The sequence below is a fragment of the Flavobacterium sp. C4GT6 genome (assembly GCF_036347315.1).
Taxonomy (GTDB): Bacteria; Bacteroidota; Bacteroidia; order Flavobacteriales; family Flavobacteriaceae; genus Flavobacterium.
In genome coordinates, this window is record NZ_JAZGZU010000002.1 from 1 (window position 1) to 57,671 (window position 57,671).

47 protein-coding genes and 2 tRNA genes (1 of these 49 running past the window's edge) are annotated in these 57,671 nt (G+C 37.3%); 24 read left to right on the top strand and 25 right to left on the bottom strand.

What is annotated here, in order from left to right; genetic code table 11:
- The first annotated feature begins 325 nt into the window (after positions 1 to 325).
- The gene (locus V3Z67_RS02240) at positions 326 to 634 is read left to right on the top strand and encodes a hypothetical protein (protein WP_330441790.1); all 309 of its coding nucleotides are present in this window, start codon (positions 326 to 328) and stop codon (positions 632 to 634) included.
- Between the two features lie 136 nt (positions 635 to 770).
- On the top strand, positions 771 to 2,099 hold the full coding sequence (locus V3Z67_RS02245; protein WP_330441791.1) for a sigma-54-dependent transcriptional regulator: 1,329 nt from the start codon (positions 771 to 773) through the stop codon (positions 2,097 to 2,099).
- Here V3Z67_RS02245 and V3Z67_RS02250 read toward each other — a convergent pair.
- From V3Z67_RS02250 to V3Z67_RS02260, 3 genes are all read right to left on the bottom strand, one after another.
- Positions 2,096 to 4,489, bottom strand: coding sequence for an ATP-binding response regulator (locus V3Z67_RS02250; RefSeq protein WP_330441792.1), 2,394 nt, complete (start codon positions 4,487 to 4,489; stop codon positions 2,096 to 2,098). The two genes, V3Z67_RS02245 and V3Z67_RS02250, sit on opposite strands and share 4 nt — an antisense overlap.
- 82 nt (positions 4,490 to 4,571) lie before the next feature.
- Entirely contained in the window at positions 4,572 to 4,910 is a 339-nt protein-coding gene (locus tag V3Z67_RS02255; protein ID WP_330441793.1) for a helix-turn-helix domain-containing protein, read from the bottom strand.
- Positions 4,911 to 5,262: 352 nt separating this feature from the next.
- Positions 5,263 to 6,405, bottom strand: coding sequence for an acyl-CoA dehydrogenase (locus tag V3Z67_RS02260; RefSeq protein WP_330441794.1), 1,143 nt, complete (start codon positions 6,403 to 6,405; stop codon positions 5,263 to 5,265).
- Positions 6,406 to 6,494: 89 nt separating this feature from the next.
- Here V3Z67_RS02260 and V3Z67_RS02265 point away from each other — a divergent pair, with 89 nt between their 5' ends.
- Positions 6,495 to 7,565, top strand: a complete 1,071-nt coding sequence (locus V3Z67_RS02265) for an anhydro-N-acetylmuramic acid kinase (protein WP_330441795.1) — start codon at positions 6,495 to 6,497, stop codon at positions 7,563 to 7,565.
- Here V3Z67_RS02265 and V3Z67_RS02270 read toward each other — a convergent pair.
- The gene (locus tag V3Z67_RS02270) at positions 7,562 to 8,224 is read right to left on the bottom strand and encodes a response regulator (protein ID WP_330441796.1); all 663 of its coding nucleotides are present in this window, start codon (positions 8,222 to 8,224) and stop codon (positions 7,562 to 7,564) included. The two genes, V3Z67_RS02265 and V3Z67_RS02270, sit on opposite strands and share 4 nt — an antisense overlap.
- Before the next feature lie 107 nt (positions 8,225 to 8,331).
- On the opposite strand from V3Z67_RS02270, the gene V3Z67_RS02275 reads away from it, so the two are divergent.
- From V3Z67_RS02275 to V3Z67_RS02300, 6 genes are all read left to right on the top strand, one after another.
- The gene (locus V3Z67_RS02275) at positions 8,332 to 9,054 is read left to right on the top strand and encodes a LytR/AlgR family response regulator transcription factor (RefSeq protein ID WP_330441797.1); all 723 of its coding nucleotides are present in this window, start codon (positions 8,332 to 8,334) and stop codon (positions 9,052 to 9,054) included.
- Between the two features lie 187 nt (positions 9,055 to 9,241).
- Entirely contained in the window at positions 9,242 to 9,418 is a 177-nt protein-coding gene (locus V3Z67_RS02280) for a hypothetical protein (RefSeq protein WP_330441798.1), read from the top strand.
- Between the two features lie 73 nt (positions 9,419 to 9,491).
- Entirely contained in the window at positions 9,492 to 11,519 is a 2,028-nt protein-coding gene (locus V3Z67_RS02285) for a tetratricopeptide repeat-containing sensor histidine kinase (protein WP_330441799.1), read from the top strand.
- 67 nt (positions 11,520 to 11,586) lie between these two features.
- Positions 11,587 to 12,813 carry a Glu/Leu/Phe/Val dehydrogenase dimerization domain-containing protein gene (locus V3Z67_RS02290; protein ID WP_035136290.1) on the top strand — a complete coding sequence of 409 codons (1,227 nt, stop codon included), beginning with the start codon at positions 11,587 to 11,589 and terminating at the stop codon, positions 12,811 to 12,813.
- Between the two features lie 57 nt (positions 12,814 to 12,870).
- On the top strand, positions 12,871 to 14,085 hold the full coding sequence (locus V3Z67_RS02295) for a bifunctional folylpolyglutamate synthase/dihydrofolate synthase (RefSeq protein ID WP_330441800.1): 1,215 nt from the start codon (positions 12,871 to 12,873) through the stop codon (positions 14,083 to 14,085).
- Between the two features lie 92 nt (positions 14,086 to 14,177).
- Positions 14,178 to 14,252: transfer RNA gene (locus tag V3Z67_RS02300), tRNA-Val, on the top strand.
- Positions 14,253 to 14,324: 72 nt separating this feature from the next.
- Here the strand turns inward: V3Z67_RS02300 and V3Z67_RS02305 are convergent.
- Entirely contained in the window at positions 14,325 to 15,632 is a 1,308-nt protein-coding gene (locus V3Z67_RS02305; protein ID WP_330441801.1) for a hypothetical protein, read from the bottom strand.
- A gap of 242 nt (positions 15,633 to 15,874) precedes the next feature.
- Here V3Z67_RS02305 and V3Z67_RS02310 point away from each other — a divergent pair.
- Positions 15,875 to 15,949 (top strand) — tRNA-Val (locus V3Z67_RS02310).
- A 191-nt stretch (positions 15,950 to 16,140) separates the two neighbouring features.
- Positions 16,141 to 16,767: a hypothetical protein gene (locus V3Z67_RS02315; protein WP_330441802.1), complete on the top strand. Its 627-nt coding sequence runs from the start codon at positions 16,141 to 16,143 to the stop codon at positions 16,765 to 16,767.
- A 79-nt stretch (positions 16,768 to 16,846) separates the two neighbouring features.
- On the opposite strand, the gene V3Z67_RS02320 is transcribed toward V3Z67_RS02315, so the two are convergent.
- The 7 genes from V3Z67_RS02320 to gldJ form a co-directional block, all read right to left on the bottom strand.
- Positions 16,847 to 17,728, bottom strand: coding sequence for an SDR family oxidoreductase (locus V3Z67_RS02320; protein WP_330441803.1), 882 nt, complete (start codon positions 17,726 to 17,728; stop codon positions 16,847 to 16,849).
- Between the two features lie 75 nt (positions 17,729 to 17,803).
- Entirely contained in the window at positions 17,804 to 18,382 is a 579-nt protein-coding gene (locus tag V3Z67_RS02325) for a Crp/Fnr family transcriptional regulator (protein ID WP_330441804.1), read from the bottom strand.
- Positions 18,383 to 18,473: 91 nt separating this feature from the next.
- Positions 18,474 to 19,733: an MFS transporter gene (locus tag V3Z67_RS02330; RefSeq protein ID WP_330441805.1), complete on the bottom strand. Its 1,260-nt coding sequence runs from the start codon at positions 19,731 to 19,733 to the stop codon at positions 18,474 to 18,476.
- Between the two features lie 33 nt (positions 19,734 to 19,766).
- Complete coding sequence (locus tag V3Z67_RS02335) at positions 19,767 to 19,991, bottom strand: hypothetical protein (RefSeq protein WP_330441806.1); 225 nt, start codon at positions 19,989 to 19,991, stop codon at positions 19,767 to 19,769.
- Positions 19,992 to 19,995: 4 nt separating this feature from the next.
- Complete coding sequence (locus tag V3Z67_RS02340) at positions 19,996 to 20,589, bottom strand: TetR/AcrR family transcriptional regulator (RefSeq protein WP_330441807.1); 594 nt, start codon at positions 20,587 to 20,589, stop codon at positions 19,996 to 19,998.
- Between the two features lie 109 nt (positions 20,590 to 20,698).
- Entirely contained in the window at positions 20,699 to 21,985 is a 1,287-nt protein-coding gene (locus tag V3Z67_RS02345; RefSeq protein WP_330441808.1) for a UDP-N-acetylmuramoyl-tripeptide--D-alanyl-D-alanine ligase, read from the bottom strand.
- A gap of 69 nt (positions 21,986 to 22,054) precedes the next feature.
- On the bottom strand, positions 22,055 to 23,725 hold the full coding sequence (gldJ, locus tag V3Z67_RS02350; protein ID WP_330441809.1) for a gliding motility lipoprotein GldJ: 1,671 nt from the start codon (positions 23,723 to 23,725) through the stop codon (positions 22,055 to 22,057).
- A gap of 208 nt (positions 23,726 to 23,933) precedes the next feature.
- Here gldJ and porU point away from each other — a divergent pair, with 208 nt between their 5' ends.
- The 10 genes from porU to V3Z67_RS02400 all read left to right on the top strand — a co-directional run bounded on the left by porU (position 23,934) and on the right by V3Z67_RS02400 (position 43,394).
- Positions 23,934 to 27,788, top strand: coding sequence for a type IX secretion system sortase PorU (gene porU, locus V3Z67_RS02355; protein ID WP_330441810.1), 3,855 nt, complete (start codon positions 23,934 to 23,936; stop codon positions 27,786 to 27,788).
- A gap of 42 nt (positions 27,789 to 27,830) precedes the next feature.
- Positions 27,831 to 29,048: a type IX secretion system outer membrane channel protein PorV gene (gene porV / locus V3Z67_RS02360; RefSeq protein WP_330441811.1), complete on the top strand. Its 1,218-nt coding sequence runs from the start codon at positions 27,831 to 27,833 to the stop codon at positions 29,046 to 29,048.
- Positions 29,049 to 29,256: 208 nt separating this feature from the next.
- The gene (pdhA, locus tag V3Z67_RS02365) at positions 29,257 to 30,258 is read left to right on the top strand and encodes a pyruvate dehydrogenase (acetyl-transferring) E1 component subunit alpha (RefSeq protein ID WP_330441812.1); all 1,002 of its coding nucleotides are present in this window, start codon (positions 29,257 to 29,259) and stop codon (positions 30,256 to 30,258) included.
- Between the two features lie 2 nt (positions 30,259 to 30,260).
- Complete coding sequence (locus V3Z67_RS02370) at positions 30,261 to 31,898, top strand: pyruvate dehydrogenase complex dihydrolipoamide acetyltransferase (RefSeq protein WP_330441813.1); 1,638 nt, start codon at positions 30,261 to 30,263, stop codon at positions 31,896 to 31,898.
- Positions 31,899 to 32,031: 133 nt separating this feature from the next.
- A complete protein-coding gene (locus V3Z67_RS02375) occupies positions 32,032 to 32,985 on the top strand; it encodes a M28 family metallopeptidase (protein ID WP_330441814.1) in 954 nt (317 codons plus the stop codon).
- Positions 32,986 to 33,663, top strand: coding sequence for an SDR family NAD(P)-dependent oxidoreductase (locus tag V3Z67_RS02380; protein WP_330441815.1), 678 nt, complete (start codon positions 32,986 to 32,988; stop codon positions 33,661 to 33,663).
- Between the two features lie 16 nt (positions 33,664 to 33,679).
- Positions 33,680 to 34,279, top strand: a complete 600-nt coding sequence (locus tag V3Z67_RS02385; protein WP_330441816.1) for a SprT-like domain-containing protein — start codon at positions 33,680 to 33,682, stop codon at positions 34,277 to 34,279.
- A gap of 82 nt (positions 34,280 to 34,361) precedes the next feature.
- Positions 34,362 to 35,426, top strand: coding sequence for a mannose-1-phosphate guanylyltransferase (locus V3Z67_RS02390; protein ID WP_330441817.1), 1,065 nt, complete (start codon positions 34,362 to 34,364; stop codon positions 35,424 to 35,426).
- 446 nt (positions 35,427 to 35,872) lie between these two features.
- Positions 35,873 to 39,625, top strand: a complete 3,753-nt coding sequence (locus V3Z67_RS02395; RefSeq protein ID WP_330441818.1) for a gliding motility-associated C-terminal domain-containing protein — start codon at positions 35,873 to 35,875, stop codon at positions 39,623 to 39,625.
- Between the two features lie 13 nt (positions 39,626 to 39,638).
- A complete protein-coding gene (locus V3Z67_RS02400) occupies positions 39,639 to 43,394 on the top strand; it encodes a gliding motility-associated C-terminal domain-containing protein (RefSeq protein ID WP_330441819.1) in 3,756 nt (1,251 codons plus the stop codon).
- 49 nt (positions 43,395 to 43,443) lie between these two features.
- Here V3Z67_RS02400 and V3Z67_RS02405 read toward each other — a convergent pair whose 3' ends face one another.
- The 4 genes from V3Z67_RS02405 to V3Z67_RS02420 form a co-directional block, all read right to left on the bottom strand.
- Positions 43,444 to 44,247: an ABC transporter ATP-binding protein gene (locus V3Z67_RS02405; RefSeq protein WP_330441820.1), complete on the bottom strand. Its 804-nt coding sequence runs from the start codon at positions 44,245 to 44,247 to the stop codon at positions 43,444 to 43,446.
- Positions 44,247 to 44,987: an MlaE family ABC transporter permease gene (locus V3Z67_RS02410; RefSeq protein ID WP_330441821.1), complete on the bottom strand. Its 741-nt coding sequence runs from the start codon at positions 44,985 to 44,987 to the stop codon at positions 44,247 to 44,249. Before V3Z67_RS02410 ends, V3Z67_RS02405 begins: the two co-directional genes overlap by 1 nt.
- Positions 44,988 to 45,069: 82 nt before the next feature.
- On the bottom strand, positions 45,070 to 45,918 hold the full coding sequence (locus tag V3Z67_RS02415) for a glycosyltransferase family 2 protein (RefSeq protein ID WP_330441822.1): 849 nt from the start codon (positions 45,916 to 45,918) through the stop codon (positions 45,070 to 45,072).
- Positions 45,919 to 46,014: 96 nt separating this feature from the next.
- Positions 46,015 to 46,539 (bottom strand): methyltransferase, encoded by a 525-nt coding sequence (locus V3Z67_RS02420; RefSeq protein WP_330441823.1) that lies wholly within the window; start codon positions 46,537 to 46,539, stop codon positions 46,015 to 46,017.
- A 101-nt stretch (positions 46,540 to 46,640) separates the two neighbouring features.
- Between V3Z67_RS02420 and V3Z67_RS02425 the strand changes: the two genes are divergently transcribed.
- On the top strand, positions 46,641 to 48,110 hold the full coding sequence (locus V3Z67_RS02425; RefSeq protein WP_330441824.1) for a lipopolysaccharide biosynthesis protein: 1,470 nt from the start codon (positions 46,641 to 46,643) through the stop codon (positions 48,108 to 48,110).
- Positions 48,111 to 48,176: 66 nt separating this feature from the next.
- Here the strand turns inward: V3Z67_RS02425 and V3Z67_RS02430 are convergent, their stop codons facing one another.
- The 3 genes from V3Z67_RS02430 to gcvP form a co-directional block, all read right to left on the bottom strand.
- Entirely contained in the window at positions 48,177 to 49,235 is a 1,059-nt protein-coding gene (locus V3Z67_RS02430; RefSeq protein WP_330441825.1) for a 3-oxoacyl-ACP synthase III family protein, read from the bottom strand.
- Between the two features lie 120 nt (positions 49,236 to 49,355).
- Complete coding sequence (locus V3Z67_RS02435; RefSeq protein WP_330441826.1) at positions 49,356 to 49,727, bottom strand: group III truncated hemoglobin; 372 nt, start codon at positions 49,725 to 49,727, stop codon at positions 49,356 to 49,358.
- A gap of 112 nt (positions 49,728 to 49,839) precedes the next feature.
- A complete protein-coding gene (gene gcvP, locus V3Z67_RS02440; RefSeq protein WP_330441827.1) occupies positions 49,840 to 52,689 on the bottom strand; it encodes an aminomethyl-transferring glycine dehydrogenase in 2,850 nt (949 codons plus the stop codon).
- A 137-nt stretch (positions 52,690 to 52,826) separates the two neighbouring features.
- Between gcvP and V3Z67_RS02445 the strand changes: the two genes are divergently transcribed.
- The gene (locus tag V3Z67_RS02445; RefSeq protein ID WP_330441828.1) at positions 52,827 to 53,645 is read left to right on the top strand and encodes a hypothetical protein; all 819 of its coding nucleotides are present in this window, start codon (positions 52,827 to 52,829) and stop codon (positions 53,643 to 53,645) included.
- On the opposite strand, the gene V3Z67_RS02450 is transcribed toward V3Z67_RS02445, so the two are convergent.
- The 5 genes from V3Z67_RS02450 to V3Z67_RS02470 form a co-directional block, all read right to left on the bottom strand.
- Positions 53,640 to 54,542: a TIGR01777 family oxidoreductase gene (locus V3Z67_RS02450; protein ID WP_330441829.1), complete on the bottom strand. Its 903-nt coding sequence runs from the start codon at positions 54,540 to 54,542 to the stop codon at positions 53,640 to 53,642. The genes V3Z67_RS02445 and V3Z67_RS02450 overlap by 6 nt on opposite strands.
- A gap of 38 nt (positions 54,543 to 54,580) precedes the next feature.
- On the bottom strand, positions 54,581 to 54,967 hold the full coding sequence (locus V3Z67_RS02455; protein WP_035129677.1) for a hypothetical protein: 387 nt from the start codon (positions 54,965 to 54,967) through the stop codon (positions 54,581 to 54,583).
- An 11-nt stretch (positions 54,968 to 54,978) separates the two neighbouring features.
- Positions 54,979 to 55,329 carry a hypothetical protein gene (locus V3Z67_RS02460; protein ID WP_330441830.1) on the bottom strand — a complete coding sequence of 117 codons (351 nt, stop codon included), beginning with the start codon at positions 55,327 to 55,329 and terminating at the stop codon, positions 54,979 to 54,981.
- Positions 55,319 to 55,651 (bottom strand): hypothetical protein, encoded by a 333-nt coding sequence (locus V3Z67_RS02465; RefSeq protein WP_330121235.1) that lies wholly within the window; start codon positions 55,649 to 55,651, stop codon positions 55,319 to 55,321. The genes V3Z67_RS02460 and V3Z67_RS02465 overlap by 11 nt, the downstream gene beginning before the upstream one ends.
- Before the next feature lie 61 nt (positions 55,652 to 55,712).
- Positions 55,713 to 56,216 (bottom strand): GbsR/MarR family transcriptional regulator, encoded by a 504-nt coding sequence (locus V3Z67_RS02470; RefSeq protein ID WP_330441831.1) that lies wholly within the window; start codon positions 56,214 to 56,216, stop codon positions 55,713 to 55,715.
- An 89-nt stretch (positions 56,217 to 56,305) separates the two neighbouring features.
- On the opposite strand from V3Z67_RS02470, the gene V3Z67_RS02475 reads away from it, so the two are divergent.
- Positions 56,306 to 56,932: a hypothetical protein gene (locus V3Z67_RS02475; protein ID WP_330441832.1), complete on the top strand. Its 627-nt coding sequence runs from the start codon at positions 56,306 to 56,308 to the stop codon at positions 56,930 to 56,932.
- 45 nt (positions 56,933 to 56,977) lie between these two features.
- Here V3Z67_RS02475 and V3Z67_RS02480 read toward each other — a convergent pair whose 3' ends face one another.
- Positions 56,978 to 57,671 carry the final stretch of a M3 family metallopeptidase gene (locus V3Z67_RS02480; protein ID WP_330441833.1) on the bottom strand. It continues 1,337 nt past the right edge of the window, so only the last 694 of its 2,031 coding nucleotides appear in the window; its start codon lies beyond the right edge, outside the window; its stop codon occupies positions 56,978 to 56,980.

The following is a 57,671-nucleotide window of genomic DNA, read 5'->3' on the forward strand; positions in this document are numbered from 1 at the left end:
AGTTAAGCCCGCTTGCGCAGATGGTACTGCAATTTGTGGGAGAGTATGACACTGCCTTTCTTTTCAAAACCCTATCCAATATCGGATAGGGTTTTTTGTTTTTATACATTTTCCATTTCTACATATTTCCTTCTTTAATAATTACTGTTTGTAGAAATTCTACACTTTTGTTGTGTATTTCTACATAAGTCTACGATGTTATTTCTTTTTTTATGTTTATTTAAGTTGTTGGTTTATAGTTGTTTATTGTGTTCAGCGTGATGCTAGACTCTATTGGTACGATTATTTCATATTACATATACAAACAGCCAAATAATTAAATGCTATGAAAAAGAAAAATTTATTATTGGGACTATTATTATTGTTTGGTGTTAATACGACAAACGTTATAGCAAATACAACATTAGATATTAATGAGGTTGTGTTACGCGGACAGGAAAAAGAGTATGCTAAGATAGATACATCAGATGTTCCGGTAGATGTTTTAAAATCTATTAGTGCTAAGTATAGCGGTTACTCACTTGATGAGGCTTACTTGTCAGATGATGTTGAGTACAAGGTTGTGCTTACTAAAGAGAAAACTAAAATAACAGCTATTTACAAAGCAACAGGAGAGTTTGTAAAAGAAGCTTAAAGATATATAGTAAGGTGATTTGAAGAATCTGGTAAATTCTTCGACAGAAGGAGATGGTAATACATCTCCTTTTGTTTTTATTAACAGTTTAAAATTCCAAAAACATTAAATTTGTGATTATTTACTTTAGATTATAATGAGTGTAAAAATTCTGGTTGTTGACGACGATACTTCTTTCTGCTTACTACTAAAAACTTTCTTGCAAAAAAGGGGGTATGATGTTGTTACTGCATTTAACGGTAATGATGCCCTTCAGGAATTAAACAATGACTTTTTCGATATAGTTTTAACTGATATTAGGCTGCCTGATAGTGACGGACTTGAAATACTTAAGTCAATCACACAAAAGGGGCTTAAAACGCAGGTTATCCTTATGACAGGGTATACTGATATTAAGACTGCTGTAAACGCCATGAAGATTGGTGCTTTTGATTATGTAGGGAAACCAATAAACCCAGATGAGATTTTACATACTATTCAGCAGGCATTATTAAAAAAGGAGACAAAAAAATCTAATACTGTTAGCGAACCTAAAAAAACGGTATCGGGTTTTGTAAAGGGGATTAGTAGCGATTCTGCAAAACTATACGACCATATTAATCTAGTTGCTCCAACAAACATGTCGGTGTTAATTATTGGTGATAGTGGTACAGGTAAAGAATATATAGCCCAGTCTATACATATGCAAAGTAAGAGGGCTAGTAAACCTTTTGTGGCAGTTGATTGTGGTGCTATACCGAAAGAATTAGCCTCGAGTGAGTTTTTCGGGCACATAAAAGGATCTTTTACAGGGGCTGTGACAGATAAAACAGGACACTTTGAAGCGGCTAATGGAGGTACCTTATTTTTGGATGAAGTAGGGAATCTTTCTTATGATGTTCAGGTGCAACTACTGCGAGCACTTCAGGAACGTAAAATAAAGCCTGTAGGAAGCAATACAGAGCAACAGGTAGATATTAGGGTAGTAGCTGCTACAAACGAAGATTTAGCCGATGCAGTAAAGCGAGGTGACTTTAGGGAAGATTTATACCACAGGCTTAATGAGTTTTGCATACATGTGCCTAAATTAAGTGAACGTAAAGAAGATATAATGATGTTTGCCAATCATTTTCTGGCACAGGCAAATGAAGAGCTGGAAAAGGATGTTGAGCGATTTGATCAAAATGTAATTGATCTTTTCCTTAATTATTCCTGGCCGGGTAACCTCAGGGAGATGAAAAATATTATTAAACGTTCGGTATTGCTAACCAGAGGCAATGCTATTTCGCTGGAAGTACTACCTCCAGAGATGGAGCAGTCTGCAAACGAGGAAATACAGTTAAGCTATACTAAAGAGAGTGAAGAAGAGGCTATAAGAAAGGCTTTAGAGCGCACAAATTATAACAAGTCTAAAGCTGCCAAATTGCTTGATATAGATCGTAAAACTCTTTATAATAAACTTAAACTATATAATATAGATCTTTAATTTACTTCCTCATTTAGTTTTTCTAAAAGGGTTTCTATGCTTTTACAGGCAGTATTGATTTGCTGTTCTATTTTATCCCAGTTGCCTGAGTAATGTTTTTCTTCGAGAGCGTCAAGAACTTCAGATATATGGAATGCTTCAATCTGTTTTAGCATAGGTATCATTTTATGCGATACTTCTACAATACGTTGTTCGTTTTTATCTGCTAAAGCACTTTGTAAGTCAGCGCAGTTTTCTTTTGAGCTGCCTATAAAAGTATCAATAATCATTTTTAAAGATTCGGGGTCATTTTGCGTAAACTGAGATAAACTTCTTAAGTCAAAAAGCGGACGATTTTTACGTTCTGTTGCAGTTATAACCTGTTCATCTATTTCTATATTGTCACCAAAAAGATTTGATACTATAACCAATAGTTTATTTACCTGTACCGGTTTTGGATGAAAATCGGTAAACCCTTTTTCTAAGAAATAATCCTTTTCAAGATCCTTTCTTCCTGAAAGTGCTATAACAGGAATATTTTGTTTAATTGAGCGGACTTCTTCAAGAAGCTCAAAGCCATCCAGTCCCGGCATTTGGATATCAGTTAGAATAATGTCAAAATATTTATCGGTTAAAAGCTGAGCGACTCTTGATGAATTTGCTTCTGTAGTTACTACAGCGCCTTTATCGCTAAATACTTCGTTTAATAAGGATAGCTGGGTTTCATCATCATCTACTAAAAGAATTTTTTTGTTTTTAAGGTATGGATAAGTTGTAATTTGGACCTGTTGTTGCGTAGGTTTCGTTTTTTTGCCTTTTTGGTATGGTAAAATTATAGTGAATTCAGATCCTTTTCCTTCTTCGCTTTGCAGTTCTATTGTTCCTCCTAAAAGTTCAATTATCTTTTTAGAGATGGTAAGTCCCAGTCCGGTTCCTCCAAATTTTTTCTCTATACCATCATTAGCCTGGGTGAATTCTTTAAATACATTGGCGTGACTCTCTTTTGCTATACCAATACCGGTATCTGTTACAGAAATGAAAACACTTTGATTCTTTATGTATGCCAGTACTTCTACAGTTCCTTCCTGAGTAAACTTAATGGCGTTACTGATAAGGTTAGTTAAAACCTGTTTAATGCGATAAGGGTCTGATATTATATTGTCTTCCAGCTTATCGTCGCTAACCCAATTAAGTTCAATGTTTTTATTTTCTGCAGAATGCTCAAGGGTTCTACAGGTATTTTCAATAAGCGTTTTTAAGTTAAAAGATGATTCTTCAATTGTGATTCTGCTGTTTTCCAGTTTAGAGAAATCTACGAGGTCACTTACCAGTTTAAGAATATAGTCGGCAGATTCTTTTATGTTGTCCAGATACTGTTTCTGTTTACTGTTTATTTCGGAATTACTTATTAGATCTGAAAAACCTATAATACTGCCGAGAGGGGTTTGTAAATCGTGTGTTACTGTGGCCATAAGCATTGTTTTGCTTCGTAACAGTTTTTCGTTTTCGGCATTAAGTTCCTCTAATTGATTTCTGTAGTTTTGGCTTTTTGTCAGATCGCTTAAAATTATCCAGGCAAAAATTATAAGTATGAGTAGGGCGGAAGCACCAATCCATGCCATTTTTTTTACGGTAGAAGAAATTGCCAATTGTGAAGCAGTCATTTTTTGTGATGATCTTTCGATAATTTCTTTTTCTACTGAAGCCAGTATTACCCGAAGCTGATCGGAAATAATACGGTTTTCATCCTGTAGTAACTGCTCGGCACGATTTAATTTATTTTGCTCCTGCTTGTTTTTGTTTATCAGTTCTTCAATCACCTGATTATAGGCAATAGTAAGTGAGTCGTTTGAAGCAAACTTCCTAATGGAATCTAGTGTTTTAGGAGGTAGTGCGGAATTTACCACTTGGCTCCAGGTGTATCGTTCTTCAGGTTTTAACGGAGTTGCCTGGTTTACAAGGGAGTCTTTTACGCTGTTTATTTTAATGCGAAAGTTTTTTTGTACATATTCCGGCCTGTTAAGTTTACGATATTTAATAATTCCCGAAATACTTTTTCTTTTCTTGTTTATTAATAATTGTATCGAGTCAAACTTTACAACCTGGCTTGAGTCGGCCTCTTTTTTAATAAGGTCGATATCATTATTAATGCTATCAATAAGTTTATTGTAGCTGTTGTAGTCACTATCAAGTCCACTAAGCATAGCGGTTTTGCCTATGGCTTCAGAAGTGTATAGGTTAGCTATGGTGTTGCTTATTTGTATAATTTTGGAGTTGTCATTTCCGGAAGCACTTTTAGAAGCAATTTTGGAAATCTCACTATATACAAACCATACCGATACTACTGCAAAAAAAAAGAGCAGCAGATATCCGGCAATTACTTTTGATTTTACTGATTTGGGTTGGGCCATAACGGTATTAGTGCGTTAATGCATCTAAGTTATAACGCAGGCACAAAGTATTCAGTATTGAATAGTGTTTTTTAAGAATATATTAGCTTTTTACAATTACCCTCAAAAAGTTTATCTCTTCTTTCAGGTGTTGTATTTCGGCTTTAAGGCTTTCAACAAGTATATCGTAAACTTCTTTGTTTGCCTGATTGAACATATCATCTCCCGGTTCAGATTCGCTTACAATCTCGTTGAAAAGGTAGTTGATGTTCACATCAAGAATTTGTACAATTTTGAGAAGTTTAACAACATTCAGTCTTCTGTCGTCTTTTTCAAGCCTTCCGTAATTACTCTGGGTAACATCAAGGTGGAGCGCCATGGTTTCCTGAGTAATTCCTTTTTCTTCTCTAAGCTTCTTAATTTTTTGGCCTATTACGTTCATGGTTTAGTTGGCAATAATTAAATTATAACTAATTTTCGGTTTTTTGTCTGTTTGTATTTAGTAAATACACTTTATTGGCTGTTATAAATATTGCAAGTAAGGTGTGCAAAACCGTAACTCTCTATAGTATTATAACTTGAGACATACTGTATTTATTTTATAAAAATAAAAAAGAAGTGTTCCAAGTTGAAGTTAAAACTTAAATAATCGATGTACGACGTATTTTATCCGTTAAAAAGTAAATATATAGTTAAAAAATGATAGTTACTTTTTGAATTATTTTTTTAACAATAATGTTAAAAGCCAGCTAATTAGCTGGCTTTTATTTACTTTATATATAAGCGCAAGATTTTTATTTGTTTATAAGTGATCTTGAAATTACAATTTTTTGGATTTCTGAAGTTCCTTCATAAATCTGAGTGATTTTAGCATCACGCATAAGTCTTTCTACATGGTATTCTTTCACATAACCGTTACCGCCATGTATTTGTACGGCTTCAATAGTGGTATCCATTGCAACCTGAGAAGCGTAAAGTTTTGCCATAGCGCCGCTTACATCATAGTTGTTGTGGTTGTCTTTATCCCAAGCAGCTTTCATACAAAGGTGGCGTGCTGCCTCAATTTGTACAGCCATATCGGCAAGTTTAAAAGCAATAGCCTGGTGATTGAAGATTTCTGTACCAAAAGCTTTTCTTTCCTGAGAGTATTTAAGAGCAAGCTCGTAAGCTCCTGAAGCAATACCTAATGCCTGAGAAGCGATACCGATTCTACCTCCTGAAAGGGTTTTCATGGCAAATTTGAAACCAAAACCATCTTCGCCTATTCTGTTTTCTTTTGGAACCTTAACGTCAGTAAACATTAATGAGTGTGTATCAGATCCGCGAATACCTAATTTTTGCTCTTTAGCTCCAATTTCAAAACCAGGCATCCCTTTTTCAACAATAAGAGCATTGATACCTCTGTGTTTTTTCTCAATATCGGTTTGAGCTATTACAAGATAAACATCGGCAGTACTACCGTTTGTTATCCAGTTTTTAGTACCGTTTAATAGGTAGTGGTCACCTTTGTCAATTGCTGTTGTTTTTTGAGAAGTAGCGTCACTTCCTGCTTCCGGCTCAGAAAGACAGAAAGCTCCTATTATCTCACCCGTAGCTAAACGGGTAAGGTATTTTTGTTTTTGCTCTTCTGTACCAAAAGTTTCAAGTCCCCAGCATACAAGAGAGTTGTTTACAGACATAACTACTGAAGCAGAAGCATCAATTTTAGAAATCTCTTCCATAGCGATAACATAAGAAACTGCGTCTAATCCGCTACCACCATATTTTGGGTCTACCATCATACCTAGGAAACCAAGCTCTCCCATTTTCTTGATTTGCTCTGTAGGGAAAATTTGTTTTTCATCCCTCTCTATTACACCCGGAAGTAATTCATTTTGAGCAAAGTCTCTCGCTGCCTTCTGAATCATTAGGTGCTCTTCAGTAAGTTTAAAATCCATAACTATCTAAATATTGTAATTTTGTTTTATTGCGCCCAAAAGTAATTATTTAATGTGAATTTTTCAATATCATTATTTAATTTTAGCACATGATTAGAGAAAACTATAACGTTTTAGGAGTTATGTCGGGAACTTCGCTTGACGGAGTCGATTTAGCCCATATTATTTTTAATTACCAAAATGGTATTTGGAGTTATAATGTTGTTGAATGTCAAACAGTTGCTTACAGTAATGTGTGGGTAGAGAGACTTAAGGAAGCGGTAGGTTATACTAAAGAAAACCTTGGAAAACTCAACGATGAATATACCTTGTTGCTGTCGGGTATTGTAAAAACCTTTATTGAGGATAATGCAATAAAAGGTCTTGATGCAATTTGTTCACACGGGCATACAATTTTACATCAACCGCAAAATGGCTTTACGCTCCAAATAGGTAATAAACGGGAATTAGCAAAAAACACAGGTATAACTACTGTTTGTGATTTTAGAGTACAGGATGTGCAAATGGGAGGGCAGGGAGCTCCGTTGGTTCCTATAGGTGACAGGCTACTGTTTAGTGGTTATAGTTATTGCCTTAACCTAGGTGGTTTCTCTAATATTTCGTTTGAAGATAATGGTAAACGTGTTGCTTTTGATATTTGTGCTGTGAATACAGTACTTAACTATTATGCAGATAAACTGGGTTTGCCGTATGATGATGGGGGGAAGATAGCTGCAAAAGGTATGTTAGTTGCCGAAATATATGCCGAATTAAATGAATTGGAGTTTTATAAGAAAGCATATCCTAAGTCATTAGGTTTTGAATATGTAAAAGAAGTTTTACTGCCATTAATGGAAAAATATGATGCCGAGGTAGAAGATAAGCTCCATACCTTTACTATGCATGTTGCTAAACAGTTGGCAGATGTAATAAATGCATTGCCTCCGGGTAAATTGCTTGTTACCGGTGGTGGTGCTTATAATGTTTTCTTGCTGAATTGTATGCAGGAGTTTATGCCTGATACAGCTATTGTTGTTCCGGACGATAAGACGATTCAATATAAAGAAGCGCTTATTTTTGGTTTATTGGGAGTTTTAAAATTAAGGGGAGAAGTAAATGTACTTTCCAGTGTTACGGGAGCTGTTGGGGATCATAGTTCGGGGGTTGTTTTTGGGGTTTAAATAATGCCAATTTTTTTTATGGCTTCAATAAGGTCATGGTCATCTCCGGTTTTACCTTCAAGAAACATGCTTTTTAAATTAGCCTTTCTTTTTTCAATGGCACTTAGTGAAAGCGGTACATAGTTAGGGATGTTTTTTGTGAGTATCCCTTCGCTTAGCCTCATGAGTATCTGTCTGTCATAATTGTCAAGGTTGTACTTGTCAAAGTCTTTGTCGCGAAGTGACTTTACAATTTTGCTGCTCATGTACCTCTCGCCTTCAAAAATAATCTTAAAGGCATTTACAAACTCATCAATATCGATGTCGCTTTTGCATAAAATGCCGTCAGGGTTAATTTCTTTTATCAGGCGGTCTACTAACGTGGCTTCACTGTGCATGGTTAGTATTATGACTACACAATCCGGTATCGTTTTACGTATCAATACACCTAAGTCAAGCCCTGAAGTGATGTTTTTTTCTTCATATGGGGGAAGGCTCAAGTCAAGATACGCAATGTCAAAATGCTGGGTGGTTATAAGTTCATAAGCCTGTTGGCAATCCAGCGCTTTGGTGAATATAAGATTGTGTCCCTCAATGTTTTCGTTACGTAAAACATTGATATAACCGTTAACCGTCATGGGGTGGTCGTCAACGATAAGAATTCTTAAATCTCTCTGCATATACAAGTCTATTAGGACAAATTTAACAAATTTTACGGTTAAACCGTAAAACGACTATTTCAAATTTAATATATTGCCATCGGTTTTTTAACATTTTTTTCAGGAAAGTGCAATATTCATATCTCATAATTGATGAAGATATCGGCGCGAAAGACACACTAGCGCGATTTGAGGAGTTTCCGGAATATTTTTGTGCAGGGGTGGCGAGTAGTAAAGATGAGGCTGTAAACAAGATACTTGATTTGCAGCCAATGCTTGTATTCATTGAAGTTTCCCCTAAAAGTAAAAAAACCGGACTATCTCTTTCTATTATTACAGAACTGCATCAATATATTGATAATCTGCCTTATTTTATAATAACTACTTCTACTACTAAGCATGCTTTTGATGCAATTAAGGCGGGTGTATCTGATTATTTGTTAAAACCACTTAACCGTTTTGAGCTAAGAAAAACATTACTTCGTTTTGAGAAAACAAGTCCTGTTGCTTCCAGAGATACTATATGTATTAAATCGTACGGTGATTATCAGTTTATTTCGCTTAACGATATTGTTTATCTTAAGGCAGATAATAATACTACTGACTTCCATTTGCAAAATGGCAAAAAGCTTACAGCTTACAAAACGCTTAAGCATTATGAGGCAAGCCTGCCGTTTTTCTTTTTCAGAATACATAATAGCTATATAGTAAACAGTAACTATATAACAAGAATTAATACCGGTAAATCATTATGCTATTTAAATAACAGTGATTTATCTGTTTCTTTCTCTAAAACATTTAAGGATAATATTGATGCTATTATCCGCAAAATTGCTCCCGAAAATATATAATTAGTCATTTTACCCTGCAAATCGGTCCAGTTACTCGTGTACGGGTGTGATTCACTAAAGTCACTGTAAATCATGGTTTTGGATGGTGTATTTAGCCTTAGTTTTGCTTCAGGAAATAACACAAAAAGCAAAACAAATTAAAAATATTAAAAAATAACACCTATCCAATTTTAAAAAATTTAACACCATGAAAAAATCACTTTTTACTTTAGGACTTATCGCATTTGTTGGTTTAACAGCAGTTTCTTGTTCAACAGATGATAGCGCTTTAGAGGATACATCAGCAGGAGATACTACGATTGTAGCGCCGATAGATAATGGAGATGTTGAACTTCCAAAACCTGTAACAAGCAACGGAAAGTAATCTTAGGTATTGCTATTAAATAAAATATATTATTTTTGAGGCTGTAGTATTAACAACTACAGCCTCAAAAATTTTGAACAAATTCCAACAAATACTCCTTTTTATACTGTTGTTTTTTGTCGTTATTTCCTGTAACGATAAAAACAATAACTATTCTGATAAAGATAAGCAGATAACAGAAATGTTAGATCAGGTATCTGCTACAGATAGTGACAGCTTGAAAAAGCAATTGCTTGAATCTGTTTATCAGAAAATAAATGACTACCCTTATAAGGATAGTATTCCCCGGTATTATTTAATGCTTACAGAGGCTTATTATAATTCAAGTAATTATCAGGGAGCTTTAAGAATAGGTAAACAAAGTGTTGAACTAAATAAAGAGATTAAAGATACAGTTAATGTTGCTCAATCACTTTATACAATAGGTAATACCTATTATTTTGGTTTAGCAGATACCGATAGTGCTTATATTTTTTATACTCAGGCCGAAAAATTGTTTCAGGAGTCACATCAGTACAGGAGTCTTGGTAAAACAAAACTTTATAAGGCTTATGTATTATATTATTTAAAGGAGTATCAGCTTTGTGAAACCGAAGCATTTAGGGCATTGGGGCTTTTGCAGGGCAGAGATGCTACCGATATTTATAATTGCCACAACCTGATAGCTGCTGCTCTTGATGGGCAGGGTTTGCATGTAGAAGCTATTAAGTACTATGAGTTAGCCTTAAGGCAATTACTTTCTTTTAATAAAGAAGATTCAAATAATATAGATGTAAATTATTACAAGTCCACCTGTTATAATAATCTGGGTAATGTTTACCTAAATATGGAGGATTATGCAAAGGCAGAAGAGTTCTATCTTAATGCACTTAAATTAACATCAAAAGAGTCTAATCCGTCGCTCTATGCAAAACTTCTAAACAGTTTGGCTTATGCCCGTTTTAAGTCGGGTAATGAGAAAGATTTGCCTAAAATGTTTTATGAGGCACTTGCTATAAGAGATAGTTTAGGGATTAGTTATGGTATCGTAGCTACAAAAAAATACCTTGGTGAATATTATGCGGCGAAAAAAGATACGGCAAAGGCAGTTGAATATTTAAGGGAAGCTTATAGTAAAGCCGAAAATATAAAGGGATACTATGATGTTGTAAACACCTTAAAGCTTTTAGGTGAAATAGACAAGCCTCAAAGTGCAATCTATTACAAAAGACTTAATGTGGTTAATGATAGTTTGCAAAAAGTTGAACAGGCCAATAAAGATAAGTTTGCCCGTATTGAGTATGAGACAGAAAGGCTTGAAGATGAGAAAGAAGCTTTAGTAAAGAGAAATGGGTTTATAATAGGTGTCTCGGCAATGGTATTGCTTTTTATAGGGGCAGTATTTATTATTTATTACCTGAACTCAAGAAATAAAAAACTGGTAATGGAACAGGAGCAGCAAAAGGCTAATGAAGAAATTTACCAGTTAATGTTTGAACAGCAAACTAAAATAGATAAAGCAAGGGCTGAGGAGAAAAGCCGTATTGCGATGGAACTGCACGACGGAATCCTTAATAATATATATGCGGTTAGGCTTAATCTTGAGTTTATAAACAGGAATACCGATGAAGAGTCGGTAGCGCAAAGAAAAGAATATATCAAACAGCTGCAAACAGTGGAGTCGGAAATTAGAGGGGTTTCACATGATCTTAGCCGTAATGCGGTATTCTTTGAAAAGAGCTTTAAAGATGTTATTGAGTCGCTTGTGCTTACCCAGAAAAATGAATTCAATACTGTTTTTGATGTCGATATAGATGTTAATATCAACTGGGAAAACCTACCTAATATTCAAAAAGTGAACGTATACAGGGTGATACAGGAAGGTTTACAGAATATCAATAAATATAGTGTGGCTCGCAATGCTATTGTAGTGATTAAAAAAGATCATGAAGCAATTGAGCTTACTATTACGGATGATGGTGTAGGTTACGATCCTGATAAAGCTAAGGGTGGTATAGGTTTAAAAAACCTTAGAAAGCGTACTTCGGTACTTAACGGTAAGCTGGATATTATTTCTGCTCCCGGTAAAGGGGCAAAAATTCATATTGTATTCCCTAATTAATGAGATAAATACAGAATTCTCATTTATATGTTTTATATATTTGTGCCGATTTATAAAAATTCAACGAATGAAAGATTTATTAAAGAAATTCGAAAATAAACAGCCTGAAATAGTTTTTAACTGGAAAGATTCTGAGACAGAAGCAGAAGGATGGACAGTGATTAATTCCTTAAGAGGAGGTGCTGCCGGTGGTGGTACCCGTATGAGAAAAGGACTTGATATGAACGAGGTGCTTTCTCTTGCAAAAACTATGGAAGTTAAATTTACGGTTTCGGGACCTGCTATCGGAGGTGCTAAATCAGGAATTAATTTTGATCCGGCTGACCCAAGAAAAAAAGGAGTATTACAGCGTTGGTATAAAGCTGTTTCTCCGCTTTTAAAAAGCTACTACGGTACAGGTGGTGACCTTAACGTTGATGAAATTCATGAAGTAATCCCTATGACTGAAGAGTGTGGGGTATGGCATCCGCAGGAAGGTGTTTTTAACGGACACTTTAAACCAAGCGAGGCCGATAAAATTAACCGCATCGGTCAGCTAAGACAGGGTGTTGTTAAAGTAATAGAGAATGCAACATTCTCGCCTGATGTTAACAGAAAATATACTGTTGCCGATATGATTACCGGTTATGGTGTTGCAGAGGCTGTACGTCATTTCTACGCTATTTACGGTGGTGATGTAAAAGGTAAAAAAGCAATCGTTCAGGGCTTTGGTAACGTAGGTTCGGCAGCTGCTTTCTACCTTGCAGAAATGGGTGCTAAAGTTATTGGTATTATTGACCGTGACGGAGGACTTTTAAACGAAAACGGATTTTCTTTTGAAGAAATAAGAGAACTTTTCCTTAACAAAGACGGTAACAAGCTTGTTGCAGATAATATGATTCCGTTTGAGGAAATCAACGATAAAATATGGAAAACAGGTGCAGAGATATTTGCTCCTTGTGCAGCGTCAAGACTGGTTACTAAAGACCAAATTGATAACATGATTGCTTCTGGTCTTGAAGTTATTTCATGTGGTGCTAACGTACCGTTTGCTGACAAAGAGATTTTCTTTGGTCCTATTATGGAGGAGACAGACAGTAAAGTGAGTCTTATTCCAGACTTTATCTCTAACTGTGGTATGGCAAGAGTATTTGCTTACTTTATGGAGAAAAAAGTAGGTATGACAGATGAGGCTGTATTTAACGATACATCTGAAACTATCAGAAAAGCAATTGAAAGAGTACACGAGCAAAACAGTTCTAAGCTAAACATAAGTAATACTGCTTTTGAAATTGCTTTAAAACAACTGGTGTAACACATCTTTAAAATTTATACATTTAATGACAGATATTTTTATCTGTCATTTTTTATTATGACATATCAGGAAACCATAGAGTGGATGTTTAACCAGTTGCCCATGTATCAAACACAGGGGGCTTCTGCATTTAAAAAAGATCTTACCAATACGCTGTTATTGGCAAAGCATTTAAATAACCCTGAGAACGGATTTAAATCGGTTCATGTTGCCGGTACAAACGGTAAAGGATCGGTATCAAATATGCTGGCTTCTATACTGCAGGAGGCAGGGTATAAGGTAGGTTTGTATACTTCACCCCACCTAAAGGATTTTAGGGAACGTATAAAAATAAACGGTCAGGATATATCTAAGGAATTCGTAATGGATTTCATGGCTCAAAACAAGTCGTTTTTTGAAGCAAGTCAGCTTAGTTTTTTTGAAATGACCGTTGGTTTGGCGTTCGACTATTTTACCAAGGAGAAAGTAAATGTGGCTATTGTTGAAACCGGAATGGGAGGTAGGCTCGATTCTACCAATATTATAACTCCGTTGGTATCGGTTATAACCAATATTGGTTTTGATCATACTCAGTTTCTTGGTGATACCCTGGAGAAAATAGCCTTTGAGAAAGCGGGTATTATTAAAAACAATGTTCCGGTAGTGGTAGGGGAATATACACCTGAAACCAAGTCGGTTTTTGAAACCAAAGCTCAGGAAATGCAATCGGATATAACTTTTGCTTCTGATGTTGATTTTCCGTTTTATGAATCTGATTTAACCGGGGACTACCAAAAGCAGAACAGGAAAACGGTTTTGGCAACCATAAATGTTTTAAAGCATCATTTTAATATTACCGAAGAAGTCTTGGTAAAGGGACTGCTAAATGTGGTAAAAAATACCGGTTTTATGGGTAGGTGGCAGATAATACACCAAAATCCTATAGCGGTTTGTGATACGGCACACAACAGTCACGGACTAAAAATTGTACTAAACCAGATAGCGCAGCAAAAATTTAAGGATTTAAGGATTGTTTTTGGAGTGGTAAACGATAAGGATCTAACCGAAATTTTACCGTTAATGCCTAAAAATGCCATTTATTACTTTTGTAAACCAAATGTTATGCGTGGCCTTGATGCAAAAAATCTTCAGGATAAATTTTTGGGTTACGATTTGAAGGGAAAAGTATACTCTTCTGTAGCAGATGCTTATAAAAATGCTTTGGCAGATGCCGATCAAACTGACTTTATTTATGTAGGCGGAAGTACATTTGTGGTTGCGGAAATTTTATAATTTTTTAAAATAATGTTTGCAAATACAAAAAAACGGTCTATATTTGCACTCGCAATAAGGAACTAGTATAGTAACGAAGTTGCAAACATATCGGGCGATTAGCTCAGTTGGTTCAGAGCACCTCGTTTACACCGAGGGGGTCGGGGGTTCGAATCCCTCATCGCCCACAGAAAAAGCCGAAACGAAAGTTTCGGCTTTTTGCATTTTATAGTGTGAGGATATTTAGGCTATATTTACTTTTATCTTGCTGTTACAGGAGAGAAAAAGCCGGCAAGCTTATCCAGTTTAAAGGCTTTTGAGAGGGTTACTACATAAAATGGCCTTGGGTTTTTAAGCTGATTGTTTATTTCTGCCTGTAATGTAAGTCCTGTTTTAGGTTCGGTTATCCATGCGCGCCCGGTATAAAATATGTCTTTTTTCTGTTCAACTTTTACTTCGGTTGAATTAATGGAGCTGGGGGTTAAAAAATAGTTTGAGGCATAACCTATAGTATGATGTATTCTTATGCTAATATCATCATTCTCTAATGCTAAAAATATTCCGGGTCCTAAATGAAACGCATACTCATTGACTGATTGAGTGCTGGGCTGTAAGCTGTTTAGTACTAAGTGGTTTCTTATTGAACTGTTAGATAGTATTGAATCTACGTGTTTAACCTCGCCATACTCAGTTGATATGTTTGTACGTTTCCATATAAACTCAATAGATGCTGTTAAGTATGTTTTAAATTCGCTCTTACTTTTCAGGGTGCCAAATATGGGGTGTAGTGTGCTAAAGTGTGCGCCAATATTATCTGTAGTTGTAGTTCGTGTTGATGAGACCATTTCTCTTACTCTTATTGCCTGAATACTGTCAAAGGGAATAACTTCTGTGGTTATATAGTTCTCATCTATATTTTCGGTATTGCTCATGGCGCGGTTACCGTATAGGCTAAGATAAAAACCCGTTTTCGAATTTTTTGACGGATGAGATAATATGTTTGTTGCAAAAAAGAGGTTTTGGGCTTTTACTCCCTCTACTAAATCAAAATTTGTTCCTATGTACGAAAGGTTTTTGTACTTACTATAGGGCGCGTTAGAACCACTTTCGAGATTCAATACTATTGTCTTGTTAAAAGCAGTGTTTTCGTCTGTAATAATTCGGCCTAAAGAATCTTTTACAATTAATTTTAAGGTAAGATTTGATTTTTCGGGGATAACAGAGTCGGGTTTAATACTTATATAAACGGTCTCTCTAACAATTTTTGACTTGTCTTTTTTAAATTCTGAAAATGTCTTTTCATAAGATTTTTTATTGTTGAAGAGTATCTTTGTGTAAGGTAAAACGGTTTTGGCACTATCGGTCTCTACAGAGAATTTAAATTTACTGTCTATAAAATTTTTAGATATATTTTTTCCTATAATTTCTACAGGTATAATAGTTTCTTTACCTGTTGTAACATCATAAACGCTTTTTTTGTTAGAATCAAATCCTAAATCAAAGCTTTCCTGCCCCTGCATGGTGTTTAGTAAGAGTAAAACAATAAGGGTTAAAAGTTTTTTAATCATGATATTTTATTTAATGTTAGGTGATCATGTAAAATTCTTTACTTTTTTGATACTCTGAAATACCTATTACTGGGTATTTTTTCGACTAAACTGTTTGTATATGAATAAGTTGTTTTTTTAGGTGTTGAATGGATGAATTGCTATGATATTTTTTTGAAAAAATTGAGACTCAAATACAAAAAACCGTTTATATTTGCACTCGCAATAAGGAACTGATTAAGGGACGAGATTGCAGGCATATCGGGCGATTAGCTCAGTTGGTTCAGAGCACCTCGTTTACACCGAGGGGGTCGGGGGTTCGAATCCCTCATCGCCCACAACAACAAAAAAGCCATTGGATTCCAATGGCTTTTTTGTTTATCAAAGTTCCCGGTGTTGTAAGTGTCTAAATTACATGAGAATACTTATATTAGTCGTTAATTTAATGAAATGCAGCTATATTTATTTTTCACACAACAAGTAATGAGTAGTTTGGTGAAAAATAATTTTAGCATCAATATACTACAAAATGAAAAAGACCATTTTAATATTGACTTTTATTTTTATAACATTTTTAAGTTTTGGACAAAAGCAACATTTGGAACCTGTAAGAGACTTTAAAAAATATGACGGAGTTTTAAAAGAATATTACGATAATGTTTTTCCGTTATTGTATAAAGGATATTCGGAAAAACCTATAGCGATATATACATCAATGCCATCTTTTTCTAATGAATACTCTTTTTCTGTAGAGAGAATAGAGGGGAGAAATTATGTAGTAAGTAATAGACTGTCTGAGAATTATTGGTATGCGAAAAATAAAAAGAAAGTTAGACTAATTTCAAACAAGACGGAATTAACCAACGATTTGTATCTTAAAATTGTTGATTTATTCGAACTATTAGAGGAGCAGATCAAGGAGCCGGAAGATAATTTAATGGGGCTTGACGGAGTGACATATTATTTTACAACAACCGACAAAAATGGAGAGGTAAAAATTGGCGAGACATGGTCTCCTGGTGAAGGTTCTTTGTTCGGAAGGCTTGTTGAGATTTGTGATAATATCTACTCATTGGGAGTTGGGAATAATTTGTCTCAGTTAGATATTTCAAAAAGTATTGACAAATTATTAAACGACTTAAAGAGTAAAGAGTAACAGGTAAATACGCACCGCTAACATCGATTGCTGCCTGTGAGACTATATAAACAAAAGCCCTCAAGTGAGGGCTTTTGATTTAAAAATAATTTTTACTCAGGTCTTCCAGTATTCCTATTTGTTGAGGTGTCCAGCCAAGTACTTTTTGGCTTTTCTCACTCGAGGCATAACCATTCATGGCAGCAAAGTGTTTGAACCAGGTAAAGTGGGTTTCCGCTTCTGCTTCATTTAGGCTTTTTAGAGGTAGAGAGGTGTTTTTGCTAATAATACGGGCAATTTCCTTAAAATGTACTCCTTCTTCGGCTACAGGGTGAAAAACGACCTGTTGCGGTTGTTTTTCTACAATGAGTCGGTATAAGCTGGCAACGTCCTTTCGGTGCGCTGCAGGCCATCTGTTAAGTCCGTCGCCTATGTAGCCCGACTGTCCGTTTTCCTTATCCATCCCTATAACAATAGGGATAAAGCCATGATCGTCTTTTCCATGTACTATTGGCAGGCGTACTATATAGGCATTAACGCCTTTTGATCTTGCTTCGAGCGCAGCTTCTTCAGATGCGGCTCTAGGTACTGATGCTGAACTGGCCGGGGTATCATCTTCGGTAATAGCTTTTTCACTACGCAGTATCCCAACGCCAGATGTTACAACCAATGGTTTTTTAGTGTCTAAAAGAGTATCTGTAAAAATCTCAATGACCTTTCTATCGCCTTCGCAGTTTTCCTTGTATCTGGAAAAATCGTGGTTAAAGGCAGTGTGAATTACGGCATCACATGAAGTGGCTCCTTTACGGATAATTTCCGGGTCATTGATATCGCCCATTAGTATCTCAGCTCCTGAATCTTTTATTTTTTCTGCCGAAGCCTGCGATCGTACCAGTCCAAGTACCTGTATACCGGATGCTATTAAATCGTTTACTACTGCTGAGCCTACAAAACCTGAGGCTCCTGTTACAAATACACGCATGATATTAAGTTTTTAATTATAACAAAGCACGTTAAAAACAAACCTAAAAATATGGTCAAATGACCATATTTTGGGTTATCGCTGTGACTGGTTGTGGCGTATTCTTGTAAGCGTTTTAATGGAGATGCCAAGGTATGAGGCTATCATTCGTAAAGGCAATCTTGATAGTAGGTTTGGGAAACGCTGTATAAAATCGTCATATTTTTCCTCGGGTGTGCCGCTAAGTGTTGTTAGTATACGTTGCTTGCTGTAGTATATATTGCGTGATATTACCTGTTGGGATAGTTTGGTAAGCTCTGGGACTTCGCTTAACAGTCTGTTGAAATCGTCTTTCGTCCACAGTAATACTTCGGTGGGTTCAGTGGCTCCTATGTTTGTTTCGGCTGGTATTTCTTTGTCATAACTCTCTACGTCCAGAGTCCATGAATGTTCTGGTGTAAATTGCAGTATGTGTTCATTACCGTTTGCATCAATGCTATAGGTGCGAAGTAATCCTTTAGCAATAAATACTTTGTACCTGCAAATATCTCCTGCCTGTAACAAAAGTTCATTGCGGCGTAATGTTTTATCGAAAGCCTTGCTACTTATGTGATGTATGGCGTCTTCGGTAAGACCGGTGTTTTCTTTCAGGTATTTCTCAAATTCGGGATGCATAGTAAAAAGGTAAGGAATATCTTGTTTTGTTTGTTGTGTGAAAAAGCCCCATATAAATAGGGCCTTTTAAACTACATATTTTGATTGATGTTTATGCTTTTACCGGAGCAGGTACAGGTGTTTCTATTTTTGGGTTTATTAAAATATCTACTCTTAGTATAAGCAGTATTGATAGTAGCGTTATTATACTAATCACGTAACCTAATACATCATAATTTATAAGCGGACTTGTTTTGGTTTCCTGATGTACTATATACCCGGCACATACAGCGGCTATACCACCTGCAATTTGCTGCAACGATGAGGTTATTGCCATATAAGCACCTCGATCCTGTGTTTCGGGCACGGCAGTATTTAATGTCGTTGCAGGTACCATTCGGCTCATTATGCCCATAAACAGTATCATGTTTATTACTATAATTTGCCATACCGGGATAGGGGGTAGGTTAGTATATATTAATATCATCACTATTGAGATAAGTGAGCCTATAGTGAATAGCTTAAGCTTGCTCATTCTGTCACTTAGTTTACCAACCATTGGCATGATGAACAATACTGCAAGCCCTGTGAAAAAGAATATTATAGGTAGTTCTTCATGACTCACCTTGATGTTGTTTACCAGATAAGCAGTTCCAAATGGTTGTAGCATAAAACCTCCTACCGATAGTATGGCAATTGCAGTAAAACCTGTTTGATACCTTTTATTTGTTAGTGTGTGTAATAAATGTATAAACGGATTTTTATCTGATTTAATTTCAAGATGTTTGTTTACAGGTTCCAGTTTAATGATAATTAGGGCAAGTATTACTACCGCCAGTATTACTATCATAAGGAATGACGAATGCCATCCCCAATTATTGGCAAAATAAAGTCCAAGAGGTATTCCAAGTATCTGGCTTGTTGCAAAAGCCATTTGTATAAATCCCATTACACGGCCTCGTTGTTCCAGTAGAAACAAATCTGTTACTATTGCCAGTGATACCGACCCGATAACGCCACCAAAAAGACCAGTCACAATTCTTGCTGCAACGAGAGTTAAATAACTGTTTGCCATTGCACAGCAAAATGTTCCTAATATGAACCCTGTGTAAAAGAAAATAAGGAGTTTTTTACGGTCAAACTTATCGGCAAATCCTGCTGCAAGAAGCCCTGCTATCCCTGCGCTAAAGGCATAGGCCGATACGGCAAAACCAAAGTTTGCTGTAGTCATGTCCAGACTTTTCATAAGGATATCTCCCAGTGGAGATATAACCATAAAGTCGAGTATTACGGTAAACTGCGTTAGTGCCAGCATGGCTATCACCAGTTTTTGATGTGATGTGAATTTTGCAATTCCTTTTTTAACGTTCATTTTTTTGATTGATGATTTATATTGATGATTTGTTTATAGTTCACTGCAGTAGTGTCCGGACTCTGTAACCAGTTGTACTATCTGTTGTGGTACAATGTTAGTAGTTACTACTCTTAAAACGTTATCCTTATCTTCAGTATCTATAGACCATTCGTTGATTAATGGGTGCATGTTAAGTTTTTTGGCAACTTCGCAGTTGCCGCATAATTCAGTTATGTCGGTTTTAAATACTAATATCTGAGGGTTTATTTGTTTCATTTTGTCAGGGTTTTAGACCTTTTATCATTAGGTCAAAAGTTTCTTTCATTATTTCTTGGGTTAGGATGAAAGGTCGTCCTCCTATGCTTTTGCCTTCCCTGTGAAAACCGAGTAGACTATATAAGGGCCCATAAGCTATACTCCAAAAAACATCTAAGCTTATAGGGTTTAATTCTTTGTTCTTTATTGCATGCTCAAAAAACTCTGTCATATATTGCTTAAACATGCTTAACTCTCCTGTTTTTAATATCTCATCTGCATAGGGAGAATGTTTCATAATCTCAAAGCAGGATACCTCCATGGGGTTCTCTAAAGCAAAAGCAGACCTGTTTCTCCATTGTATCCACATACCTTCTTCAAAAGGCATTTTTGGATTGAAATCGTTAATGACCATGCTGAAGAATTTTTCTGCAATCGTGGTTCCTATTTTTTTTATAAGGTCATCTTTGTCTTTATAATATATATAGAGGGTAGCTACAGATATGTTGCAAGCCTTGGCGAGTTTATTCATGCTAAAGGTGTTGAAGCCTTCGTTTACAATCTGTTCTACAGCTTTTGTGTAAACCAGTTTTTCCTTATCTGTATCCCTTGTTCTCATATGGTAGTGTTGTGAGAAAACAAAGGTATATAAATAAATGAATATTCATTTATTTATAAATAAAAAGTTTTAAATAAAAAAAACGCCTTCAAAATGAAAGCGTTATGTTTTATATGATATCCAGGGTTCTTTCGAGAGCCATCCCTCGTGAGCCTTTTATTAGTATGGTTTTTTCCATAGGTTTGGCTTTTTCCATATATGATTTAAAGTCATCAAAACTCTCGTAGAAGTTTAAATGGTCATTGCTAATTTTATTAGCAAAGAAATCTTTTCCTATAAAATGGGTTGTTATGCTAGGAGTGTGAGATAGTTTCTCTACCAGCTTTTTGTGTTCTTCAAGGCTTTCTTCTCCCAATTCAAACATGTCTCCCAGTATTGCTATTTTAGAATTGCCTTCAAGTTGTATCAGGTTGTTTAATGCTGCTTCCATACTGCTTGGGTTTGCATTATAGGCATCCATTATAATATGGTTTCCGTTTTTTTCTATAATTTGAGACCTGTTATTGTTAGGAGTGTAGTTTTCAATTGCTTCCTTTATTTTGTGATCACTTATTTTAAAATTAGTTCCTATGGTTATGGCAGCATTTATATTATTAGCGTTATAAATTCCTATAAGATTGGAATGTATTTCCAGTCCGTTATATTTTACCGTAACCATTGGGTTGGCTTCTATTTGGTTTATGCGGATGTCACAGTTGTATTCATCAACAGCAAAAGTAATGCGTGACATGTCTTCGGTTTTTTTGTCCTGAATAGGGTCGTCCAGGTTTACAAAGGCAGTTTTGGTATGAGATTTAAGATACGTGTATAATTCACTTTTTCCTTCTATAACACCTTCTACTCCTCCGAAGCCTTCCAGGTGTGCCTTGCCGAAATTGGTTATATATCCAAAGTTAGGTTCGGCTATTTCGCATAATTGTTCTATTTCTTTTTTGTGATTGGCGCCCATTTCAACAATGCCTATTTCAGTATCTTTTGTGAATGAAAGTAGGGTAAGGGGTACGCCTATATGGTTGTTGAGGTTGCCTATGGTAGCTGTAGTATTGTACTTTTTGGAAAGTACAGCGTTTATAAGCTCTTTAGTTGTGGTTTTTCCGTTACTACCGGTTAATGCAATAACAGGTAGGCCTAAATAATGCCTGTGGTATTTTGCCAGTTGCTGTAGGGCGGTAAGTCCGTTTTCTACAAGCAGTATTTTATCGTTTGTTTTGTATTCCGGATTGTCAACTACGGCATAAGCGGCACCTTTTTTTAAAGCCTCTTCAGCAAAAGTGTTAGCGTCAAATCTTTCGCCTTTCAGGGCGATGAAAAGAGATCCTTTTTCTATTTTTCGGGTATCTGTAGTAACAGTTCCGCATGATAGGAAGTACTTGTGTAGTTCTTCGGTAGTTGTCATATGTATATAAAAAAATAAAGCCCTAAGATAGGGCTTTATTTTTTTATATATAAAGATTTTAGTCTTTGATTAACCGCGGTGTCTAGCTGATTTTTTAGTAGACTTAGGACCAACTTTAGACATTGCACATCTGAATCCGATGAAGTCTGTAGCCATATCCTGTGGGTAGTATCTTCTTTGAGCAGGGTCTAACCAGTAAGCTCTGTCTCTCCATGAACCACCTTTGTAAACTCTTACATTATCGTTAATAAGTGTAGTTCTCTTGTTAGATTTATCCCATGATCTTACCATGTTACCTAAACTATCAGTTTCAACTGTGTGTTGAGGTGAGTCATACATTTGGTCTGTAGTACTAACACCTTCTTCAGATGAACCTCCGTAGTCATAGAAACGAGTAGACTGTCTGTCACCATCTCTAAAGTTACGGTTATCACTTTTAGTATAGTTTTGTCTTAGGTATACATCTTCTTCCGTAATTGGAGTTCTTGCGATTTGACCAGGAAGGTTTCTGTATTGAATTCTACCGTTACTTAAAGTATCGTATTCGATAGTTTCAGAAGTTACAATCTCGGCTCTACCGTCTTCACCAATTTGATTTTTCATGTAAACGTTACCTCTGTAGTAGTTAAAGTCACTAGCTTCATCGTCTATAATAGGACGGTAAACATCGGCAACCCATTCGGCTACGTTACCAGCCATGTCATAAAGACCAAAGTCGTTTGGTGGGTAAGTTTTTACAGGAGCAGTAATGTCTGCATTGTCATCAGACCATCCTGCAATTCCTCCGTAGTCACCTTTACCTTGTTTGAAGTTAGCTAACTGATCACCTCTTTTTTGTCTTTTACCAGAACGTGTGTATTGACCTTTCCATGGGTATTTTTTACTACCACGGTAAATGTTGTACTCACGGTTACCTACAAGAGCTACAGCAGCATATTCCCACTCGGCCTCTGTTGGTAGTCTGTATTCAGGTGAAATTAATCCTGAAGTTCTTTGAGCATAAACGTTTGTAGCTTCGTCGTCACCTGCTAATTTATTGTTACGACCTCTAAGAACAACTTCTTCGTTACCACCATAAGCTTTTGTAGGGCTTTCAAGGTAAGTTTCTGTATCAAAGTTGTTTTCGGCTGTTACATCAAGAATTTTGGCATCTCTTTTAAGGTAGCCTTCTTTCTCAAGTATAGACTCATTTACACGGTTTGTTCTCCAGTCACAAAACTCAACTGCCTGAATCCAGTTAACCCCTACTACCGGATAGTCTGCATAAGCAGGGTGTCTCAGGTAGTTATTGGTCATAGTTTCGTTGTAGCCAAGAGCGCTTCTCCATACTAATGTATCAGGAAGTGCACCTACATAAATGTTTCTGTAATTCTCTTCTGTTGGAGGGTATACTCTTTTTAACCAGTCAAGGTATTCCATGTACATAACATTGGTAACCTCGGTTTCATCCATGTAGAAAGATTGAACGTGCTGTTGGTTTGGAGTATTATTCCAATCGTGCATTACGTCATCCTGAACTCTACCCATGGTAAAAGTTCCACCTTCTACTTCTACAAGTCCGGGAGCTGGCTCCTGTTGTTTGTAGTTAGAGTTGTGCTGGAAACCGCCCTTCTTGTCATTGATTTTCCATCCGGTTGCAGAGGAAGTGTTACCACTGCCTTTTTTGCTACAACTGGTGTAACCAACTGCTACCGTAACTGCTAATAGCAGTTTAAAAGCTGTAATCTTGTTAATTTTCATACTTTCTGCAGGTAATTAATTTCGTGGCGCAATATAATAATTAACCATTAAACCGCAACACGTTTTTAAAATTTTTAATAAAATTCCAAAATTATGTTAATAGTGTTTTTAAATAACGCACTATTTGAAGTAATATTGCAATCGTTTGACAGAAAAAAAAGTTTTTCTGTATCGTAATATATTTTTACTATTTACGTTGTCACAATTGATGAAAAAGAATTTACTCCTTATTATATTACTATTTTCTTTACTTTCCTTTGGTCAGCAAAATACTGTTAGTGTTAACTGGAAAGACGGGGAAAAGTATACGGTTACCGACAGGGTAGTTGTATCAATTCCGCAGTTTGACTATGTTAATATGGATTACAGGTATTTAACTAAGGAGTTGTTTTTTAGGCTTAATATCCCGGTTAGTGGTTATGTTGATGCTTCGTCATTGCAAATTACTAATATAATATATGAGAGTGTTACTTCGGAAAAATTGGGTATTCTTGACCTGCAAAAAATACCTACATCACTAAAACCTAATATTGTATCGTCTCATGCCCGTAATGACTGGTATGCTAATTTGTATTTATCACCTATTATAAAGGATGGTTCAGGGTATAAAAGAGTGAAGTCTTTTTCTTTCTCTTTTGTTACAGGAGTGCGTAGGTTTAATCCTAAAGATACTCAGGTTGTAACTAATTCGGTTTTAGCTTCCGGTGAATGGCATAGGTTTTACGTGGAGCGATCTGGGGTTTACAGGATATCCAAAAGTTTTTTGCAGCAGCTAGGTGTTAATGTTAATGTCGATCCAAGACGAATTAAGATATATGGTAACGGTGGGCGTATGCTTCCGTTAAAAAACAGTATTCCTTATCCCGATGATCTTGCTGAAAATGCTATTGCTTTTATAGGAGAGGACGATGGTGACTTTGGAGATTCTGATTATATACTTTTCTATGCTGAAGGTGTTGATAACTGGAATACCGAAAGTCAAACCCATTCTAATCTGTTTGCTAACAGGTCGTATTACTATGTTACTTCACAGGGCGGGGAAGGGAAACGTATAACTACTCAAATTCAGCCTACAAATCCTGTTACTGCAACAGTGACTTCTTTTGATGATTATTATTATCATGAAGAGGATTTGGTTAATATAGGTAGGATAGGCAGGAAATGGCATGGTGAGCAATTTAATGTGAATAATAGTCAGGATTTTGAATTTTCTGTTCCTGATATAGACTTAAGTACGCCAGTTTCGGTAACGGTTAATGCAGCGGCATATTCAGTGGTGCCAACCTCAATGACAGTTATGGCTAATGCTCAAAATTTGGGTGCAATATCTTTTGCTGCTGCTCAGGAGCACGATTCGGCTGAAGATGGTACCGGTGGAAATAATGGTTACACGGCTACATTCACACCGGCAGGCGGTACAATTACTGTAAATCTTTCTTATAGTAATGGTGGGGTGCCGGGGTCTAATGCCTGGTTAGACTATATTATTCTAAAAGCGAAACGTTTTTTAAAAGGTAACGGTTCTCAGTTTAGGTTTAGATATAATGCGGCTTCGGGTAATACTGGGGTTTTGGAGTATCAAATGTCTAACGCTTCCGGGATAAGTGAGGTTTGGGATATTACTGATATATATAATGTAACGAAATATGTTAATGAAGGAGGGCAAAGCCAGTTTTCATTCAAAGCAGAGTCTGGAGAGGTGAGGGAATATGTTACTGTGGTATCTTCAAACTTTTATACTCCGTTAAGGGAAAGTCAGGCCAGAGTGGCTAATCAAAATATAAAAGGAACTATATTTAATGGTAGTCAGGGGCAGTTTGAGGATATAGATTATCTTATTGTGACTCCGGTTTCATTGAACTCTGAAGCAGAAAGATTGGCTAACATACACAGGTTGCGAAATGGTCTTAATGTAAAGGTGGTTAATCTTGAAAATATTTATCAGGAGTTTTCTTCCGGTAAACAGGATGTGGCTGCTATAAGAAACTTGGTAAAGTATATTTATTATAATGCGTCGAGTGATGCAAATAAAATAAAATATGTTTGCCTGTTTGGTGATGCGTCTTTTGATTTTAAAAACCGTATTCCTAATAATACTAATATAGTGCCTACGCTTCACGGGTACGATCCTTCCGGTTCGATACCGAATTATAATTCTACTAGAACATTTGTTTCAGATGACTTTTTTGTTCTTATGGATCCGGAGGAAGGGGCTCAGCTTGGTAGTGATCCTTTAGGGGCAGATGTGGCTGTTGGGCGTATGCTGGTTAGTAGTATGTCTCAGGCAAGGGAAATGGTAGATAAGGTGGAGCAGTATCTTAATGAAGAGTCGTATGGCAGATGGAGAAATGAGTTTATTCTTATTTCAGATGATTTAGATGACGGTGGTCAGCAATTTGTTGATAAGATGGAAGATACTTATGATGGTCTTGTAGAGTATAAGCCTTTTATTAACGTTAGGAAAATATATACTGATGCCTATGTTCAGGAGTCTTCATCGGGAGGGTTTAGGTATCCGCAGGCTAAGGAGCAAATTATAAGAACCATAAATAATAGTGCTCTTGTAGTTAACTATTTAGGACATGGTGGTGAAGACGGAATGGCGGCTGAAAGAATTTTGGAAAAATCAGATGCTCAAAATCTAAATAATCAATACAAGTATCCTTTGTTTGTTACTGTTACCTGTGAGCTTACCCGTTTTGATAATCCCTACAGGCCTACCTGTGGTGAATATTTGTATTGGAACACTGCAGGTGGGGCTATAGGTCTTATTACAACTACGCGTTCCATATTTGTTAGTGCGGCTTTTAATTTTAATCAAGAGCTTCCGGGTAAGTTATTCGCGTTTGATGGGGGTGATTACCCTTCTATGGCCGAAGCTATGAGGCAGGCTAAAATTGAATCGAGTGATAGTAATTTAAGAGTTGTTTCATTTATTGGGGATCCTGCGCTTAAATTAGCTATTCCTAAGCCTAAAGTTGTCTTAATGGCTGTGAATGATGTTCCTGTTGATCAGTCGGTAGAGGTTTTAGAGGCACTTTCTTTTGTGAAAATGACAGGGCGCGTTACAGATGAAGCGGGTAATTCATTAAATACTTATAATGGGGAATTAGGAGTTACAGTGTTTGATAAAGAGATACAAAGGCAAACACTGGCTAATGATTTTCCTGATAATAATAGCTTGAAATTTGATTTCAATACTCTTGGTGAAGCGATTTTTAGAGGTAATGCTTCGGTAACAGGAGGTCAGTTTGAGTTTAACTTTGTTGTTCCCCGTGATATACGTATACCTGTTGGTAATGGTAGAGTGAGTTTTTATTCTAAAAGAGGTAATGTGCTGGAAGATCAAACCGGCTATGATAACTCTATACAGATAGGTGGTATAAACGAAAATGCAGAGGAAGATATTACAGGTCCTACTGTTAGGTTGTATATGAATGATGAGTCATTTATATCTGGTGGGATTACTAATGATTCGCCAATATTTCTTGCTTTCCTGGAGGATGAGCATGGTATAAATACGGCGAGTGGTATTGGTCATGATATAATAGCCATACTGGACGGGGATGAAACAAATCCGTTTATATTAAATGATTATTATGAAACGAATGTTGATAGTTATACTAATGGTAGCCTGAGATATCCGTTTAGCGGTTTAGAACCCGGACTCCATACTTTAACTTTTAAAGCCTGGGATGTGTACAATAATCCTGTTACGGCAGAGTTACAGTTTGTGGTGGTGGGCGATGAAGAGTTACGATTGGAAAAGGTGCTTAATTATCCTAACCCATTTGTGAGTTATACAGAGTTTTGGTTTACCCATAACAGGCCATATGAACCGCTTGATGTGCAGGTTCAGATTTTTACCGTTAGCGGAAAGGTGGTTAAAACCATTAACCAGTCGGTTACTACCGAAGGTTTCCTTTGCAGGGATATAAAATGGGATGGACGCGATGATTTTGGTGATCGTATTGGTAAGGGAGTTTATGTTTATAAGCTCACTGTACGCTCGGCTTCAACAAATAAGAAGGCCGAAAAGTATGAGAAACTTGTATTGCTATAAGAAAATACTATATTTGTTACCTTAAAATTTTCAAAATAAAAAATGAAGAAAATAGTTTTATTTGCTCTTGCTCTTTTAGGAGTGCAAATGGCAAAGGCTCAAACACAAACAGAGAGAGTAATTACTACAGGTGTTCCTTTTTTACTGATTGCTGCAGATGCCAGAGCAGCGGGTATGGCAGACCAGGGGGTTGCTACTTCTGCAGATGTTTATTCGCAGCAGTGGAACCCGGCAAAATATGCTTTTGCGCTTAAAGAGTATGGAGGGTCTGCGAGTTATACTCCTTACCTTACTGATATTGCAAACGATATTTCATTAGCTCAGCTAACATTTTATAACAGATTTAACGACAGGAGTGCCTTTGGTGCCAGTCTTCGTTATTTTGGATTAGGAGATATTGAGCTTAGGCAAAATCCGGATGATGTGCCTGTGGTGAGAAGTCCTAACGAACTTGCTCTGGATTTATCCTATTCGCTAAAACTTAGTGAGCGTTTCTCTATGGCAGTTGCAGGTCGTTTTATCAGTTCCAATTTAAGGATTCCTGAAACAGCAGGAGGTGGTGATGCCAGTGCGGCAACAACATTTGCTTTTGATGTGGCGGGTTACTACCAGTCTGAAGAGATTCCTTATTCTGATTTTGACGGTAGATGGAGAGCTGGTTTTAACTTCCAGAATATGGGGCCTAAAATCAATTATAATAATGATGATAGCGAAGAGAATGCAAACTTCCTTCCGGCTAACTTAAGATTAGGTGGTGGATTTGACTTTATTTTCGATGAGTATAATAAAATTGGGGTAAATGTAGAGTTAACCAAGCTTTTGGTTCCTACACCTCCTGCTGTTGTTGAGGCGGTAGATTCTAACGGTGACGGAGAGATCACTCAGGATGAGCAAGCGACGGCTAACGCTCAGTATGCTTCAGATCTTCAGGATTACAGAAACACAGGTTGGGTTTCGGGTATATTTAAGTCGTTTGGAGATGCTCCCGATGGTTTTAGCGAAGAGCTTAAAGAAGTTACTTACTCTATTGGGGCTGAATATAGCTACCAGGATGCCTTTATGTTTAGAGTAGGTTATTTTAACGAAAGTGAAATGAAAGGTGCGCGTAAGTTTTTATCACTTGGTGCAGGTTTTAGATATAATGTAGTTAAAGTAGATGTTTCTTATTTATTCTCTGCTTCGCAGGTAAGAAACCCACTTGAAAATACACTTCGTTTCTCACTGTCATTTAATTTTGGAGACGACTACGACGAATATTAGTAGTTAATCATAACAGTAAATAAAAAAGGGATTTGTTGTAAATCCCTTTTTTATTTTGTAGTGCAAAAAAAAGCCTAAAATACTTTGATTTATTTTTTTAGTTATTAACGGGATGTGTTATTTTTGCAATTCGCAAATTTGTGTGAGGAAACTTTTTGCGTCATAATCAAATTTTTTAAAGAACACATTTAGCAACATCTATTAGGAAATGAAAGAAATTACAAAAGAAGTTTATCTGAAATGGTATGAAGACATGCAGTTTTGGAGAAAGTTTGAAGACAAACTTGCTGCTTTATACATACAGCAGAAAGTTAGAGGTTTCCTTCACTTATATAATGGCCAGGAGGCAGTACTTGCCGGAGCCCTTCATGCAATGGACCTTTCAAAGGATAAAATGATTACTGCTTACCGTAACCACGTTCAGCCAATAGGTATGGGTGTAGACCCAAGAAGAGTAATGGCAGAGCTTTTAGGTAAAGGTACAGGTACATCAAAAGGCCTTGGAGGATCTATGCACATCTTCTCAAAGGAGCATGGGTTTTATGGAGGTCATGGTATTGTAGGAGCTCAAATTCCTGTTGGAGCAGGTATCGCTTTTGCCGATAAATATTTTGAAACAGGCGGTGTAACACTTACTTATTTTGGTGATGGTGCTGCACGCCAGGGATCACTTCACGAAGCTTTCAACATGGCAATGCTATGGAAACTTCCTGTAGTGTTTATTGTAGAGAACAACGGTTATGCAATGGGTACTTCTGTAGAGAGGACTGCTAACCATACAGATATCTGGAAACTTGGTCTTGGTTATGAAATGCCATGTGGGCCGGTAGACGGAATGAATCCTGTGAAAGTGGCTGAGGCAATGCACGAAGCTATGGAAAGAGCGAGAAGAGGAGAAGGTCCAACTTTCCTTGAAATGAAAACGTATCGTTACAGAGGTCACTCAATGAGTGATGCTCAACACTACAGAACTAAAGAAGAGGTAGAGGAGTACAAAAAAATTGACCCTATCGCTCAGGTTCTTGATATTATCAAAGAAAACAACTACGCTACAGAAGAAGAGATTGAAACAATCGATCAGAGAGTGAAAGATCTTGTTGCTGAGTGCGAGAAATTTGCAGAAGATTCTCCGTACCCGGATCTAAGCGTTATGTATGACGTTGTTTACGATCAGGAAAACTATCCTTTTATACCACATAAATTACAATAAAAATGGCAGAAATTATTACAATGCCACGATTAAGTGATACCATGACCGAAGGGGTTGTGGCTACGTGGCTAAAAAAAGTTGGAGATAAAGTAGAAGAAGGAGATATACTGGCAGAGATTGAAACAGATAAAGCGACTATGGAATTTGAGTCGTTTCATGCCGGTACATTACTTCATATAGGAATACAGGAAGGCGAGTCGGCTCCGGTTGATTCACTTCTTGCAATCATCGGTAAAGAAGGTGAAGATATTTCAGGTCTTCTAAACGATGGAAGTGCTCCTGCTGCACCTGTTGCAGAGGAGAAAAAAGAAGAAGCTGCACCAAAAGCAGAAGAGAAAAAGGCTCCTGCGGCAGAATTACCTAAAGATGTTAAGGTGGTTACTATGCCTCGTCTTAGTGATACCATGACCGAAGGTACTGTTGCTACATGGCTTAAAAAAGTGGGGGATAAAGTAGAGGAAGGTGATATCCTTGCTGAAATTGAAACCGATAAAGCTACAATGGAGTTTGAATCTTTCAATGAAGGTACGCTTTTATATGTTGGAATTCAGGAAGGTCAGTCTGCTCCGGTAGACAGCGTTCTTGCTATAATAGGTCCTGCAGGTACTGATGTTAGCGGTATTGCCGATAACTTTCAGGCCGGTGGTTCTACTGAAGCAAAAGAAGAAGAAAAACCAGCTGAGTCTAAAACAGAAACTGCTGAAGCTCCTAAAGCTGAGGCTGCTGCTGTAACTAATGATGGTGGTAGAATTTTTGCTTCTCCGTTAGCCCGTAAAATTGCTGAAGAAAAAGGTATAAACCTTGGTCAGGTAAAAGGTACAGGTGAAAACGGAAGAATTGTTAAGAAAGACGTTGAGAACTTTACTCCTGCTACTGCTCAGGCTGCACCGGCTACTCAGGCTGCTGCTGCTCAAGCTCCTGCTGCACCGGCTGCAAAACCGTTTGTTCCTGCAGGTGAGGTAAGTAGAGAGGAAGTTAAAAATAACCAGATGCGTAAAACTATTGCGCGTCGTCTTGCGGAGTCTAAATTCACTGCACCGGAATACAGCTTAACTGTTGAGCTTGATATGGATAATGCTATCGCAAGCCGTGCTCTGATTAATGCTGTGCCAGATACTAAAGTATCGTTTAACGATATGGTAATCAAAGCAAGTGCAATGGCACTTCGCAAACATCCACAGGTAAATACACAGTGGAAAGATGATGTTACTGTATACAACAAACATATTAGTATTGGTGTTGCTGTAGCTGTAGAAGACGGACTTGTAGTTCCTGTACTTCCGTTTACTGACCTAATGAGTCTTTCTCAAATAGGTGGTAACGTGAAAGATCTTGCTGGTAAAGCAAGAAACAAAAAACTTACTCCGGCAGAGATGGATGGTAGTACCTTTACCGTTTCTAACTTAGGTATGTTTGGTATACAGGAGTTTACTTCTATCATCAACCAGCCTAACTCGGCGATCCTTTCGGTAGGTGCTATTGTACAGAAACCGGTTGTTAAAGATGGTCAAATTGTAGTAGGTAATACTATGACAGTAACACTTACTTGTGATCACCGTACTATTGATGGTGCTACAGGTGCTCAGTTCCTGCAAACACTTAAACAATATATTGAGAATCCTGTAACTATGCTTGCATAAGCTATAAGGTGCTTATTATATCAAATCCGTTCTGGTTATCAGGGCGGATTTTTTTTGGTAACATAGTCAGCTATAAATCCCTTTAGGTATAGCAATTGTTTTTTAGTATTTTAGCAAAACAAAACAAAAGATAATGAAAAAAGCCGTTTTTTTAAGCGCATCGTTAATCGCGCTATTAACATCGTGCGCTGTTAAAAAAAGTAATCCTGAAAATTATCAGGTTAGTGAGGAGAGTGTAATAAATACACTTAAGTTTTTAACATCAGATGAGCTTGAAGGGCGTGACAGTGGTAGTGAAGGAATTGAAAAGGCTGCATTGTATCTTGAAGATGTTTTAGCTAAAAACAGTGTTAAGCCTTATTTTACTACATACAGGGATACATTGTCTAATTTTCCTAAGCCGGCTTACAATATAGTAGGTTACCTTGAAGGGAATGATCCTAAACTTAAAAATGAAGTTGTGGTAATTGGTGCTCATTATGATCATGTGGGTATAGGTATGGCAGTAGCCGGAGACAGTATTTATAATGGTGCCGATGATAATGCATCGGGTACTACAGCAGTGGCCGAACTGGTAAACTACTATGCTAAAGAGAGAACCAATAAACGCAGTATTTTATTTTGTTTCTTTTCGGCAGAGGAGAAAGGTTTATTAGGCTCTAAACATCTTTCCGCAAAATTAAAACAGGCAAATATGGATGTTTACCTTATGCTTAATTATGAGATGATAGGTGTGCCAATGCCTGCCGGTAAAGACATGGTTGCCTTTATGACAGGGTATGGAAAATCTAATCTTGCCAGTAAAATAAACGAGTATACAGGAAAAACTTTCATAGGATATTATGATTTTGCAATAAAGTACCAGCTTTTCAGAGCGTCAGATAACTATCCGTTCTATTCTGAATTTAATATTCCGGCACATACATTCAGTACTACTGATATGGAAAGCTTCCATTATTACCATCAGCCCGGTGATGAATTTGATGAAATGGATACGGCTCACATGACTGATTTTATTCAGCAGATGATTCCTGTTACAGAGAAACTGATTAATGCAGATACCAGAGAAATTGTTTTAAAGAACTAAATGAAAAATATAATAATAACAGGAACGAGTAGGGGAATAGGCTATGAGCTGGCACTGCAGTTTGCAAATTCCGGTCATAAAGTATTGGCGATTTCCAGAAAAGTTCCGCAGGCATTTATAGAAAACCAGAATATTTCCTGTCTTGCAGTTGATATTTCTGAAGAAGATAATCTGCAAAAAGTACACGATTTCATAGCCAATACTTGGCATAATGTAGATGTTTTAATACACAATGCCGGTGCACTTGTTAATAAGCCGTTTGAGCAAATTACCGCTCAGGAGTTTGAATATGTTTATAAAGTAAATGTGTTTGGGGTAGCTGCCTTAAACAGGGTAGTGCTTCCTTTTATGCAAAAAGGGGCTCATGTAGTTACTATAAGCAGTATTGGTGGAGTTAAAGGTACGGTTAAGTTTGCAGGACTTGCTGCATACAGTTCGAGCAAAGGTGCTGTAATAACTTTATCAGAGCTTTTGGCAGAGGAGTACAAAGAGCAGGGGATAGCTTTTAATGTACTTGCTCTTGGAGCAGTAAATACCGAAATGCTTCAGGAAGCATTCCCGGGGTATGAGGCGCCGCTTTCGGCTGGCGAGATGGCTAACTATATTTATGATTTTGCCTTAACAGGAAACAAATACTATAACGGAAAAGTGCTTGAGGTTTCTTCAAGTACACCATAAAAGAAAGAATTTTTAAGTGAAACATGTAATTGAGCCTTATTTGCCTGAGCACGCCGTAGACAGCGTTTTTGAGCTGATTAGGGAATATGGTGTTCATCTTAAAATAGTAAACGACAGGGTTACACGTCACGGTGACTATCGCAGGGATGTAAACGGTTATCATCAAATCACGGTTAACGGCAGTCTTAATAAATACAGGTTCCTAATGACGCTGATACACGAAATAGCCCATTTGGTAGCATTTGAAAAATACGGACGAAATATCAAACCTCACGGTGTGGAATGGAAGTCTACTTTTCAAAAACTGATGGTTCCTTTTATACGCCCTGAGATTTTTCCGTCTCAGTTGCTGCCCTTGCTGGCAAGGCATTTTAGGAATCCAAAAGCCAGTAGTGATACCGATGCTACACTGTCAATTGCCCTTAAGCAATTTGATGAAGTATCAGATAAAAATTATATTTTTGAAATTCCGTATGGCAGTCATTTCCGCATTTACAATGGTAAGATATTCCGTAAAGGTGCGCAAAGGGTTAAACGGTATGAGTGTCTGGAGGTTAGTACCGGTAAGATTTATTTATTTAATCCTAATGCCGAGGTTGAACTCCTGCCACATTAATTGTTAAATAGAGATTAAAGCACTTTGAAATTGATTTTAAAATTAAAAACTTTATATTAATACAAAAAACGATTACCATATAATGAACGAAAATTATTTTGCTGTTTTAATGGCTGGAGGAGTAGGTTCTCGTTTTTGGCCGGTAAGTACGGTTCAGTTCCCTAAACAGTTTCACGACATGTTGGGTACTGGTGAAACACTCATTCAAAAAACTTTTTCAAGGCTATCAAAATTAATCCCTAAAGAAAACATACTTGTTTTAACAAACGATATATATAACGATTTGGTGCTGGAGCAACTTCCTGATTTGTCTCCGGAACAAATGGTACTGGAACCGGCTATGAGAAACACGGCTCCGTGTATTTTATATGCCACTTTAAAAATCAAAAAGCTTAATCCTAATGCTGTTATGGTGGTAGCGCCAAGCGATCACTGGATTGAGGATGAAGATGCTTTTCTGGACAATGTTCAAAAGGCTTTTAACTGCGCTTTAAAACAGGAGGTTTTAATGACCCTAGGTATACAGCCAACTTTTCCTAATACGGGTTACGGTTATATTGAGTACAATAAACAGGATACCAATTTGATTAAAAAGGTATCTCAGTTTAGGGAGAAGCCTGATTATAAAACGGCAAAGGAATTTTTAAACAGCGGTAACTTTTTATGGAATGCGGGTATTTTTATATGGACGGTAGAGTCGGTATTAAATGCCTTTGTGAAATTTCAGCCTAAAATGTATGAATTGTTTGAAGCCGGTTACGAACATTATAATAACCCGGAGGAAAAAGAGTTTATTGAAGAGAACTATGTTAAGGCCGATAATATATCTATTGACTACGCTTTAATGGAGAATGCAGAAAATGTATATGTTCTTCCTGCCTCATTTGACTGGAATGATCTTGGTACCTGGGGATCACTGCATGAAAAATTAGGTAAGGATGAAAACAACAATGCTGTTGTTAACGCCAGGGTTTTTCTTGAAAATGCTACAAATAATATTATCCGTACTGACTCTGACAAAACTGTAGTTATTGACGGATTGGATAATTATATTGTGGTAGATCGGGATGATATATTACTTATTTACCCAAAGGAAAAAGAGCAGGAAATAAAGAAGATTACTGCTATTGTTACTAAAAATCAATAAATTTTGAGTTAGGCTATTTTGTTAAATTTAACGTTTAATTAAGAAATTAAACGCTAATGTTTTATATTTATTCCTGAAAACCAACAAAATAGCTTGAAAAAGATTTGTCAATTCATACCTGTTTTCTGTAAACAGGCGGTGTTATGTAGTAATTTACCTTGTATTTAATGCGCAAAACCTGCTTTTACTAATTACAGGCTGTCTTTTTTATAAAGGTTCAGTGAACTGATTATATCTATTACCCTTTCCTTTTTTTTATTTATTACGGGTTTAACCAACGTTGTTTTTTAACAATTAATAGCGATAAAGGTTACAACTATTTGTATGGTGAACAGCATCTTATACAATAAGAGCTTACACTGCTGTAAATGTTTATTGTAGTATAAACCTACGTGAATGCTTAAAGGCATGTGCTTGCTTGGAACAACCAACAAAACCGCTATATAATGAACATAAGCCTTACTGTAAAGCGATTACTTTTTATGTTTTCGTTCCTATTGTTTAGTATGGCAACTTTTGCACAGTTACCTGATTTTACTTTAACGGTTACCCCAACTGCTCAAACCTGTTTGGGTAATGGTGCTTTGGGGTTTTCGGTATCAGGGGTAAACCCGTCGGCAAATATAGATTATACCATATACCTTTTACCCGATACTACAACCCCTGTAGGGATTACTACTTCCTCCACTTACAATAATCTTCAGGCCGGCGATTATATGGTTGTCGCTACACAATCCTTATCGGGGCAATCAAATACACAAACGCAAAACGTTACTATTGATGATGAGACTGTAGAGCTTACTTATCTTTTTGAATTAAAAAATGCAATATGTGGTAACGATGGTCGTATAACGGTAAATGTAACTTCGGGTACGGCGGTGTCGTATGAAATTTTTGCAGGTCCGGTAACAAGACCATTACAGGTATCTAATGTGTTTGATAATTTACCGGCAGGATTATATCAGGTAAGAGTACATGATATTTGTGGTGATGCAGTTGTAGTATCGGTACAGTTAACACAGGCTACAGCAGGTTTAACTCTTGGAGAAATATTAGATAGTTTTTATCAGCCTGTATTACCTGATTGCAATACAGTAACAGTAAATTATGGGTTTGGAAAGCCAGATGGACAGGTTGTCGCTTTTCCTTTATCATTTACGTTTACGGTTTATCCTCCTGGTGGAGGTACACCAACCATAGTAACGGGTGAAACTCAGTCAGACCCAATTGTTGTAGATCTTCCGTATTATCAGGGAGAGGAATACAGTTGTGATATAACAGCAGTTGATGCCTGTGGTAATATATATACTATAGAAGATGTTTTTATGCAACCATCTTTTTCAGGTACCGGACTTCAGGAAATATACGGCTGTGACGATTTTAGTTTTGGTTTTATGCTAATCAATTGTTTAGCTCCTTTTGAAATAGAGTTTCTTTCTGTACCTGCAGGATTTGTCCCATCACAATACAGTACGCTTCATCCTAACTTTGAGTCGGTGGAAGAAATTCAATATGGTTCAGAATCAAACCCGGTTCCTGCTGGTGAATATAGTGTTTTGATTACAGACTCCTGCGGGCAGGAGCTGATTGTAGATTTTGAACTGGAAATGCCAGAGCTGGATATATCGGTAGTGACTCAAAGTGTAGGGTGTGATGGAGTCTCAATAGAACTGGAAGTGCCTTCAAGATTAATTACTGAAGCAACACTTCTAAGTGCTCCTGTAGGTTATCCGGAAACTTTGCCGGAGGATTTGGAGCCTTATATAACAGACGAAGGGAAGGTACTTATGACCGATGTTGAGTTTGGCGTATATGTTTTTGAAGTGACTGATTCTTGTGGTTTTACGTATACAAAAGAAGTTTTGGCAAGTCCTTCCTCATTTAGTGTTAGCGTAGAACAAAGGCCAGGCTGTGACGAAGGTTATGGTTCTATAAAAGTAGATGGAGTTGGTACTGATTTAACAATTGCTGTAATTGAGGCGGCACCGGCAGCATTTACTCAAACGACTCCTTACGATGTTACTTTTAATATAAGTACAAACGGTAATTTTTATATGAATACTCTGCCGGAAGGAGATTATGTATTTACGTTTTCTAACACCTGTGGAGGTACTATAAGTGTTGATATAACAGTTGAAGGATATCATAAAATAGTAAATAGCTATACATTAACCGAAAATTGCGGCTCTTTTGAACTTAATATTCAAAATGCAAGCAACGGTACACAAAATCAACAGTTTTGGTTACAAAAATATTATCCTCAAACAGGGGGATGGGGGCATCCTCAAACCGGGGCTCTTTATGATGAAGGTACTCCCCCTACAGGAGGTAACTCTTTAGCACTGATTAATAATGCAAATAATATAAACCTTGCTTTTAGCGGGCAGTTCAGGATAGTAAAATCATTCTATACCTATAGTAATGGTATTTCAACAAACTTTAAGTGTTTTGAGGTTTTACATGAATTCTATTTTATGGGAGGGCCTAAAATTTTAGACATATACAGCTTTCCTTGTGATGATGGTCTTGCCGAAGTAGCAGTAATGGCCGAAGGGATGCCTCCTTTGGAGTATAGTATTATCCAGAAAGACGGAGAGCCTTTTAGTGTTGATAATGGAGAGTCTAACGTTTTTTCAGAATTGGTAGCTGCTGTATATACTATGAGGGTAACCGATGAATGCGGAAATTTTAGAACTGCACAAATTGATATAAACGAAGCCGATCCAATTGAAATTGAGGCTTCCGGTTTGTGTGACGGTCAAAACGGACTACTTTCGGTACCGCCTTTTTCTTTCCTTAATTATGAATGGTATAAAGGAGATGATCCTGATACTGTTTTAAGTGCTTCAAGCTCTCTTGAATTTACTCCGTTTAATGAAAGTAATGACACCGGAACTTATTATGTAAGAATATCTACCTCTAATCCGGTTTCGTGTATGAATCAAACTCTTGAATATGTTGTGGAGCCTTCTTCCGGATTAAATGCCGGTGATGATAGTGCTGTTTTGTATTGTAATGACGGACAGGCTGTGAATCTTGAGGCTTATTTAAGTAATCCGCATGATGAAGGCGGGATGTGGAGTGATATGAACGGTACCGGAGCCCTAACTGATGGTACTCTTGATATAGCTGATTTACCGGAGGGTGTTTATGAATTTAAGTATATGGTAACTGGTATGTGTAATGCTGCAGATGAGGCCGTGATAACCTTTGAACTAAGGGATATTCCCGAAGCTCCTCTGGTTACACCTTTAGATGGAGTGTGTGAAGGAGAAATGATTCAGCTCGCAGTTACCAATGTGCCAAATGCAGTTTATGAGTGGACAGGCCCTAACGGATTTACGGCTTCGGTACAAAACCCGGTTATTGAGAGCGTGGGTCTTGCCGCAGCAGGTATTTATGAAGTAAGAGCTGTAGTTAACGGTTGCGCTTCTAACGTGGCTACAGTAAATGTAAATGTGAGGCCGTTGCCTCAGTTTGAATTACAGGGAGATACCACATTATGTGAAGGTCAGGAAGGACTCCTAAGTGTTGTTGCTTCAAATTTTGATGAAGCTACGGCAAGTTATCAATGGTATTATGATGATGCTTTGCTAAACGGTGTAACTGCTCCCGATATTGAAATATATGAAACCGGAGTGTATAGGGTAGAAGTGAGTAATGAAGGCTGTGTAACCGAAGAGTCTTTTAATGTAAGTCAGAATAATGATGCTTTTAACGTAGTACTTGATAATGGCTGTATTGATTTTGAATATGGTGTTTGGGTAACAAATGCAGATGAGCTTGACGGTTATTTATTTAACTGGACAGGTCCCGAAGGATATAATGCTACGGGTACACAAATAATAATATCAGAAATGCCGGTGGGTATTTATACAGTAGAAGTTACTAACTCTGATGGTTGTAGTGTAACGGCATCTGTAAATGTTGAAAATACCTATTGCAGGATACCAAAAGGGATATCGCCGGGAGATGATGATTTTAATAATGAATTTGATTTGTCTAATCTAGGAGTACAAAACCTGAAGATATTTAACAGGTACGGACTTAAAGTATATGATAGAGATGGCTATCTCAACGATTGGCATGGACAGTCTGATAAAGGAGAACTCCCTACAGGTACCTACTATTATGTGGCAACGCTCTCGGCAGGAAAACAGGTAACCGGATGGGTTTACCTTCAAAGAAGAACAAACTAAACTACTATAAATTATGTATAAAAATTTTACTCAATTAAAACGATGGTTATTTATACTGTCGTTGTTGTTGTCCTGCACAGCAGTATTTGCGCAGTTGCCTTCCTTTACTGTTACGACAACAGCCACACCACAAACCTGTTTGGGTAACGGGTCGTTATCGCTTTCCGTTTCGGGCACAAACTCTGCAGCTACTATTGATTATACCGTATACTTATTGCCTGATACGACTACTCCTGTAGCTACTACAACCTCAACTACAGTAAACAGTCTTGAAGATGGAGACTATCTTGTTATAGCGACTCAGTCATTGGGAGGAGATTCAAATACAGCGTCAACAAATGTTACAATAACCGATGAAACAGTCGCTCTTAGTTATACTATAATGGGAACTAATGTACATTGTGGTAATGACGGAGCATTAGTTATAAATGTTGCAACCGGTAGCGGACCTTTTACTTATGAAATTATGTCGGGTCCGGTTACTTTTCCGGAACAGGCTTCAAATGAGTTTAATAACCTACCTCCGGGAACATATCAGGTAAGGGTGCACGATGCGTGTGGTGATGCAGATGTGGTTACTCATCAATTAATTACAGCTCAGCCGAGCTTTTATATGGAAGATCCGGGACTTGATTATACTGTTCTTCCCTCATGTGATACTGTAAATATTGGTTTTCTGTATACCAATGGAGGAAGTAATACAGAGGTGTTTTTCCCTCTTGTATTTCAGTTTACTGTTTATCCTCCGGGTGGAGGTGCTCCTATTATAATAAATGAAAACGTTGCATCTGGAAACCCAACAGGTATTAATGCTTTAACGACAGAAATTCCTTTCTATAATGATCAGGAATATACCTATGATATACAGATTACCGATAAATGTGGTAATGTTTTTAACCATGATGATGTAGAAGTTGACGACGCTATTAATTTCGCTCTTTTTGACAATAACCTTGGATGTGAGGAATTTATTATGACTATTGTACCGTCTTTGTATATGCCTCCTTTTCAGGTAACTTTTTTAAGTGCTCCGGCAGGTTTTGTACCGGCTAATTTTAATCCGTCACATCCTACATTTAGTGCACCAGAGGCTATATACGGTTCTTTTAGCAATCCATTACCTATGGGGAGTTATAGTGTACAGGTTACAGATGCCTGCGGTAATAGTGTAGTTCAGGATATTGAACTTACTAATGAGGGTGAACCTAGTTTTTTAACAAGTGTAAATCCTACAACCTGTTTAGGTCAAATTGATATAGCTTTTGATGCACGTGTTTTAGTGGGGGCAGAAATAATTGCTGCTCCTGATTCATATCCTAATGCACTACCGGACGATGTGTCTGAATTTATATCTGATACAGGAGTGTTATTGACTCATATGCCGATAGGTACCTATACAATTGTAGTTACCGATGCCTGTGGGGATGATTATATACTTGAAATTGAAATTACTCCATCGGGCTCCGGCGCCGGATTAACTTTTGATCAACTACCGGGGTGTGCCTTAGGTTATGGATCGGTTAATTTCTATATATCTGGTAATAATATTGCTACTGCAGAAATTACTTCTGCTCCGGCTACCTTTACCGAAACACTTCCTTATGATATATCCTTTAATATTTCAAATGGACAAGTGTATATGAATTCGCTTCCGGCAGGTAATTATACTTTTGCAACTATTGATAATTGTGGTATAGAACATATTGATTCTGTACTAATTGAAGGTTATGAGGATAATCTTGAAAATATAGACGTTATACCATATTGTGGATCGTTTGATTTGCAGTTTTCTCATACAGCAAATAGTAACTTTGCTGTTTCCTACTGGTTACAAAAATATGATGAAGCTACTGATGTGTGGGGGCATCCGCTAACAGGTAGTGCGTATACAGAAGGAGGTCAGCCAAACGGTACAAATTCAAAATTAATAGACAACGGTGATCCAAACCTTAATTTACCTTATTTGGGACATTTTAGGATAATAAGAGTTTTCTTTGTGTACTCTAATGGTATGGTACCAACAACACGATGTGTTTCTACAATACATGAGTTTGATTTTGATGCCCAGCCTAAAATTGTTGATATATACAGCCTGCTATGCGGAAACGATGGTATGTATGTAGCTGTAGAAGCCGAAGGTATAGCGCCACTTCAATATAGTATTACACAGCCGGTTGTTATTGATAACGGGACCGATAATGTATTTGCCAGCCTTACTCCGGGCACCTATAACTTTAGAGTTACTGATGCCTGTGGTAATTTTAGGAATGTACAGATGGATATAAGCGATCTTGAACAGGTTCAAATTGTTGGTGCCGGACTTTGTGATGGTGCTGAAGGGCAGCTATCTGTATCGCAGTTTTCGTTCTTTGATTATGAATGGTGGAAAGAGGGAGCTCCCGGTACTATTTTAAGTACTGCTAATTCGTTAGATTTTGCTCCGTTTAATTCTGATACCGATGCAGGTACTTATTATGTAAGAATGACCTCAACGGGAGGAATTGAGTGTGAACAGGTGCTGGAATATGTTGTTGAGCCAGCTTCGGCTGCTAATGCCGGAGATGATGATACTATAACATACTGTAATGATGAACAGCCTGTAAACCTAAACGACTTTTTAAGTAATCCGCACGATGAAGGCGGTACATGGACCGATGTTAACGGTAGTGGTGCACTTTCGGGCAATATGCTAACAACAGCAGGGCTTACGGCGGGTACATATCAGTTTAGATATCGTGTAACCGATATGTGTGATAATATGGATGAGGCAATTATTATTGTTGAATTAAGAAACATTCCTGATGCTCCGGAAGCCGATCCTGTAGCTGCAGTGTGTGAAGGTGAGAATGTTCAGCTATCTTCCGCAACAGTTGCTAATGCAACTTATGAATGGATAGGTCCTGATAACTTTGCTTCAACAGATCAAAACCCTATGCTTACAGGGGCGGGGCTAGCTGCTAATGGTACTTACCAGGTGCGAGTACTTGTAGACGGATGTGCTTCATCTTTTGCTACGGTTGATGTGGAAATAAAAGCATCACCTGATTTTGTTATTGATGGTGATACTTCGCTTTGTGAAGGGCAGTCAGGACTGCTTAATGTAGTACCTTCTAATTTTGATGAGAATGCAGTGACTTACCAGTGGTATTATGAATCTGATTTACTTGACGGAGTGGATGCTGCAACTATTGAGGTGTTTGAAGTAGGACAATACCGTGTTGAAGTTGATAACGACGGGTGTATTACCGAAGAGATAATTCAGGTTAACAGGAATACCAATGCTTTTGATGTGGTGCTGGATAACGGTTGTAATGATTTTGAATATGTAATTAATGTAGCTAACCAAGATGAACTGGAAGGAGCTACTTATAGCTGGACAGGACCTGAAGGATTTAGTGCCGCCGGGCCGGAAGTGGTAATATCTGAGCTGACTGCGGGTACATATACTGTTGAGGTTACCGATACAGAAGGTTGTATGGCTATAGCTTCGGTAGATGTTGAAAATACTTATTGTAGAATTCCTAAAGGGGTTTCGCCGGGTAACGATGGTAAGAATGATACTTTTGATCTTTCTAACCTAGAAGTACAGGAACTGCTTATATTTAACAGATACGGACTTAAAGTATATGAGAAAGAAGGCTACTTAAACGAATGGCATGGTCAGTCTGATAAAGGAGATTTACCTACAGGTACTTATTACTATGTGGCTACTTTATCTGCAGGGAAACAGGTAACCGGATGGGTATACCTTAACAGGCAGGAAAATTAATTAGTTATTAATACAGCATAAAAAAAGCTTAGCAATTGCTAAGCTTTTTTTATTCATCTTTAATGTTAAGATCTTGTTTTCTTTCTTCGTCATCTTCTTCAAGTAAACTTTCACGTACTTTTTTAAACAGTTCAGACGAGTAAACAAACTCTACTATCGATTTATTTCTTGTTTCAAGTATTTGCTCATTAGTACCTTCCCATTCCTTAATACCGTTTTTAAGGAAAATAATTTTCTCGCCAATTTGCAGTACCGAGTTCATGTCGTGAGTATTGATAACTGTAGTTATATCATATTCTCGGGTAATTTCCTGTATAAGCTCATCAATAAGTATTGAGGTTTCCGGATCAAGTCCTGAGTTAGGTTCATCGCAAAACAGGTATTTAGGGTTGTTTACTATTGCCCTCGCGATTGCTACCCTTTTTTGCATACCACCTGATATTTCGTTAGGGAATTTATAATTGGCATCAACAAGGTTTACCCTTTCAAGTACTTCGTTAACCCTGTCTTTAATTTCCCTCCCTCTTTTATTGGTAAACATTTTTAGCGGGAAAGCCACATTGTCTTCCACATTCATGGAGTCAAAAAGGGCGCTTCCCTGAAATACCATTCCTATCTCGGTTCTCAGACTTCTTTTTTCGTCTCTAGTAAGTTCAGAGTATATTCTTCCGTCAAAAGAGATAGATCCCTTTTCAGGTGTATGTATACCTAACAGGGTTTTTAGCATAACGGTTTTACCCGATCCGCTTCGCCCAATGATAAGGTTGGTTTTTCCGGTTTCAAATGTTGTAGAAATACCTTTAAGCACTTTGGTATCCCCAAATGATTTTTCTATGTCTTTAATCTCTATCATTAGCTTAAAAGTAATTGTGTTATAATGTAGTTTACAGTAATTATAACCACACTGGTCCATACAAATGATGTGGTACTTGCTTTACCTACTTCAAGCGCACCACCTTTCATGTAAAAACCATGGAAGGAAGGTATTGTTGCTAGCAGCATCCCGAAAACAAATGTTTTAAGGAAGGCGTAAAAAACATGGAAGGGTATAAAATCAGTTTGTATACCCTCAAGGAACTGATCGCTTCCTACAAAACCACCATATACTCCCGCAAGCCATCCGCCCATTATTCCTAAAAACATTGATATTGCAATCACAAATGGATATAATGTGAAGGCTATAATTTTAGGGAATATAAGGTAGTTAATGGCATTTACACCCATTACCTCAAGAGCATCAATTTGTTCGGTTACCCTCATGGTACCAATACTAGATGTGATGTATGACCCTGCACGTCCTGCCATAATAATAGAAATAAATGTAGGGGCAAACTCTAATATTACCGACTGCCTTGTAGCAAAAGCAATAAGTGATTTAGGGATTAACGGGTTAGTAAGGTTAAGGGCAGTTTGTATGGCAACAACCCCGCCTATAAAGAACGATATGAATGCTACGATACCCATTGATCTTATAATAAGGTCATCTATATCTTTGAGGATTAGTGACTTCATTACCGACCATTTTGTAGGTTTATTAAAAACCTCCTTAATCATAAGGAAGTATTTGCCTATCTGGTTTAATGCTTTAATCATTTAGTTTAAAAATAAAGGCTAAAGTACCGAATTGTAGCCAGTTTTTAGTATTACTTAATAGTTTTTTAATATGTACGATTAGTTAAAATATCTTCTGTTTTATTTTTTCCCAGCGATACTGCCGTATAAATTTTGCCTGTTCTTTGTTTACAAGCATGGGTTTGTTTTCTTTTTTAGCTTTAAAATATCCGTTTATATAATCGATAAACAAACTGGGTTTGCCTTTTTTCATAGCCAGTTTTAGAGAGGCTATTGCTGTAATAACGAATCCGTAACCCAGAGTATAGAAAGCGGCTCCCTGTTTGTAGCGTGCCGATTTATCATAATTGGATCCGGTAGGTTTTAGATGTTTTACTTTTAGCCTTTCTACTGTAATCACTTCCCATCCGTAAAATTTAGCAAGTAGTTCATCGGCAGTGTCCCAACCCATAGCAGTTCTTAACTTGCCCATTTGCAGGAAAAGTTCTTTACGGTAAGCTTTAAATGCACCACGAATGTGATCTTTATCAGTAAGGCTTTCCAGTATCCATTCGCCGTTTTTCTCTATGTAGGCAAATCCGCCTGCCATACCAGCTTTAGGGTTGTTTTTAAAAACTTCCAGTATTGACTCAAAATAATCAGGAGGTAAAATCAGGTCGGCATCCAGTTTTACGATAATATCATATTCCTCATCTATAGTTTCATAACCGGTGTTAAAAGCCTGTATAACCTTGCTTCCCGGTAGGTGAACAGCATCAGATGCTTTGTTTACCAATGATAACCACGAGTACTTGTCAGTAAACTCCTGTACTATTTCGGCAGTCCTGTCGGTAGAGTTATCATTTACCACTACTGCTTTTGCCGGTAATACGGTTTGTGCTGCCAGTGACTGCAGTGTTGCAGCCATGAAAGCTTCCTCGTTATAAGCCGGAATAATAGTGTAATATCTCATGGTTTACAGAAGTAGGTGCAAATATCCTTAAAAACTTTCAGTTTATAAATTATTAGCAGCTCTAACTGTAATTATGAGGCAGAAACTTTGTGAAAATTATTTAGCTCTTTCGGCATATACGATGTAGTAACGCGGAACAAAGTGCCTTAATAACGGACGGATGCCCAGTTTTTTAGGAGGGTTGGTCCATTTTTTACGGTCCTTAATTACCCATCCGGTTTTTTCAAGAAGCCAGTCCAGTTGCCAGTCTTCAAACTCATGGTAGTGCCTGTCCCACATATCTGTTTTGCTCCTGTAAGCAGAGCTAAACCATAGTCGTAAGGGAACCGATATAATAATCTTATCGCTTTTTACCTTTTGTAAAATGGTGTAGGGATTTAGTAAATGTTCAAAAATCTCAAAAGCAGCAAATACATCATACTCCGTTTCTGTAATGGAACTCTGGTTGTTGTCTATATCTTCTCCGCCGGTATTTATTACGGTATAACCTGCCTCTTTCATGATTTTAGAAAAAGGATTTTCAATCCCAAGGTCGAGCAGGGTGTTTGTTGTAGGGATATGCTTTTTTAAAAAAGCAAGTGTAAGGTTATAGCGTTTGTGCGGAAAAGTCTTTTCGTACATTTTTTATGGAATTGAGTTTCAAAAATATAAAAAAAGTATATCTGTAGTCTCATAAATGAAAAGTATATTTGTTGTTACTTATATACTTTTACACTTAACTATTGGGGAATAAGGTTATACATAAACAGGCATTTTTTTACACTGTAATTAATTACCTGGGAACTGCAATAGGTATTGTTTCGGCATTGTTTATTTATCCTTTGGATTATGGCTTTTCGGGGATTATAAAATTTATCGATTATCTTACCCAGCTTTTGTACCCTGTTATGGTGCTTGGTGCATCGCACGCACTTATTAAATTTTATCCTGCTTTAGATAACCAAAAGAGGAAACAACTGTTTAACTACAGCCTTGTTTCCATAAGTGTGGCATCACTTGTTGTGCTGGTGCTTATTTTTCTGTTTGATAAGCTAACAGGGTATAAGGATATAATATTGGTTTATTTTTCCTTCCCTATAGCTATTTCATTAGCCTTTATTGATTTGTTTAGAAAACAGGCACAACAAATGCAGCGACTCGCCGTGCCTACACTGTTTGAAAAAATAATGCCTAAGGTAGCATTGCCTTTACTCTTTATCCTGTTACTTAATAATGTGCTAGGCGTAAATGAGTCGTTGTTTTTCTATGTGCTTACCTATGTGTTTATATTCCTGTTTACGGGGTTTTATCTTTTTAGATATTTTCAGCCGGGGTATAATTACAGGTTTAAAACACTGTTTGAGGAAATATCAAGGAAGGATTATTTCAGGTACAGTCTGTTTTCTTTTGCCGGGAGTTTTGGGTCGGTACTGGCTTTTAGGATAGATGGTATAGTAGTGTTTAATTTTATATCCGATGAGGCTAACGGTATATTTGGTAATGCGGTTACTATAGCTTCTGCCATGCAGGTGCCTGCTGTAGGCTTATTTGCATTATATGCTCCGATTATTTCCGACTATCTTAAATCAGAAAATTTTAAAGATCTTCATGTAAAATATAAGGAAACGGCAAGGCTACTGTTTTTTATAGGTGCATTGCTGTACAGCTGTATCTTTTTAGGAATAGACGACCTGTTTAGGTTACTCCCGTCTTATGACAAGCTGAGCCAAATGATCCCTGTAATATGTATTTCGGGCTTTAGCGTGCTTATTAATATGGCTACCGGATTCAATACCGAAATCATTACCTACTCCAAATATTACAGGTTTAATATGATTGCTATATTGTGCCTTGTGGGGCTAAATATACCGTTAAACCTTTTTGTGGTGTATTATACTGACTGTGGTATAGAGGGTATAGCCTGGGCTTCGTTCCTTTCGGTAACTTTATTCAATGCTTTGAAAATGGTTTTTATTTACAGGAAGTTCGGACTGCTGCCTTTTGATAAGGCTTTTGTAAAGATGGGACTGATATTCGGACTGTCACTCGCAATAATTTATCTTTTACCGGATGCTTCTAATAACCTTCTTAACCTTGTTTACAAAACCGGACTATCGTTACTGATAAACATCATAGCGGTATATAAACTGAGACTGGTATATCAGGTAAACGTATGGATGGATAAAGCACTTTCGTTTGCTAAAAAGAAATAACCGATAAATAATAAACTAAAAAAGGACAGCCGATAAGCTGTCCTTTTTATATGTTGTAATATATAATTATACTTTGTATACAAAGGCATTTACATTCATACCCGCACCTACCGATGCAAACATTACAATATCACCTTTTTGTATTTCCTGATTTTCAAGCTGCCCTTTGATTAAAAGGTCGTATAGGGTAGGGACTGTTGCAACACTACTGTTACCCAGTTTATGAATACTCATAGGCATTACACCTTCCGGTGGAGTTTTTTTGTGCAGTTTAAAGAAACGGTGGATAATGGCTTCATCCATTTTTTCGTTAGCCTGGTGTATCAGTACTTTTTTAACATCCTCTATAGCTACACCGCTTTTGTCAAGACAGTCTTTCATAGCCAACGGAACGTTAGTAAGCGCAAACTCATATATTTTACGTCCGTACATTTTAATATAACGTACATCAGGATCGTGTGTAACGTTGTATGAATTTCCGAAGAAAAGGAAATAAGCCTCGTCATGAGTGAAAGAAGCTGTTTCGTGTGCCAGTATACCGCCTTCGTCATTAGTAGCTTCAATAATACTTGCCCCTGCACCGTCAGAATAAATCATACTGTCACGGTCGTGTGGGTCTACCACACGTGATAAGGTTTCGGCACCAATAACAAGGCAACGTTTTGCCATGCCTGCTTTGATATACGCCTGTGCCTGTATTACACCTTCTACCCAGCCAGGGCACCCGAATAATATATCGTAAGCCACACATTTAGGGTTTTTAATTTTCAGGCTGTGTTTAACGCGTGATGCCAAACTTGGCAGTATGTCTGTTTGAATGGCTCCGCTTTTTACATTACCAAAGTTATGGGCAAAAATGATATAATCAATAGTTTCTGGGTCTATTTTGGCATCGTCTATAGCTCTTTGTGCAGCAAAATAGGCAATGTCTGAAGTAAGTAGGTCTTTATCCACATAGCGGCGCTCTTCAATACCGGTTATCTGTTTGAATTTTTCTGCTACCTCTTCGTTAGAATAGGGAAGTGGTTTCCCGCCTTCACCTAAAAACTCGTGTTGAGCAAACTCTAAGTTTGTTACAATCCTGGTAGGGATATAACTCCCTGATCCTGTTATTTTGATATTCATTGCTTGTTTGTTTAAAGCTAAGTTAACTATAAAAACGTTAGATTAACCTTAAAAATACTATGCAAGCATATAAATTAAGGATATATAAAAATAAAGTCTTTAAAATAGTAAATTGATAATTTAAGTTGTATGAATTTTTATTTTCATAATTGTAGCAATACTTAATGCTCTTGTTTTTATTTTCTCGGCATTACTTCCTGAAAACAAATCATCTACCGATTGGTTAAAATACCCCAGCCAAATGTCAAAATGTGTGTCTGTTAACCTTTCTTTTTCATTGAGGTTCAAATGCAGCTGCATCACATTTTTCTTATAAGTACCTGTATGAAGTACACTTAATTCCCAAAAATCGGTTAGGTGAGGCAGGTGAGCCTCAAGGTCTATTTTAGCAACATCGGTAAATATATAGCTTATGGCAGGGTCGGTTAAAAGGTGGTTGTAAAACTCCCGCATCAATAGTACTATATCCTCTCGTGTTTCAATGTCTTTCATTATACTTTGATATTTAAGGTAAAGTTAGCTACTATGGTATTGTGTTTTTATGATGCAGGTCAGTATAAATAAAAAGGCTGCCATTAGGCAGCCTTTTTAGGGAATATATTTCTTATTCTTCTATATAAGCTTCGATTGGAGCACATGAACAAACCAGATTACGGTCGCCATAAGCATCATCAACCCTTCTTACGCTTGGCCAGAATTTGTTTTCTGCTAAATACTCAAGTGGGTAAGCAGCTTTCTCTCTTGTGTATGGGAAATCCCATGAATCAGAAGTAAGCATTGCTAATGTGTGAGGAGAGTTTTTAAGTACGTTATTCTTATCGTCTGCAGAAGCCTCATCGATTTCCTTACGGATAGCAATCATAGCATCACAAAAACGATCTAACTCTTCAAGGTTTTCACTTTCTGTTGGCTCAACCATTAAAGTGCCTGCAACAGGGAACGATACCGTAGGAGCGTGGAAACCGTAGTCCATTAAACGCTTAGCGATATCAGTTACCTCAATTCCGTTTTGTTTGAACGGACGGCACTCAATAATCATTTCGTGAGCAGCACGACCCATTTCACCTGTATAAAGTGTTTGGAAGTGACCTTTAAGTCTTTCTTTAATATAGTTAGCATTCAGGATAGCGTGGTGAGTAGAGCTTGTAAGTCCTTCTGCACCAAGCATAGTGATGTAACCATAAGAGATAAGACATACAAGAGCCGATCCCCATGGAGCTGCAGAAATTGCAGTGATAGCATTATTACCACCTGTAGTAATTACAGGGTTTGTAGGTAAGAACGGTACAAGGTGAGCAGCCACACATATTGGACCAACACCAGGACCACCACCACCGTGAGGGATAGCAAATGTTTTGTGCAGGTTAAGGTGGCAAACATCGGCACCAATTGTAGCAGGGTTAGTTAAACCTACCTGTGCGTTCATGTTAGCGCCGTCCATATAAACCTGTCCGCCGTTATCGTGAATAATTTTTGTAATCTCTTTTATAGATGCTTCGTATACACCGTGAGTAGACGGGTAAGTAACCATTAAGCAGGCAAGGTTGTCCTTGTGAAGTTCTGCTTTTGCTTTTAGGTCTTCCACATCAATATTTCCGTTTTCAGATGTTTTAGTAACAACCACTTTCATACCTGCCATGTGAGCAGTAGCTGGGTTAGTACCGTGTGCCGATGCCGGTATAAGCGCAATGTTTCTATGCTCTTCACCTCTTGACTGATGGTAAGCACGGATAACCATTAGTCCGGCATATTCACCCTGAGCACCAGAGTTAGGCTGAAGTGTAGTGCCTGCAAAACCGGTAATAACATTAAGCTGCTCTTCCAGTTTTTTAAGCATTGTTTGGTAACCCTGAGCCTGCTCTAGCGGAGCAAACGGGTGGATGTTATTCCATCTTGGGTAACTTAACGGAATCATCTCTGCAGCAGCATTAAGTTTCATGGTACATGAACCTAATGAAATCATAGAGTGGTTTAGCGAAAGGTCTTTACGCTCCAGTTTTTTAATGTAACGCATTAAAGCGGTTTCACTATGGTATTTGTTAAATACCTCGTGAGATAAGAACTCGCTTGTTCTTATTAATGTAGACGGGATGTGTACAGTTTCTGCAAGTGCAGTAACAGCCTCGGCAGTTTTACCTGTAGCTTCAGCAAATACGGCAACAATATCATTAATATCTTTTAATGAAGTTGTTTCGTTAAATGCGATAGCAACAGTTTCACCATCTATATAGTAGAAGTTAATCTCTTTGTTTTCGGCAGCAGTCTTAACTTTAGCAGCATCAGCCTTAACTACGATAGTGTCAAAGAATGATGTGTTAGTTTGGTAAACACCAAGTTTGTTAAGAGCATAGGCAGTTGTAACAGCACTTGCATGTACTTTGTTAGCAATGTACTGAAGTCCTTTTGGACCGTGGTATACCGCATACATACCTGCCATAACAGCAAGAAGTACCTGTGCAGTACAAATATTTGAAGTCGCTTTTTCACGCTTAATGTGTTGCTCCCTTGTTTGTAAGGCCATACGAAGCGCACGGTTTCCGTTTGCATCTATGGTAACACCAATAATCCTTCCCGGCATACTTCTTTTGTACTCTTCTTTAGTAGCAAAGTAAGCAGCGTGAGGACCACCATATCCCATAGGGATACCAAAACGTTGTGTAGTACCTACAACAACATCGGCTCCAAGTTCACCCGGAGAAGTTAATTTAACTAAGCTTAATATATCGGCAGCAACAGCTGTCTTGATTTCTTTTTCTTTAGCCTTAGCGATAAATCCGGCATAGTCGTAAACCTGACCGTATTTACCAGGGTATTGCAGGATAGCACCAAAGAACTCTTCAGAGAAGTCAAACTCCTCGTGGTTACCAATTACAAGCTCAACACCAATTGGGGTAGAACGTGTTTGAAGTACCGAAAGAGTTTGTGGTAGTATCTCTTCGGAAACGAAGAATTTATTTACGTTGTTTTTCTTTTGGTCGCGGGTACGAACATCAAATAAAAGTGCCATAGCCTCGGCAGCTGCGGTACCTTCATCAAGAAGAGAAGCATTTGCGATTTCCATACCGGTAAGTTCTATTACAGTGGTCTGGAAATTCAATAAAGCCTCTAAACGTCCCTGAGCAATTTCTGCCTGGTACGGAGTATAGGCAGTATACCATCCCGGATTTTCAAAAATGTTCCTTTGGACAGCTGCAGGTACAATAGCAGGGTGGTAACCCAAACCAATGTATGACCTGAATATTTTATTTTTTGCTCCTAACTGATGTATGTGGTTTAGATACTCATATTCCGTCATGGCAGGATCCAGGTTTAGCGGAGCCTTTAAACGTATATCATCCGGTAAAGTTTCATAGATTAATTGGTCTATGGATTCGACACCAATGGTCTTAAACATGTGCTGCAGATCATTCTCCCTCGGGCCAATGTGTCTTAAAGCAAAAGCATCTGTTCTCATATGATATTGTTGCGTGTTTTTTAGAGGACACAAAATTAGTTAATTATATCCAAATTTTAATGTCTTTTTTATCGTGATTTTTAAGAATTTTTTAACCTAAACTAAAACCTGTTGTGAGATTGATTATTTTTGTAAGTATGAAAGTATTAAAACGGATATTTGACCTGTATTTACACGGTAGTATGCACGTGGCAATGTCGGTGCTGGCACTGGTGCTAATGACGAACCATATGTTTAACCTTCCGTTCAATTTTCACATGGCGGGTTTTGCCTATTGCGGTACCATGTTTAGCTACAACTTTATGAAGTATGAAAGCTGGTATAGGTTTAAAAGACCCATTAGTATAAACCTGAAAATAATAACGGCATTAAGCGCTGTGGCTTTTGTGGCAGCGGGTGTTTTTTTCCTGATGCTTAAACGCCAAACCCAAATCACAGGGATTATTTTTTTTGGGTTAACGGCTTTGTATACGGTTCCTGTATTCCCAAAGCGTCCTAACCTTAGAAACCTCAGCGGTATAAAAGTGTATATAGTGGCTCTTTGCTGGGCAGGTGTTACCACGCTGATGCCTATTGTTGAGGTAGGTAATGAAATTGTAACCGATCTTATCCTTAAATTCTGTCAGCGATTCCTTTTGGTACTTATCCTTATCCTGATATTTGAGATAATTGACTTAAGTGAGGATGACCCGATGCTACGCACCATACCGCAAATAATAGGGGTAAAGATGACCAAACTCCTTAACCTGATACTGTTGCTTCCGTTTTATTTTCTGGAGTTTTTTAAAAGTACTATAGACCATATGCAACTTATAGTAAATGTAGTGCTGGTGGTAGCAACGGCTTTATTTACCATATATGCCACTCCAAACCGTAGTAAATACTATACCTTGTTTTGGGTAGAGAGTATCCCTATTTTCTGGTTTGGACTCGTGGTACTGGCCAGTTATTTATAAATTTTGCAAAGCAGTACTCAATTCAGGGTAGGTAAATGTAAAACTGTTTTCCTGTAATCGCTTAGGGATTACATTTCTGCTTTTTAGAATCAGTTCGGTTTCAGTACCTATTATTTTTGCTCCTATTTCAAGCATTGTTTTGCTAACAGGAATAGCAAAAGAAGCTTTAACCTGTTTTACAATTGCCTTCATAAAGTTATTATTACGAATAGGAGTGGGGCTTACAATGTTTATTACGCCCTCTGTTTGGGTATTGATTACAAATTCTATGGCGCGGGCAAAATCATGCTCATGAATCCAGCTTACATACTGCCTGCCATTGCCCTGTTTGCCGCCCATTCCCAGTTTTGCTAATTTCCTTAGCATAGGGTACGCGCCTCCGTTTTTACCCAAAACGATAGAAGTACGCAAAGCCGTTTTAAGTGTTTGCGGAGTTTCGGTCCTGAAAAATACTTTCTCCCATGCACGTGCCACTTTCATTGAAAAGTCAAATCCCTTGTCGCCATTAATCTCATCCATCTGTTTGTGGTAAGAGCCTTTGTAAATGGTAGCGGTAGATGAGTTAAGCCAGTGCTTAGGCGGATTTTTACATTGTAATACTGCCTTGTTGAGTATTGCAGTGCTGTTGAGGCGAGATGCCATAATCTCGTTTTTGTTTTGCTCGTTATACCTACAGTTTACCGATTTACCCGCCAGATTAATAAGTACGTCGCTGTTTTCCAGTTCAGTTTCCCAGCCGCTAAAGGTTCGGGCATTCCAGTGTACATATTTTATATTACCCGTGGTGCGTGATTTACCGCGGGTAAGAATAACAATCTCATCAACTTTGTTTTTAAAGTGCTCGCTAAGAATGCTGCCGAGAAAGCCTGTCCCGGCAGCGATAATCATCTTTTTCATAACATTTTATAATTCAAGGTAAGGTGTGGTTTAATGTTTTACTGTTTATACGTTACATACTCTTCCGGTTGGTTTCCTTTAGCTTTTCTTTTTCCTCTAAAAAAGAAGTACAGATTTAAAAATAACATGATGCCTAAGTAAATAGAGAAACCGCCTATTTTATAACTTAGGGTTTCTACCAAGTCCTGATAAGAATTGTCATCTAGGCTTATTTTTAAAATCATTAATGCAAAGCCTAGGTTTAAAAGGTAAAATCCGGTTTCAAAAAGTTTGTTAGTGGCATTGGCTATTTCTTCGCGACCTTTAAATATGTCCAGCATAAAAATCTTGCTGTTTTTAAACAGAGTTCGAGATACTGTAAATGTTAGTGCTATAGCAACAGGAAGGTAAATGGCATAACCGATTAATATTTTTGTAGTTTCCATGATGATAAAATTTAGTCGTTAATAATTTTTTGAACGTATTTGGTTAATATGAATATGTTTAGATAATGTAGTATGCAAAGTATGCTGATTATTATGGCCGACTTAACCGCTATGGTTTCTATAAGGCGTTTAAAAGTGTTTACGGTTTCCCAGTTTAGTAATGTCATTGCCGCATAGCCTATGTTTACCAGATAGTAGCCTAACAGTAGTATCTTATTGATACGCAGGCATAATTCTTTATCGCCATGTAGCAATTCCAATACATAGATGTTTCCGTTTTTATAGCAAATTTTCCCTACCACCACAATGATGTAAATAATTATGAGCAGGAAAATGACGTATGTAAGAATATTAAGGTTCATTTTTTTTCTCTCTTTTATATAGTGTGCGAATGATATTAAAGTGGTATATAGCAAGTGCTGGGGGAAGAAAGAATATTGCCTCGTTGTTAGGGTACAGTTTCCATAATAAAAAGAATAGTATGGTAAGTGTACTATATATGTATAGATGTACTTCTTTTGGGTTTTTATAAAAGGAAATTATAGCAAGAAGAACCTGTAGTCCGCCTGTAACCATTGTTGAGAGCAAGGCAAATATCAAAAAATCCTGATTAAATACTCCTAACGTGGCTATTGCAAACGGGAGTGTTACAGCAAAAATGTTTATTCTGTAAATATATTTCATGATTTATTTTTTGTTTTAAACTTTCAGAAAAAAATGAAAGTTTTGGTTAAAAAAAATGATGTTATTTCATCATCTTCATTAAAAGTTTAGTAAGCCAGTTATCTTTATACTCAGTAGCTTTTTCAATTATATTGTCGGTTTTTAAAACAAATTCATAGAGCTTGTCGGTTTGTTCGGCAAAATATTTTCCTTCGGTTGTTTTGGTATCTACATCGGTAGATACTTCTTTTAAAACTTTAAGTGCCGGTTTAATTTCGCGTTTGCTTCGCTCTTTAGCAATTTTAATGGCAAGCTCATCAAGATCTTTCTCAGCTGTAAAAAACTCCCTGCGTTCTCCGTGCTTAAATTCTTTGTATACAATTCCCCAGTCAATAAGAGCACGAATGTTCATACTGGCATTACCACGTGATATTTGTAGTTCTTCCATAATGTCTTCCATAGAAAGCTGTTCGTTACTTACCATAAGCAGGGCATGTATTTGAGCCATTGTTTTGTTTATGCCCCATTGTGAGCCTAATGCCCCCCAGGTTTGTACGAATTTATTTTTTGCTTCTGTGAATTCCATGAGCCAAAGATATAAACTTATTTTTAAACTTTCAAAAATATATGAAAGTTTATTTTCTTTTAATGGCTATATTTACATAAAAGCTTGTTATGAAATGTGTTATATTATTTTTGGTTGCTCTGTTGGCTATGGGGTGCAAGGAAGAAAAGCATCCTAAAATTGAGATTTATTTGTTAAAGCACAGATTAGCTTTTGTTGATGCTGTACCTTTTAAAGAAACTTCCAAATACAAGGAAATTGAATACGACAGGGCTAAGGATATTTTTAAAGATGCCCAGTTTGATACAATAAGAGAGGAGGTAGTCTTTGCAGGACAGTTTGAGGCCGATTCGGTCGATTTGCAGTCAGAACCTTTTATTGATGATAGTGATATTAAGGCCTTTGATTTAAGGGCTAATAAGTTGATGCTTAGTAAAAAGGTTATAAAGCGGATTTGCAATTTATATCCTGATAGAAATTTTGGAGAGCAATTTGTTATAACCGTTAATAAGGAACCAATGCTTACAGGCTATTTTTGGAATACGCAATCGGCTGTTAACTGTAGATGGTATTACATAGAGTGTTTAGATAATGAGGCATTTCCGGATAACGGTTTTGATACGGATATTGTTACCTTATATAGTGGTGTGAATAGTGAAAAAGTAGAACAATATGGCTTTACACGACATAAAGAGCTTATAGCTGCCTTTGAACAAACTCACAGACTAGTCGAATAAAAAAAAACTGCTAATATTATTAGCAGTTTTTTTGTTTTATAAGGTTTATGATAACAGTCCGGCTCTTTTTAATAAAGCTTCCGGTTTAGGCTCCTGCCCCCTAAAACGTTTATAAAGTAGCATAGGGTGTTCTGTTCCTCCTTTAGATAATATGTTGTTTTTAAACTTATCGGCAGTTTCTTTATCAAAAATACCTTTCTCTTTAAAGTATTCAAAAGCATCGGCATCCAGTACCTCAGCCCATTTGTAGCTATAATAACCGGAAGAATATCCGCCTTGGAAAATATGAGAGAATGCAGTACTCATGGCATTTTCCTGTACATCAGGGTAAAGCTGGGTAGGGGAGAACTGTTCGGTTTCAAAACTTTTAACATCTCCTATCGCAGCCGGATCCTGTGCATGCCAACCCATATCAAGCAGCCCGAAACTTAACTGACGCATAGTTGCCATACCTTCCTGGAAAGCGGCACTATCCTTGATTTTTTTAATGTACTCCATAGGGATAACTTCCCCTGTTTTATAATGGTGTGCAAAAAGCTCTAATGCTTCCGGTTCGTAGCACCAGTTTTCCATTATTTGGCTTGGTAGCTCAACAAAATCCCAGTATACGCTGGTGCCCGAAAGGTTAGGGTAAGTGGTATTTGCCAGCATACCGTGAAGCGCGTGTCCAAACTCATGGAATAATGTGGTGACTTCATTAAATGTAAGTAGTGATGGTTTGGTTCCTGTAGGTTTTGTG

Excerpts from the sequence above, each read along its gene's own strand:
- V3Z67_RS02270 (WP_330441796.1), bottom strand. The coding sequence starts at position 8,224 with ATGCAGAGAGATTTAAGAATTCTTATCGTTGACGACCACCCCATGACG.
- V3Z67_RS02400 (WP_330441819.1), top strand. The coding sequence starts at position 39,639 with ATGTATAAAAATTTTACTCAATTAAAACGATGGTTATTTATACTGTCG.
- V3Z67_RS02240 (WP_330441790.1), top strand. The coding sequence starts at position 326 with ATGAAAAAGAAAAATTTATTATTGGGACTATTATTATTGTTTGGTGTT.
- V3Z67_RS02305 (WP_330441801.1), bottom strand. The coding sequence starts at position 15,632 with ATGATTAAAAAACTTTTAACCCTTATTGTTTTACTCTTACTAAACACC.
- V3Z67_RS02390 (WP_330441817.1), top strand. The coding sequence starts at position 34,362 with ATGAACGAAAATTATTTTGCTGTTTTAATGGCTGGAGGAGTAGGTTCT.
- V3Z67_RS02325 (WP_330441804.1), bottom strand. The coding sequence starts at position 18,382 with ATGCATCCCGAATTTGAGAAATACCTGAAAGAAAACACCGGTCTTACC.
- V3Z67_RS02250 (WP_330441792.1), bottom strand. The coding sequence starts at position 4,489 with ATGGCCCAACCCAAATCAGTAAAATCAAAAGTAATTGCCGGATATCTG.
- V3Z67_RS02315 (WP_330441802.1), top strand. The coding sequence starts at position 16,141 with ATGAAAAAGACCATTTTAATATTGACTTTTATTTTTATAACATTTTTA.
- V3Z67_RS02255 (WP_330441793.1), bottom strand. The coding sequence starts at position 4,910 with ATGAACGTAATAGGCCAAAAAATTAAGAAGCTTAGAGAAGAAAAAGGA.
- V3Z67_RS02415 (WP_330441822.1), bottom strand. The coding sequence starts at position 45,918 with ATGAGATATTACACTATTATTCCGGCTTATAACGAGGAAGCTTTCATG.
- gldJ (WP_330441809.1), bottom strand. The coding sequence starts at position 23,725 with ATGAAAATTAACAAGATTACAGCTTTTAAACTGCTATTAGCAGTTACG.
- gcvP (WP_330441827.1), bottom strand. The coding sequence starts at position 52,689 with ATGAGAACAGATGCTTTTGCTTTAAGACACATTGGCCCGAGGGAGAAT.
- porV (WP_330441811.1), top strand. The coding sequence starts at position 27,831 with ATGAAGAAAATAGTTTTATTTGCTCTTGCTCTTTTAGGAGTGCAAATG.
- V3Z67_RS02295 (WP_330441800.1), top strand. The coding sequence starts at position 12,871 with ATGACATATCAGGAAACCATAGAGTGGATGTTTAACCAGTTGCCCATG.
- V3Z67_RS02330 (WP_330441805.1), bottom strand. The coding sequence starts at position 19,733 with ATGAACGTTAAAAAAGGAATTGCAAAATTCACATCACATCAAAAACTG.
- V3Z67_RS02380 (WP_330441815.1), top strand. The coding sequence starts at position 32,986 with ATGAAAAATATAATAATAACAGGAACGAGTAGGGGAATAGGCTATGAG.
- V3Z67_RS02465 (WP_330121235.1), bottom strand. The coding sequence starts at position 55,651 with ATGAAATATATTTACAGAATAAACATTTTTGCTGTAACACTCCCGTTT.
- porU (WP_330441810.1), top strand. The coding sequence starts at position 23,934 with ATGAAAAAGAATTTACTCCTTATTATATTACTATTTTCTTTACTTTCC.
- V3Z67_RS02245 (WP_330441791.1), top strand. The coding sequence starts at position 771 with ATGAGTGTAAAAATTCTGGTTGTTGACGACGATACTTCTTTCTGCTTA.
- V3Z67_RS02375 (WP_330441814.1), top strand. The coding sequence starts at position 32,032 with ATGAAAAAAGCCGTTTTTTTAAGCGCATCGTTAATCGCGCTATTAACA.
- V3Z67_RS02345 (WP_330441808.1), bottom strand. The coding sequence starts at position 21,985 with ATGACAACTACCGAAGAACTACACAAGTACTTCCTATCATGCGGAACT.
- V3Z67_RS02430 (WP_330441825.1), bottom strand. The coding sequence starts at position 49,235 with ATGAATATCAAAATAACAGGATCAGGGAGTTATATCCCTACCAGGATT.
- V3Z67_RS02280 (WP_330441798.1), top strand. The coding sequence starts at position 9,242 with ATGAAAAAATCACTTTTTACTTTAGGACTTATCGCATTTGTTGGTTTA.
- V3Z67_RS02445 (WP_330441828.1), top strand. The coding sequence starts at position 52,827 with ATGAAAGTATTAAAACGGATATTTGACCTGTATTTACACGGTAGTATG.
- V3Z67_RS02410 (WP_330441821.1), bottom strand. The coding sequence starts at position 44,987 with ATGATTAAAGCATTAAACCAGATAGGCAAATACTTCCTTATGATTAAG.
- V3Z67_RS02370 (WP_330441813.1), top strand. The coding sequence starts at position 30,261 with ATGGCAGAAATTATTACAATGCCACGATTAAGTGATACCATGACCGAA.
- V3Z67_RS02455 (WP_035129677.1), bottom strand. The coding sequence starts at position 54,967 with ATGGAAACTACAAAAATATTAATCGGTTATGCCATTTACCTTCCTGTT.
- V3Z67_RS02450 (WP_330441829.1), bottom strand. The coding sequence starts at position 54,542 with ATGAAAAAGATGATTATCGCTGCCGGGACAGGCTTTCTCGGCAGCATT.
- V3Z67_RS02290 (WP_035136290.1), top strand. The coding sequence starts at position 11,587 with ATGAAAGATTTATTAAAGAAATTCGAAAATAAACAGCCTGAAATAGTT.
- pdhA (WP_330441812.1), top strand. The coding sequence starts at position 29,257 with ATGAAAGAAATTACAAAAGAAGTTTATCTGAAATGGTATGAAGACATG.
- V3Z67_RS02460 (WP_330441830.1), bottom strand. The coding sequence starts at position 55,329 with ATGAACCTTAATATTCTTACATACGTCATTTTCCTGCTCATAATTATT.
- V3Z67_RS02335 (WP_330441806.1), bottom strand. The coding sequence starts at position 19,991 with ATGAAACAAATAAACCCTCAGATATTAGTATTTAAAACCGACATAACT.
- V3Z67_RS02340 (WP_330441807.1), bottom strand. The coding sequence starts at position 20,589 with ATGAGAACAAGGGATACAGATAAGGAAAAACTGGTTTACACAAAAGCT.
- V3Z67_RS02265 (WP_330441795.1), top strand. The coding sequence starts at position 6,495 with ATGATTAGAGAAAACTATAACGTTTTAGGAGTTATGTCGGGAACTTCG.
- V3Z67_RS02395 (WP_330441818.1), top strand. The coding sequence starts at position 35,873 with ATGAACATAAGCCTTACTGTAAAGCGATTACTTTTTATGTTTTCGTTC.
- V3Z67_RS02420 (WP_330441823.1), bottom strand. The coding sequence starts at position 46,539 with ATGTACGAAAAGACTTTTCCGCACAAACGCTATAACCTTACACTTGCT.
- V3Z67_RS02260 (WP_330441794.1), bottom strand. The coding sequence starts at position 6,405 with ATGGATTTTAAACTTACTGAAGAGCACCTAATGATTCAGAAGGCAGCG.
- V3Z67_RS02405 (WP_330441820.1), bottom strand. The coding sequence starts at position 44,247 with ATGATAGAGATTAAAGACATAGAAAAATCATTTGGGGATACCAAAGTG.
- V3Z67_RS02470 (WP_330441831.1), bottom strand. The coding sequence starts at position 56,216 with ATGGAATTCACAGAAGCAAAAAATAAATTCGTACAAACCTGGGGGGCA.
- V3Z67_RS02435 (WP_330441826.1), bottom strand. The coding sequence starts at position 49,727 with ATGAAAGACATTGAAACACGAGAGGATATAGTACTATTGATGCGGGAG.
- V3Z67_RS02475 (WP_330441832.1), top strand. The coding sequence starts at position 56,306 with ATGAAATGTGTTATATTATTTTTGGTTGCTCTGTTGGCTATGGGGTGC.
- V3Z67_RS02320 (WP_330441803.1), bottom strand. The coding sequence starts at position 17,728 with ATGCGTGTATTTGTAACAGGAGCCTCAGGTTTTGTAGGCTCAGCAGTA.